The organism is Flavobacterium sp. PLA-1-15, from assembly GCF_049060005.1.
Classification (GTDB): domain Bacteria; phylum Bacteroidota; class Bacteroidia; order Flavobacteriales; family Flavobacteriaceae; genus Flavobacterium.
This window is the reverse complement of the sequence record NZ_JBMGQS010000011.1, coordinates 57672-100344: the sequence shown is the minus strand read 5'-3', so window position 1 is coordinate 100344 and position 42673 is coordinate 57672. Positions and strand designations below refer to the sequence as shown.

At 41.0% G+C, this 42673-nt stretch carries 34 protein-coding genes; 8 read left to right on the top strand and 26 right to left on the bottom strand.

The genetic code is table 11. The features are described 5' to 3' along the window. Positions 1 to 157 precede the first annotated feature (157 nt). The gene (locus ACI6PS_RS08835; protein WP_421012194.1) at positions 158 to 1399 is read left to right on the top strand and encodes a glycosyltransferase family 4 protein; all 1242 of its coding nucleotides are present in this window, start codon (positions 158 to 160) and stop codon (positions 1397 to 1399) included. A gap of 135 nt (positions 1400 to 1534) precedes the next feature. Further along, the gene (locus ACI6PS_RS08830) at positions 1535 to 4786 is read left to right on the top strand and encodes a T9SS type B sorting domain-containing protein (RefSeq protein WP_421012193.1); all 3252 of its coding nucleotides are present in this window, start codon (positions 1535 to 1537) and stop codon (positions 4784 to 4786) included. Here ACI6PS_RS08830 and ACI6PS_RS08825 read toward each other — a convergent pair whose 3' ends face one another. The 5 genes from ACI6PS_RS08825 to ACI6PS_RS08805 all read right to left on the bottom strand — a co-directional run bounded on the left by ACI6PS_RS08825 (position 4787) and on the right by ACI6PS_RS08805 (position 8932). Beyond that, positions 4787 to 5422: a hypothetical protein gene (locus ACI6PS_RS08825; protein WP_421012192.1), complete on the bottom strand. Its 636-nt coding sequence runs from the start codon at positions 5420 to 5422 to the stop codon at positions 4787 to 4789. It abuts the gene before it with no gap. A 3-nt stretch (positions 5423 to 5425) separates the two neighbouring features. After that, on the bottom strand, positions 5426 to 6406 hold the full coding sequence (locus ACI6PS_RS08820; protein ID WP_421012197.1) for a D-alanine--D-alanine ligase: 981 nt from the start codon (positions 6404 to 6406) through the stop codon (positions 5426 to 5428). A 50-nt stretch (positions 6407 to 6456) separates the two neighbouring features. After that, complete coding sequence (locus ACI6PS_RS08815; protein ID WP_421012191.1) at positions 6457 to 7161, bottom strand: NRDE family protein; 705 nt, start codon at positions 7159 to 7161, stop codon at positions 6457 to 6459. Then, on the bottom strand, positions 7149 to 7637 hold the full coding sequence (locus ACI6PS_RS08810; RefSeq protein WP_421012190.1) for a DinB family protein: 489 nt from the start codon (positions 7635 to 7637) through the stop codon (positions 7149 to 7151). The genes ACI6PS_RS08815 and ACI6PS_RS08810 overlap by 13 nt, the downstream gene beginning before the upstream one ends. Positions 7638 to 7792: 155 nt before the next feature. Beyond that, positions 7793 to 8932 (bottom strand): acyl-CoA dehydrogenase family protein, encoded by a 1140-nt coding sequence (locus ACI6PS_RS08805; RefSeq protein WP_421012189.1) that lies wholly within the window; start codon positions 8930 to 8932, stop codon positions 7793 to 7795. 280 nt (positions 8933 to 9212) lie between these two features. Between ACI6PS_RS08805 and ACI6PS_RS08800 the strand changes: the two genes are divergently transcribed. After that, entirely contained in the window at positions 9213 to 10274 is a 1062-nt protein-coding gene (locus ACI6PS_RS08800; protein ID WP_421012188.1) for an anhydro-N-acetylmuramic acid kinase, read from the top strand. 38 nt (positions 10275 to 10312) lie between these two features. Here the strand turns inward: ACI6PS_RS08800 and ACI6PS_RS08795 are convergent, their stop codons facing one another. The 19 genes from ACI6PS_RS08795 to ACI6PS_RS08705 form a co-directional block, all read right to left on the bottom strand. Next, the gene (locus tag ACI6PS_RS08795; RefSeq protein WP_421012187.1) at positions 10313 to 11074 is read right to left on the bottom strand and encodes a TlpA family protein disulfide reductase; all 762 of its coding nucleotides are present in this window, start codon (positions 11072 to 11074) and stop codon (positions 10313 to 10315) included. Positions 11075 to 11249: 175 nt separating this feature from the next. Beyond that, complete coding sequence (locus tag ACI6PS_RS08790; RefSeq protein ID WP_421012186.1) at positions 11250 to 11699, bottom strand: PepSY-like domain-containing protein; 450 nt, start codon at positions 11697 to 11699, stop codon at positions 11250 to 11252. 64 nt (positions 11700 to 11763) lie between these two features. After that, the gene (locus tag ACI6PS_RS08785; protein WP_421012185.1) at positions 11764 to 12564 is read right to left on the bottom strand and encodes an HAEPLYID family protein; all 801 of its coding nucleotides are present in this window, start codon (positions 12562 to 12564) and stop codon (positions 11764 to 11766) included. Positions 12565 to 12611: 47 nt separating this feature from the next. Next, complete coding sequence (locus ACI6PS_RS08780; protein ID WP_421012184.1) at positions 12612 to 13892, bottom strand: sensor histidine kinase; 1281 nt, start codon at positions 13890 to 13892, stop codon at positions 12612 to 12614. Continuing rightward, a complete protein-coding gene (locus ACI6PS_RS08775; protein ID WP_421012183.1) occupies positions 13889 to 14566 on the bottom strand; it encodes a response regulator transcription factor in 678 nt (225 codons plus the stop codon). Before ACI6PS_RS08775 ends, ACI6PS_RS08780 begins: the two co-directional genes overlap by 4 nt. 172 nt (positions 14567 to 14738) lie before the next feature. After that, on the bottom strand, positions 14739 to 15263 hold the full coding sequence (locus tag ACI6PS_RS08770; RefSeq protein WP_421012182.1) for a DUF421 domain-containing protein: 525 nt from the start codon (positions 15261 to 15263) through the stop codon (positions 14739 to 14741). A 24-nt stretch (positions 15264 to 15287) separates the two neighbouring features. Then, positions 15288 to 16802, bottom strand: coding sequence for a DEAD/DEAH box helicase (locus tag ACI6PS_RS08765; RefSeq protein WP_421012181.1), 1515 nt, complete (start codon positions 16800 to 16802; stop codon positions 15288 to 15290). A gap of 234 nt (positions 16803 to 17036) precedes the next feature. Continuing rightward, positions 17037 to 17846: a DUF3667 domain-containing protein gene (locus ACI6PS_RS08760; RefSeq protein WP_421012180.1), complete on the bottom strand. Its 810-nt coding sequence runs from the start codon at positions 17844 to 17846 to the stop codon at positions 17037 to 17039. A 72-nt stretch (positions 17847 to 17918) separates the two neighbouring features. Beyond that, a complete protein-coding gene (locus tag ACI6PS_RS08755) occupies positions 17919 to 18287 on the bottom strand; it encodes a nuclear transport factor 2 family protein (protein WP_421012179.1) in 369 nt (122 codons plus the stop codon). 22 nt (positions 18288 to 18309) lie between these two features. Beyond that, the gene (locus tag ACI6PS_RS08750) at positions 18310 to 18759 is read right to left on the bottom strand and encodes a DUF1801 domain-containing protein (RefSeq protein ID WP_421012178.1); all 450 of its coding nucleotides are present in this window, start codon (positions 18757 to 18759) and stop codon (positions 18310 to 18312) included. A 793-nt stretch (positions 18760 to 19552) separates the two neighbouring features. Next, entirely contained in the window at positions 19553 to 20728 is a 1176-nt protein-coding gene (locus tag ACI6PS_RS08745; protein ID WP_421012177.1) for a winged helix-turn-helix domain-containing protein, read from the bottom strand. A gap of 263 nt (positions 20729 to 20991) precedes the next feature. Further along, on the bottom strand, positions 20992 to 22521 hold the full coding sequence (locus ACI6PS_RS08740; RefSeq protein WP_421012176.1) for an N-6 DNA methylase: 1530 nt from the start codon (positions 22519 to 22521) through the stop codon (positions 20992 to 20994). Positions 22522 to 22525: 4 nt separating this feature from the next. Next, positions 22526 to 23314 (bottom strand): hypothetical protein, encoded by a 789-nt coding sequence (locus tag ACI6PS_RS08735; RefSeq protein ID WP_421012175.1) that lies wholly within the window; start codon positions 23312 to 23314, stop codon positions 22526 to 22528. Beyond that, positions 23311 to 24873 carry an AAA family ATPase gene (locus tag ACI6PS_RS08730; RefSeq protein WP_421012174.1) on the bottom strand — a complete coding sequence of 521 codons (1563 nt, stop codon included), beginning with the start codon at positions 24871 to 24873 and terminating at the stop codon, positions 23311 to 23313. The genes ACI6PS_RS08735 and ACI6PS_RS08730 overlap by 4 nt, the downstream gene beginning before the upstream one ends. A 4-nt stretch (positions 24874 to 24877) precedes the next feature. After that, positions 24878 to 26347 (bottom strand): restriction endonuclease subunit S, encoded by a 1470-nt coding sequence (locus tag ACI6PS_RS08725; RefSeq protein ID WP_421012173.1) that lies wholly within the window; start codon positions 26345 to 26347, stop codon positions 24878 to 24880. Further along, positions 26347 to 29109 (bottom strand): type I restriction-modification enzyme R subunit C-terminal domain-containing protein, encoded by a 2763-nt coding sequence (locus ACI6PS_RS08720; RefSeq protein WP_421012172.1) that lies wholly within the window; start codon positions 29107 to 29109, stop codon positions 26347 to 26349. The genes ACI6PS_RS08725 and ACI6PS_RS08720 overlap by 1 nt, the downstream gene beginning before the upstream one ends. 285 nt (positions 29110 to 29394) lie before the next feature. After that, positions 29395 to 30036 (bottom strand): DUF6266 family protein, encoded by a 642-nt coding sequence (locus ACI6PS_RS08715; protein WP_421012171.1) that lies wholly within the window; start codon positions 30034 to 30036, stop codon positions 29395 to 29397. Positions 30037 to 30058: 22 nt separating this feature from the next. Next, on the bottom strand, positions 30059 to 30289 hold the full coding sequence (locus ACI6PS_RS08710; protein ID WP_421012170.1) for a hypothetical protein: 231 nt from the start codon (positions 30287 to 30289) through the stop codon (positions 30059 to 30061). Positions 30290 to 30430: 141 nt separating this feature from the next. Further along, on the bottom strand, positions 30431 to 30691 hold the full coding sequence (locus tag ACI6PS_RS08705; RefSeq protein WP_421012169.1) for a helix-turn-helix domain-containing protein: 261 nt from the start codon (positions 30689 to 30691) through the stop codon (positions 30431 to 30433). Between the two features lie 69 nt (positions 30692 to 30760). On the opposite strand from ACI6PS_RS08705, the gene ACI6PS_RS08700 reads away from it, so the two are divergent. From ACI6PS_RS08700 to ACI6PS_RS08680, 5 genes are all read left to right on the top strand, one after another. After that, a complete protein-coding gene (locus tag ACI6PS_RS08700) occupies positions 30761 to 30901 on the top strand; it encodes a hypothetical protein (protein ID WP_421012168.1) in 141 nt (46 codons plus the stop codon). 1934 nt (positions 30902 to 32835) lie between these two features. Further along, complete coding sequence (locus tag ACI6PS_RS08695) at positions 32836 to 34491, top strand: peptidase domain-containing ABC transporter (protein ID WP_421012167.1); 1656 nt, start codon at positions 32836 to 32838, stop codon at positions 34489 to 34491. A gap of 3 nt (positions 34492 to 34494) precedes the next feature. Next, positions 34495 to 35847, top strand: a complete 1353-nt coding sequence (locus ACI6PS_RS08690; RefSeq protein WP_421012166.1) for an HlyD family secretion protein — start codon at positions 34495 to 34497, stop codon at positions 35845 to 35847. Position 35848: 1 nt separating this feature from the next. Further along, the gene (locus ACI6PS_RS08685; RefSeq protein WP_421012165.1) at positions 35849 to 37246 is read left to right on the top strand and encodes a TolC family protein; all 1398 of its coding nucleotides are present in this window, start codon (positions 35849 to 35851) and stop codon (positions 37244 to 37246) included. A 611-nt stretch (positions 37247 to 37857) separates the two neighbouring features. Further along, positions 37858 to 38121, top strand: coding sequence for a hypothetical protein (locus ACI6PS_RS08680; protein ID WP_421012164.1), 264 nt, complete (start codon positions 37858 to 37860; stop codon positions 38119 to 38121). Between the two features lie 59 nt (positions 38122 to 38180). On the opposite strand, the gene ACI6PS_RS08675 is transcribed toward ACI6PS_RS08680, so the two are convergent. Both ACI6PS_RS08675 and ACI6PS_RS08670 read right to left on the bottom strand, forming a co-directional pair. Next, entirely contained in the window at positions 38181 to 40331 is a 2151-nt protein-coding gene (locus tag ACI6PS_RS08675) for a PQQ-dependent sugar dehydrogenase (RefSeq protein ID WP_421012163.1), read from the bottom strand. 390 nt (positions 40332 to 40721) lie between these two features. After that, entirely contained in the window at positions 40722 to 42527 is a 1806-nt protein-coding gene (locus ACI6PS_RS08670; RefSeq protein ID WP_421012162.1) for a T9SS type A sorting domain-containing protein, read from the bottom strand. Positions 42528 to 42673: the final 146 nt, after the last annotated feature.

Below are 42673 nucleotides of genomic sequence, written 5' to 3'. Positions count from 1 at the left end.
AAGCCCGCCTGCGCAGATGGTACTGCAGTTTGTGGGAGAGTATGTCGTCGCCTTTCTTTTGAAAACCCTTCATCAATAGATGAGGGGTTTTTTGTTTTTAGGGATATTGATGAATATCGCTTTATTTCATTAATTTGAAACTCTAATAATTAATTTTATGAATGATAATTGTAAAGTTTTAATAATTGGTTTGGTTTGGCCCGAGCCAGATTCTTCAGCAGCTGGTTTAAGAATGATACAATTGATAGAGGCATTTCATGATTATGGATATGAAATTACTTTTGCATGTTCTGCATCGGAAAGTGAATATATGGCAGATTTGAGTATTTGGCAAGTCAAATGCAAGACAATTGAGCTTAACTGTAATAGTTTTGATGTTTTTATAAAAGATATTAATCCCGATATTGTTTTATTTGATCGCTTTATTATTGAAGAGCAATTTGGATGGAGAGTGGCTTTAAATTGTCCTGATGCTTTGAGAATTTTGGATACAGAAGATTTGCACAGTTTAAGATTATCAAGATTAAATGCTTTTAAGAAGAAAAAAGATTTTGAATTTGAACATTTGCTTACGGAGGATATCGCAAAAAGAGAGATAGCAAGTATTTTGAGATGTGACGTATCATTGTTTGTTTCAGAGTTTGAAATTGAGATACTTAAATCACTTTTTAAAATTGACGATACTTTACTTTATCACCTTCCGATTTTTGTTGACCTAAATGAGAATAATGCTAAAGCTTGGAAAACGTTTGGAGAAAAAAAGAACTTTTTATTTATTGGAAATTTTCTTCACGAGCCTAATTGGAATACAGTTCAATATCTTAAGGAAGAAATCTGGCCTTTGATAAGGCAAAAAATGCCTGATGCAGTTCTGAATATTTATGGAGCTTATCCATCTCAAAAGGTTTTTCAATTGCATAATGTCAAAGAGGGTTTTCATGTTATGGGAAGGGCAGAAAAAGCTTCGGAAGTTTTTAAATCTGCCAAGATAATTCTTGCACCCATAAGGATTGGAGCAGGGATTAAGGGTAAACTACTAGAAGGCATGCAATTTGGAACTCCTAGTATTACAACTTCAATGGGAGCGGAAGGAATGAATGGTAAAATGGACTGGAGTGGTTATATTGCTGATGACCCTATTGTATTCGCTGAAAAAGCTGTAGCACTTTATTATGATGAGAAGTTATGGAATCAAGCAAATGAAAATGGTATCAATATCATAAAAAATCGCTATCGGAAGGAACTTTTCGTTAGTTCATTTATGAGTTATATTCATAAGGTTGAAAAAGAAATAAATGATCATAGAAGAAAGAATTTTATTGGTGCTTTGCTCCAGTATCATACATTGAAGAGTACAGAATATATGTCGAGATGGATACAGGAAAAGAATAAAAAATGATTGTTGATATAGTTAATCAATTGATTTTTTATTAATTATAATTATTTTTAATTGTATATTTGATAAGATAATTGTGTTTAACGATGAGTTATTTTTAATATTTGAATTTTAAGAATAGCTAGTTCTTACTTCAAAATGATACTAAAAAAAATAATTTTATTTGTATTCTTTCTTACAACTTCAATAGGATATTCTCAATTGACGGATTTTAATTTTAGTGTTGTTTCTACAAGTGAGACCTGTGCGGGAAATGGCACTTTGCAAATGACAGTTTCGAATACTACTTCTGGTTCGGAGATTGTGTATCAGCTTTATTTAGCACCCGATTTTTCAAACGCAATTGCTGAAACTACATCGGATTCCTTTAATAGTTTGCAATCAGGTGATTATAGGGTAGTTGCTACACAATCATTAAACGGTGAATCTAATTTCCAACAGGAAGATATTATTATAGAGGATTTGGTAATTGATTTGGATTTTGGTGTTTCGTATGAAACCTTTACGGAATGTGATGTCACAGGAACTATATCAGTCAACATAGTAAGTGGTAACCCTTCATCTTATGAAATAATTTCTGGTCCTGTGACCATGCCTTTACAAGCGTCAAATGAATTTCCAGGATTGCCATCCGGGACGTATATAATTAGGGTGTTTGATGAATGTAATAATGCATTATCAAAGACATTTACTATGCAATTGGCAAACAATAGGCTGACGATTAGTCCTTCAACGTTACCTGTAGTTTACGATTCATGCAATAGTGTTCAAGTGAGTACTGTAATATCGCCTTCCCCAGGAACTCAAATTACTTATCCTTTATCTGTTGTATATGCTATTGATCCTCCGGATGGCTCACCTAATCAAATATTTACTGAAAACCTAGTATCTGGACCTACGGATGTTTTGCAATTATCACATCCATTTCAACTGTTTGGCAATGATGTTTTTGAACTTGAGATTTTTGTTACTGACAGTTGTGGAAATCAATTTTCGTTATTAACCTCTATAAACCCTAATCCATCGGTGAGTCTGATATCAAAAGACGCTCCTTGTGCAACTTATTATTTAGGACTTTCAGTTACTGGATTTACTACATCATATACTATCAATTTTGACGACGCACCAGATGACTTTGATCCTGCCACTTTCAATTCGCTTTATCCTGGGCCAGTTACAGAACCTAATATCAATTTTGGAAGCCAAGCTCAACCCGTTCCATTCGGAAACTATGTAGTATCAATAGTTGATTTTTGTGGAAGGACAGAAAGTTTCGCAATTGAAATTAAAGAAAAGGATTTAGATCCAATTGTAACGAAAAGCAGTGGTAAATGTGGAGTTCAACTAGGATTGATGAAGGTTGAGTTGCCAGATGATAGAAAAATTGTTTCCGCCATTATCACTGTAGCACCACCGACTTATACGGAAACGTTGCCTTCGGATATTACTTTTTTTGTTGGGGAAGATGGCGTCTTGGTTGCAGATTTGCCAGCGGGAGACTATGAAATGATTTTAATAGATGATTGTGGCTATGAATATCACCTTGAATCAATTGTTCCTGATTTTGAAGTCAAAGGACTAATTGCTGATTCACTGCCAAATTGTGATCCAGGGAGTGGATCGGTGAAAGTTTCAAGTGGAAATGGAAAATTGGTATCGCTAGTTATGACTGAAGCACCATTGACTTATATGGAAGAACTACCTTACGACGTTACATTCAATATAGATCCTGTTTCGGGTGTTTTTTTTATGAGCGATTTGCCGGCAGGAAACTATTCTTTTGAAAGTATAGACGAATGTGGTTTTGAAGCGGAAACTTCAATAAGTGTTATTGGTTACACTAGCACTCAAAACGGATATACAGTTATTCGAAATTGTGGTGCCTTTAATTTAGGAGTTTTTGATACTAATACTACAGTTACAAATCAGAAATACTGGTTTCAGAAGTTTTTCCCTGATAGTAACGCATGGGGACACCCTTACACAGGAGTTAGCTATGAAGAGGGAACTTTACCTGATACTACCAATTCGATTTCATTGACAAATCTTGGCATGGTTTACAACCTTTTTGTTACAGGAGAATTCAGGATCATTAAATCATTCCAATCCTTCAATAACGGATCCAATAATAACAATTGCTTAGAACAATATGCAACATTCACTGTCTCTGATAAATTAATTATCAACGGCGCATATAGTCTTGATTGTAATGGTGGCTCAGACCAATCAGATGTAATTCTAGATGTAATTGGAGTTGAACCGTTCACTTATAACATTACGTCTCCTTATGCATTCAATAATGGCAATAATAATATTTTTTCAGGATTGGCTCCAGGAATCTACAATTTTGAAGTATCCGATAATTGTGGAAACATTAAAAATATTTTTGTAGAAGTGGGAAATCTTGTTCCTTTAGCAAGAGCCAATACTCCCGAAAGTATGCTCGTTTGCCGAAATGATACTAATCAAGTAGGAATTTTTATCCTATCAAATCAAAATAATCAAATATTAGGAAATCAAAATCCAGATAATTATACAATTACCTACCATCTAAACCAAACAGATGCAGATTCTGGAAATGCTCCTCTAGACATCGCCTATACAAACATTACCAACCCACAAACCATTTTTGCAAGAGTAACACATAAGACGCTCGATATTTGCTATGCAACAACTTCATTTCCCATATTTATTGGAAACAAACCTATTCTAACCCCAACAGACCCAATCATAGTTTGTGCAGGAACGACAAGAACGCTTAATGCTGATCCCGGATATGACTCTTACGAATGGACAACAGGCGAAACCACACAATCAATTGTCATCGCTGAGCCAGGAACGTATGGTGTGGTAGTAAAAAACATATATCAGGATTTTACGTGCGATAGTTCAAAAGAATTCATCGTTACGGGATCGAGCATTGCAACTTTCGTTGATATAAATACTTCCGATTGGTCCGCACAAAATAATTCCGTAACCATCGTCGTTTCCGGAACGGGAAATTATGTGTATTCCTTGGATGGTATAAATTATCAGCCGGAAAATACTTTTACTAATTTGTTGCCAGGGCAATATACTGTATATGTAAAAGATTTGGATGAATGTGGAATAATTGATGGTCAGTTCTTCCTAATATACTATCCGAAATTCTTCACACCAAATGGTGACGGTTACAATGATACTTGGAACCTTCAATTTGCCTATTTAGAGCCTAATACAACCATCAATATCTTTGACCGATACGGAAAGTTCATTATCAAGCTAACAGCAAATGGACCGGGTTGGGACGGAACTTATAAGGGAAAACTTCTTCCTTCAACCGATTATTGGTTTGTAGTAACCCGAGAAGATGGAACTACACACAAGGGACATTTTGCTATGAAAAGATAATCAAAAATATTTCTTGTAGAATTTATAAGACTGATAAATGGCCATCCCAACAAAAAATAAGGGTATGATGTGTGACATCAGGTATTTCGATAAGGTACCCGTACCCTCGGATACCATATTCAATACCATGACAACAGTAAGAATCCCGCAGAAACTTCCAATCAACGTTCCCGCCAAGTAAATCAGGTTGAGCTTTTTTCCTAAAGTAATGTATTTTGCATTTACCACATAGACATTCCAACCCAGCCAAAACGGAATCTGCATAAAATTTAAACAGCTGAAAATAATCCCAATCAAATAGCCGGAATAAGCTATATATTCTGACACCTGGTCTTCCGACGACCCTTCCGATTTTGATTGCGAATGAAAAATATAAGCCAAAACCAACATAAAAATAATCGAAAAGAAATCGATGAACTTCATCAATTTTTTCTTTCTAGAAAGTTTATCGGCAAACAGCAACGTGCAGTAAATCACAATAGCTTCTATGGTAATCACGCCCAAAAGATAGAGGATAAGATTGTCCATATTGGTTCTAGAATACACTTCAAGTCCAATCACATTGAGATAGCCCAAAGGAAGCGAACCTAAAAAGCTCACCACAAACCCAACAAATATATTTTTTAAAGCTTTCATCGTTTAGAAATTTACGATTTTTTTGCTTTGTTCCAAATGCATGCGGTATTCTTTCATCCCAATTTTATGCTCCAAATATGGAAATCCTCGTTTATGATTTTCAACACTTATTTCGAACATATAGGTAATGTGCCGAAACAATTCCTTCCAAGCAAAAAAGATGGAATGCTTGGGATCGTAAATATGAGTAGGCTCGCTTCCGGCACCGTTCAATTCTACAATCGAGAAATTTTCACCGCGTTCCAATTCTTCAAGAGAATTATACATCAAGTCGATTCTTCCAAAATAGAAACCATCAATTTGCAGGCAGATTTTGTTTAAGGTTGCATTCAATTCGTAGGTAATCCAATCACTTCTGTCCAGAAATTTTGCACCTCGGGCATGATTGCCATAGGGAACGAGATTGATCTTTTCGCCTTGAGCGGGAATCGTTTGAAGTTTGTTGCCGTATTCTTTTTTCAAAACATTCAACTGCAATTCATAACGCGGATTTTCGGTAATCAATTCTTCAATTGTAGCCATACCGTTTCCGGTAACAATTAAAAACTTTTTAGAAACAATTCCTGTAATTCGTCCTTCGTTTTGGTGAGGATATCGCACATAGAAAATGCCAATCTCATTTGGATACGGAATCAAATCCTGAACGAGATAATCAAAATTCGCCTTTTCTGTATAATACTTTAACTCTTCTGAAGTATTGATTTTCTTCACTGCCGAACCTCTCAGTCCAATATCGGGCTTGGCAATCAAAGGAAATTGTATCCCACTTTCGTGGATGACATCCAGCACTTTTTCATACGAAGAACTTTCATTGATTAATTCTGTTTTCGGATAATACTGCTGTGGAATCAAATCATAAATCTCCTTTTTCGATTCCATCATAAAACCGCCATTCTTGATGGTTGGATTGCACGCATTGAAGAAGAAAATCGATCTCGCCTTCAAAGCATAAAAGGTCCAAAGAAAATAAACAGGAATATACACTACCAAAAATGGCCAGTATTCCCAATGTGTTAGTTTATGAAAAAAGAGTCTCAAAACGAAAAGGAAATAGAAGTTTCAGTTTCCTGAATCAAATCATAATGCATCATCTTCAAGCTATTATCCTCAATAACTGATTGCGTAATCGTCAAAGTCTTCAAAGCATCATTCCTGTTGATAATCAAGCCATTTTCAGCATTTGAATTTTCGGTATATCGATGAAAATGAAACATTTCTGTTTCGCTGACGGTGTTACTGTTTTCCATAAACCGATGAAACCATTCCGAGCGTTGTTTCCTTATTTCCTTAGGGTACAAAGTAGTTGACGACCAGATATGAGGCTGTGAAACATCCAAATCAATACGGCTTTTTTGAATCTCGTTCCAGCGCAACTGGTATAATTTCGAATCTTCGTACAAAACCAAAGTAAAAGGTTCCACACCTTTCAAATCAATCAAATTCCAATGCAGAATCGAAGAATCGTTGCTGATGATTTCCAAAACAATCAACCCACGGCTCCTGCTGTAAGGCGGTTGGTGTTTGTGTTTTTCATCGGCTCCATTCAGCAAAACCAAAACAGTTCCACTTTCATTAACGGCATACCAAGTTCCACCTGCTAATGGATCTTTTGGAAACGTAATTTTTTTATTGTTGATGCGATAGGTTTCGGGTGGCAATGCAGGCCTCAAAACCGCTTCATCACGGTTAGAGGTAATAATTATCTTGTCGTTGGTGGCAACGAAACTTACTGTGCACATCTATTTCTATATTCAATTGTGGAACGGGCAACACCAAAATCGGCATCAATCTCAATATTTTCGCATTGCAAAAGCGCAACCTTTATCAACGCCTGATGATGGATGCAATGTTCCAGATTATAAAGTAATTCACGCTGGTAGTTGCTCTCAATCCTGATTTCTTCTCCGTCGATAATTTGTTGCAACTGGATGCTTTTATTTTCTCTGTCCAAATTATCCTGGATGGCAACAATGCATTTTTTGGCAAATTCCGTACTGGTCTCAATCACACAATTGCGGTCTCTTTTGTCGTAGTTTACCAAGCCAGTTTCATAGAAATTTTCAAGACACTGAAACATCTCAATGATGTGACGCGTGTGTTGTCCAATCGTGGCATTGCTCAATTGCGGACACTGTTTTGTGTATTCTTTATCAGACAATTGGTCGAGCAGCGCCACCAATTCATTCAAACTATTGTTAATCGACGGGATCAGCATTTTTTATTTTTAGGTACGTAAATTTAGAGAATAAAGTTTCTCAAAAAACAACGTTTAAAAATAAAATATTACAAATAAAAACAGTCAATTGTTGCTGATATCAAATAAAAAAGGCCTGAATTGCTTCAGGCCTTGAAATGATTTATTTCTTAAAATTACGAAACCAATCCTCTCGAAATTACAATTCTTTGAATTTCAGAAGTACCTTCATAAATTTGAGTAATCTTAGAATCGCGCATCATTCGTTCCACGTGGTATTCGGCAACATAGCCATTTCCGCCGTGAATCTGAACCGCTTCATTTGCAACTTCCAAAGCAATTTCAGAAGCATATAATTTCGCCATTGCGCCAGAGTGTGCAATGTCTTTGCCTTCGTCTTTTTCGCAGGCCGCTTTCATGACCAATAATTTTGCAGCGGTAACCTTCACATACATATCCGCCAATTTAAAAGCAATCGCTTGGTGATCGAAGATGTCTTTGCCAAAAGCCTTTCTTTCCTTGGAATATTTCAAGCCTAGTTCATAAGCTCCCGTTGCAATTCCCAAAGCCTGAGATGCAATCCCGATTCTTCCGCCGTTCAACACATTCATCGCAAACGCAAAACCAAATCCGTCAGCACCAATCCTGTTTTCTTTCGGAACTTTCACATCCGTAAACATCAACGAATGCGTATCAGAACCTCTGATTCCCATTTTCTTTTCTTTCGGACCAATCTCAAAACCAGCCCATCCTTTTTCAACGATAAAGGCATTGATTCCCTTGTGTTTTTTCTCCACATCTGTCTGTGCAATTACCAAATACGTCGAAGCTGTAGCACCATTCGTAATCCAGTTTTTCGTACCGTTCAATAGATAGTGGTCGCCCATATCAATAGCAGTAGTTTTTTGCGAAGTAGCATCACTTCCCGCTTCCGGCTCGCTCAAACAGAAAGCACCAATCGACTCTCCTTTTGCCAAAGGCACCAAATATTTCATTTTTTGCTCCTCGCTGCAGTATTTTTCCATACCTGCACAAACCAAGGAATTGTTTACCGACATGATTACGGCCGCCGAAGCATCAACCTTAGCAATTTCAGTCATCGCCAAAACATACGAAACACTGTCCAATCCAGAACCTCCGTATTTTGGGTCCACCATCATCCCTAAAAATCCCAGCTCGCCCATCATTTTCACTTGCTCAGTAGGAAATTTCGAATGCTCATCTCTCTCAATTACACCCGGTAAAAGTTCTGCCTGCGCAAAATCCCTTGCGGCTTGTTGAATCATTAATTGCTCTTCGGTTAGATTGAAATCCATATAAATACTATAATTTTGATAATTAGTTTTTTTGTTATGAGCGAATGGCTTGGTCCTAATCGGCAATCCATGTTCCTGCTGTCCATTACAATCTTTTTATTCTTAAAGAAAGAATAAAAAGGATTTCCACTGCCATCAGGGCTAGCTAAAATCCGATTTGTACTTTTGTAAAAGTCTGAAAAAAAACGATTTCCACAAAAGTTTTTTCCAAAACAAAATCAGATGTGCCAAAAGTATAATAATTTGTTTTAATTTCAAACGATTTCGTAATATTACCAGCATGATGCAACAAACATACAATACCATAGGAGTGATGTCAGGAACTTCGCTAGACGGAGTAGATTTGGCCCACATCCAGTTTTCAATAGCCGACAATAAATGGAACTTCAACCTGCTGGAATGTGAAACCGTTTCTTATTCTCAGGAATGGGTAAACACGTTAAAGACGGCGGTAGATTTCTCCCAAGAGCAACTCGAAAAACTCAATAAGGATTATACAGTATTATTAGGTGGTATCATTTTCAACTTTATCCAAAAGCATAAAATCGAAAACCTCGATGCCGTTTGTTCCCACGGACACACCATTCTGCACCAGCCACAAAATGGCTTCACCTTACAAATAGGCAATCTTCCAGATATAGCCAACATTCTCAATCAAAAGGTAGTCTGTGATTTTCGCGTACAAGATGTACAGTTAGGTGGGCAAGGAGCTCCTTTGGTGCCAATTGGCGATAGGATTTTGTTTTCGGAATACGATTATTGCCTCAATCTGGGCGGATTTTCAAACGTTTCTTTCGAAGAAAACAGTTCAAGGATAGCGTTCGATATTTCTCCGGTAAATACCGTTTTGAATCTTTATGCCAACCAGCTTGGGTTCGATTATGACGACAAAGGCAAAATTTCAAAGTCAGGAAACCTGCATCCCGAATTGTTCAACCAACTCAATGCACTCGATTTTTATCATAAAGCATTTCCAAAATCATTGGGATTTGAATTTGTAAAAGAAACAATCTTGCCCCTAATCGAAAGTTTTGAGATCACTACCGAAGACAAGATGCACACGTTCTCAGAACATATTGCCTATCAAATCGGTCAGGCATTAAAAATAAAACAAGGAAAATTGCTCATTACCGGTGGAGGCGCCTACAATCATTTTCTGCTGCAACGGATCCAATTCCATCTCCCTGAAATGCAAATCGTAGTTCCCGATAATAAAATCCTAGAGTTCAAGGAAGCAATGATTTTTGCTTTATTGGGAGTTTTGAAATTGCGTAATGAAGTCAATGCTTTAAGCAGTGTAACGGGAGCAAAGTATGACCATTCGAGTGGGGTAGTGTATTAAATGAGTTCTCTATTTCTCAATATGGTTGCTAATGTTCATCACAACAACTTCCTAATCTCGGTTGCAATGCGCTCCAGATTCCCTTCGTCATTTCCTGTAGCCCTATAACGCAACACACCTTCCTTGTCAATCAAAAAGTTCTTCGGAATTGAGTTCATGCCATAGTCGTTCCATATCTTCTTCTCCGGATCTGCACCATAATTAAAGTCCATCCCGTCCTTTCTCAACTTCGCCACTTTCTTGGCAACCTTCGCTTCATCTTCACCTATAGAAATCGCCAGGAATACAAAATCCTCGTTCTTGAAAGGCTCAAGAATTTTCGATGGAATATCATAGAATTCCATCAGGCAAGGTCCGCACCAGGTGGCCCAAAAATTAACAAGCACCACTTTTCCTTTCAAATCCGATAACTTTACCTCTTTTCCATCAATGAGTTTCAAGGTAAAATCCTTGGCAATATTATTAAGATCCAAGACATATTCAGCGGTTTTTGTAGTAGGAGCTGTTATTGGCGGCGGCATCTTTTGGGCATTAGCCAACTTTTCATTCTCAGTATAAAGTGCCACCTTCACAATAAATTCCTTGTCGCCAATCTTATCCCCAAATTTTTTAAACAGAGCCTCTCGCTCGGCCTCCGTAACTCCTTTGCTCATCGATTTTACAGAACCCTGACCCGCATATTGCTGTACTTGCTCCATCGTTCCGAGTTCATTGTCAATCAAAATCACCATCTCTGGTTTCTTCTGTCCGTAAAAAGTTTGTGAAAGTATTAAAAGCGCAAAAAAGAATAGATTTTTCATGTTGTAATATGGAATTAGAAAAATGGGGTTTTCAGTCGCCAAGATAAGGGTTCTTTATTTAATAAAATAAAAGCTTAACATAAAATTCTTACAGTTGCCCAATCCTAAAACAAAAAAAGATCCGCATTGGCTCATTAAAACCAAGCGGACCGATTTCCAAAAACAAAGCACAGGATTAATCTGCAATTTTAGACAAAACAGTTCCTTCCTTATCAAACGCCACTTTCCAATCTTCACTAATACTTTTTAGTTCCAGCGTGTAGGTTACTTTCCCACTTTCTGTAATCTTCTTCACATCGTCCACACGGTAACTGCCGAAGTCAGCACTGATTTTCGCCAACACTTTTCGAGGCAGGTCGCTTTTCGAAATTTCTTCCTTGTGTCTTACTAACGCTCCAGTCTTGTTGTACCAAACATCGTGGTCTGCGCCAAGCAATCCTGTTTCAAATTCTACCTTATAGTTTTCTCCGTCCAATTCCCATTCTACATCATAAGCCTTTGGAAATGATTTCTGAAAATTATTTACAATAACCGACGGAACCTGACTTTTGTTCAAGTCCTGTGCCATCGCAGTATTGGCAAACAAAGCCAAAACAAACGCACCAATTAAAAATGTATTTTTCATCTTCTTTAAATTTTAAATTATACAGCAAAGTTCAACACCCAATCTGGAAAGACTTGGGAATAATTCAAGGTTCATAGATAATTCTCAAAAAAGAGCTGATGTCTTCATCCTTCTTTTTCGTTGGGATGCCCGTAACAAAACCTAAAGCCACCTGCTGACTCACTCTTATTTTCGCCTGTGGGCGAATCGTCATGTCAAATTTACCGTCCCTAAATTCTTTGTTCAATTCCACACCCACAAAATGTTTGGTCTGCGGAATCGTAAAAAGGAAGGAAGTATTGATTTCCCAGTCAAGATCCAGTCGATTGGTCGCAAAGTCGTGTTCCAATAGCGGATAGGCATAAACCAAGGTATTGAAATGATCGCCCCAGCGCTTCGCCGCCACAAAAAACGGATTGTAAACCGCACCGGTAACAAGACTGCTTTTCTTGTAGTCCTTGAAATCGGCCAGCTCAAATATTTGCGTGTAGCCAACGGCCAAAGTGGTTTTCAGTTTTGTCGAAACAAAAAAAGAATACTGTGTGGAGAACCGCAAGGATTCTATTTTGCTGTTGGGAGCAGAGGCATTGTCGGCAGTTCTTCTAAAAAACGAAAAATCAACTTCCACTTCAAAGCCCACACGGTTGATGGGAGCAAATTCATATTCAACCAAAAAGGATTGCTCGTTGAAGTTTTTAAATTTCGTAAAGTCAAAGGCGGCGTTAAACTCCTTCTCACCTTTACGCGCACCCAGATCCCGCACCAGGTCAAGATACAGGGGTTCCGCATGTGAAACTTTTTCCGGCTTCGTTGCCGTTTGAGAAAAGCAGTTGCCGGCGAGTACAACGACTGCAGCAACCGAAAGGTAGGTTTTGATCACGTTCATGTGGCAAAGCAACAACACGAAGTGGGAAACATTTGGGAACAAAAAGTTTAGTTCACCCGCAACTCAAAATAATGCAGATTATCTTCAAAACGATACGAAAGCCTAAAACCATACAAATCGCAGATTGCCTTCACAATGGCCAGTCCAAGCCCCGTACTGTTGCTGTGGGTTTCAGATTTGTGAAAACGTGTAAACAGTTGCAGCTCATCAATAGGTGTCGGAATACCAGTATTGCTAATCGTGATCGAATGTTCAGAAATAGTGATAGCCACAGTTCCATTTTCAATATTATGAAAAATCGAATTCCGCAGTAAGTTCGAAACTACAATATTCGCCAGCGAAACATCCATCTCCGTCGTCAATTCGGCACTTGCATCTACCGAAAGCGTAATGTTTTTAAATGCCGCAATCTCCTCCAGATCATTTACGCTTTGGTTCACAATTTCGTTTACCAGCACCGTCTTGTTGTCCAGGAATTGTTTGTTCTCAATCTTCGTCAGCAACAGCAACGATTTGTTCAAGCGAACCAACCGCTCAACGATAGCCATGATTTCGGCAATATTTCCTGCTTGTTCCGTGTCCAGATTGCCTTTTTCAATCAGCAGTTCCAGCTTGTTGGTCGCGATGGCCAAGGGCGTTTGCAATTCGTGCGAAGCATTCCCAATAAACTGTTTCTGCTGCTCGTAGGTTTCCACATTATGATGAAGCAAGATATGCACAGCCTTTTGCAAATCCGTAAATTCTTGGGTTTTCGTCTTCACCTCTGGAAAATGCTTGCTGCTCCCTACACGATAATGCTGCAATTGGTTAAGGAAGGAGTAAAAAGGCTGCCAAAGACGGCGCAGCACAAAACGGTTCAGCAGGATAATGGCGGCAATCAAAAGCAGGTAGAGCAGGACGGCCTCACGAAACAATTCCTCCACCAAGTCATCTTCCTCCACCATCGAGTTGATGATTTTCAATTCATAAAAACGCCCCTTGTTTTCAAAAGCCGTCCCCAGCAAACGCACAGGCTCCAGTTCTGGCGCCTCGTCGTCCGCGTCCTGCATATACATCAGCGTGTCAATATAGGTGTCCTTTATCCTAATAGATTTATCCTTTGGGATTTGACGGATGGCAAAAAAACCTTCTTCAAAATTATTCTTGTCCAATAGTGTCGAATCTTTCGCTACATTATAGATAATCTGCCGCTTGTAATTGTCCAACCCTTCGTCCACACTTTCCTTGATCTCGTTGAGCATGTTGAAATAGAAAAAAACCGACCATAAGGCGATGATAAAAAACAGCCAAACCGAAAGATGCAGGAGCGATTTATTCAGTAGGTTCATCGTTCAATAAGCTTATAGCCGATGCCGTAGATTGCCTCAATTTCTATTGTAGCATTCGCATCAGTTAGTTTTTTGCGTAAGTTTTTAATCTGATAGTAGATAAAATCAAAGTTGTCGGCCTGGTCTATATTGTCGCCCCAAACGTGTTCCGCCAAGGCATTTTTGGTAACCAGTCTGTTTTTGTTGAGCAGGAAATAATTCAGTACATCAAATTCCTTCCTGTTGAGCGGCACGTTTTCCTGATCCACAAAAAAAGTACGCTCCTTCAAGTCCAGCACAACGTTTGCAATTTCAATCGTGTTTTTCCCGTCGAGATTATTTCTGCGAATAACAGCCTTGATGCGCGCATTGAGTTCCGCGATATGAAAAGGCTTTGTAAGGTAATCATCCGCACCCAGTTCCAGTCCCGTCAATTTATCGTCAAGCGAATCCTTCGCCGAAATGATGATCACGTTTCCTGATTTGCCGAGGCCTTTAAGTTGTTCCAGAAGTTGCAGTCCGCTTCCGTTGGGCAGCATAATGTCTAGCAAGATGCAGTCGTAGTCATACAATTCCATCTTCTCGCTCGCCGAAAAGAAGTCGGTGGCCGTTTCAATTACAAAATGCTCTTTGGTAAGCGAAGCAGATATCGTTTCCAGTAAGGCTTTTTCGTCTTCAACAATTAGGATTTTCATAACCACAAAGTTACTTATTGAATCTGGGAAACATTTGGGAATAAATGCTTTTTTAACAGATTATACCTCCAACTCGTATTCCCTTTTGAGGAAAAATGCCTAAGAAAGCTAATTAAAAAAGAAGCTCTAATCCAATATTCATTATTGCTTACGAAGTTTTTACTTGTTAAGACTAGGATTTTTTAAGGTAGATATCATCCAACGAAGTCCATTTGCTCAACGCTTCCGCTTTTTTAACCACGGTCATTTCGCCGTTCAATTCCATCACCACGGCACGAACATCCTCAATTCGTTCAATACGGTATTGCCTGATTTCTGCATAGATTTCTTCCTCCGTAATCAATTCCCTTTTCATCGCATCTTCCATAAAAGAACCGTTGTAAAACAAAAGCGACGGAGTAGAGTTGATCGCTTTTTCCATAGTCTTGGATTTTTTAGCCATAAAGGCAAGCAGATATTGCAACAAAATGATGACCATAAGGGCAATACATCCTTCTGAAACAGTGACTTTCATCAGGATCATCGAAGACAGGGTGGAACCCAGCGTCACCGAAACCACAAAATCAAATGCATTCAATTTCGCCAACGTTCTTTTGCCCGAGATTCGGATAAACAGGAACAAGGCCAGATACGACACTAAGGCACAAATGGCAATATGATAGAGGCTTTCCCAATCTTTAAAAAATAAATGTTCCATGGTTGGTATGATTAAGTGTAAGTATTAGCCATTGGCAACTTCCAACGATTGCCTTCTTGCGTATAATTTCTTTATAAAGGTCGAAAGGCGTAACTGATAATCTTCCAACAGCCATTCCTTATAGCTTTTGGTGGCTTTCTCTAGACAGCTAACATATTGCTTGATGCGCCACTCAATTTCAGGTTGAAGGGCTTCCGCCAAATGAAGGGCTTCGGATAGGGTTGTGGCATTCTCCAAACATATCAACGCTTGCTGTCGGATGGATTGCTGGATCACCACTTTCGGTTTTTGATCGGCTTCCAGTGCCTCCTGATAATGACTTTCTACATCAAACGTCAGCTCCAACGTATTGGGAAATTGTGCCCTCAACGCAGCAGATAATCCATGAGACTGTACGGCTGAACCAGTGGATTGTCCCTGCAGTTGCTGTGCAAATACTTCGGGATGCTCAAACACATGCTTCCAATCTACAGGTTCTTCCCAATGGCCAAAACGCTCTATGTTGTTGCCCAGGTCAATGATCTGAAAGCTCTTTTTGGAAGGCAGTCTTCTGGAGCCACGCCCCACCATCTGATGGTATAAGGTGATCGAAGTGGTAGCCCTGTTGAGGACGACCGTTTGAACGCTTGGCTCATCAAAACCGGTTGTGAGTATGGATACTGAAGTAAGTACCGCTCCTTTGGTTTTCTTGAACCAAGCCAGTATTTCTTTTCGCTCTTCGCTTGAAGTGCGATTGTCGAGATGCCTGATGGGAATGCCGGCCGCCTCAAAGGTGGCACGTACTTTTGTCGAAGTATCGATGCCGTTGTTGAAGATAAGCGTCTTTTTTCCTGATGCATGTTCTTGGTAGCCTTTCAGCAAAAGTGCAAGCATCGCCTGCGAACCATACAATTCATTTGACGAACTGACGGTATAATCGCCGTGCACGCCTGTCTTGAGGGTGTTCAGCTCCACTTCATACTTGATGGACTTCGGCGAAGCCAAAAAACCACCTTCGATTAGAGTGGCAATGCTTTCTCCGGCAATAAGCGACTCGTAATGTTGTTTCATCGGTTTGGTGATGTCGGAGCTGAACGGCGTCGCGGTTACACCAATAACAGAAGCATGCTTGAAGCTGTCCATCAATTTTCTAAAGGAATTATGATGCGCTTCGTCGATGATCACCAGCCCTACATCCTGTGTCTTGATTTTTTTAGATTTGATCCTGTTCCGCAGTGTTTCCACCATCGCCACATAGCAATTGTGCTTTGCCTTGAAGTTTTTACTCGTACTGCTGATGATCTTGTTCTGAACACCATGGCGCTTTAAGGTAGTGGAAGTCTGTTGGCACAATTCCTTGCGGTGGGTGAGGATAGTGACGGTCTTGCCGTATTGCTCAATGTAGCGCCTTGCTATTTCGGAGAAAACTACTGTCTTTCCGCCACCGGTAGGCAATTGGTAGAGAAACTTTGCACGCGAAGGTGTTTCCAACTTCTCAAAGATAGATTGGATATCCTTTTCTTGGTAATGGTATAATTGTTTTACGGGATTTTTGGTCATGGGGTCGTTTTATTTCACCAGCTAATCGGCAAGCTACTGTACAATCAAATTTCCACCAAAGCCCCCAAACAGAGTTATACTATTACTGAATTCTTTTATAGCTTCCAAATCCTTGAAATCCCAAAACAGCGCACGTCTTAACTTGGCCCTAATTTGTCATCAGAGGCTAATAAAAAACGATGCATTCTAAGGTTAGACTCAAGCGATGCCTATAAGTTCCAGATTCAAATACTCCTATGGAGCCATAGGATTGATACTGTAAGTGCCCTGAAACGTCCAGTTGGAAACAATCCCAATCAAGAGCAGCAATAAGAGCGCCATTTCAAAAGCAAGCATTACAAAGAACAAGACAATCCTATAGGCAATACCCCATTTGGAATAAGCAGCACTGAAGGCATTATAAAAACCATAACAAATGTAGAAGAAGATTAGGAAAATGATGGATTGGCTCACAGTATTCGCAAAGCCATCACTGAACTCTATAATCAAGCTAAAATAAAAGATCAGATGCCCCAATATGGAAAACAGTAACGATCCTAACAACAGCATTCCGGCAATGATGCAATGCTCACTCAGATTCAATTTCTTTCTTCTAAACAACAAATAGCTGTTGAGTGCTCCAAATGGAATAGCAAGAAAAAGCAGCAACTTGCTCTTTTGAGAATATATGTTGTCCAATGCTTTATTGGCTTCCGATTCATTATCGGCATAATGAGGGATTTCATACCCTAGTGCCAGCTGTAGTTCAGCATAAAAATGACGAAGGAACAACAAGAAGGCAAAGGTCAGCAGGATGAGGTAGAACACATTGTAATACCTTTTTCTTTTTCCATAAATATAATCCAACGACGCTTTCCCAGGGCGGAGTAAAGCTTCCTTAATCGTGAAAAGGATCCCTTTTTCAAGATGAAAAGTCCCATGCAACACATCATGAAAGATAAAATTCTTAAAAGTAATCCGGTGGGTGTCGGCTTTTTGCCCACAGCCGGAACAATACTGGTCCACTAATTCCTTCTCGCAGTTGAGGCAGTTGTTGCTTGTCATTGCTTTACGCGGTGTTAAGTTCAAACTTTCGAAACGAATGTAGGAAAAAAAAGTATTCCTTTTACAATCGTTTCAACCAAAATGGAGTGATGCATTTTTAGACATTAGGTAGGAGGTGAGCTGTTTGATTTTCGAATTTTCAAATACAAATACATCACAAAATACCGCATCGAGTTTATTGCCGTTTACCATTTCACCCTGAACAGCTCCTTCGGCAATTACGATATTTCCCTCCTCCACCAATCGGTGTATTTGGATGGTCGGACTCACCACAAAGTTTTCGTTTTCAATTTCCTTGTCAAAGGCTTCCTTGCCGACATGCTTGTAAACCCCGGGCATTTCCCAAATCACATCTTCTGCAAGGCACGACAGTATTTCCTCATGATTGCTTTCCCTAAAGCCCTGCATATAGCGTTCGATTGTTTTTTTATGTTCAGACATGATTTAAAATATAAAGATTAGTCTATGATTTATGGGCTTGCGTCCTGCAGGCACACTCGTGATGTTCGTTCAGATGGGCTATGGAGGCACGGCAGATTTTTTCCAAAACCGAAACATCAATGTCTGCCAATTTATTGACATAGATGCAAGCTTTGCTCATTTTATATTTTCCTAATCCATCCAATAAAGACTTGTTTTCTTCGGACGGCGAATAAACATACAGCGAGAATGCCGCTTTGCGGGGCGAAAAGGCAATCAGGGGCATATCGCCTTCATGTCCGCTGGCATATTGATAATGGTAACTGCCAAAACCAATAATGCTGGGTCCCCACATTTTCGGTTCAAATCCCGACCAGTCCCGCATAAGCGCAATCAGTTGATAACTGTCTTCCTTTTTTGGGTCACTCTCCACAAAAGAATCAAGGAAAGCAGCCACGCTCACTTCCGTTTCAACAGTCTTGTTTTTGCTCATAGCAGCATCATTTAAAAAGGTTCCACACAACTAAAATACAAAATTTCTATAAGCCGCATCAAACCAAGCAAAGCCCCCATCTTTTTTTCTCAAAATCCACTTAATCCATGACCCGAGAACGCAGTTCAAACGGAAAAAGTAAATCAGTATAATCCGTGTAATCCGTGTAATCTGTGGCAAAAACCAAGCGCAGTCTTTAATCTATAAGGCTTATTATTCGTGTAAATTTGTGTAATCCGTGGCAAAAAAACCAAGCGCAGCGCCAAATAATTCGCTTCAAATCTGTGCATCCGTGGCAAAAAACCAAGCGCAGTGTTTATGTCAACCCAAGCACAGCACCTTTGCGTCTTCCCAAAAAAGGCAACACACCCCTTAGCGAACCTTGCGTAAAACCCTTGCGACCTTTGCGGTTAAACCCCAAGCACACACCCTTTCAAATAATTCGATTCTTCGATTCTTTGCGGCAAAAAAAGCACACCACCTTCACATGCTTAGCGACCCAAAAACATAGTTCAAACAGAAAAAGTAAATCTGTATAATCCGTGTAATCTGTGGCAAAAAACCAAGCGAAGCCTTTAATCTATAAGGCTTATTATTCGTGTAAATTTGTGTAATCCGTGGCAAAAAAAAACAAGCGCAGCGCCAAATAATTCGCTTTAAATCTGTGCATCCGTGGCCAAAACCAAGCGCAGCGTTTTATATGAACCCAAGCACAGCACCTTTTCATCTTTCCAAACAAAAAACCAACACACCCCTTAGCGACCCTCGCGTAAAACCCTTGCGCCCTTTGCGGTTAAACCCCAAGCAAAGCACCTTTCAACCCAGCAGGACTAACCTCCGTCACCTCAATCCCCTCACAGCCATTAAAAACAGCAAACGCCTTCAAAACCTCCATAAAACTCCCCAGCCACGCCTCCACAGGAATACCCTCGTTCTCCACATGCAAATGAATCACCTCAAACCGTTTCTCTTTCCGATGCGCCTTGCAATCCATCCTCCCAATAAAGGCAGTTCCAAACAATATCGGCAGACAGAAATACCCAAACTGCCTTTTCGCCTGTGGCACATAGCATTCCAGTCGGAAATCATACCCAAACAATTGCTGCAGCCGATCCCGATGGATGATCGAATTGTCAAAAGGGGAAAGGAACCGTACAGTCGGGGCCACCACCCCAACCGATTGCTCCATCACAGCAGTGGGCACAAATACCGCAGGCATGCCCTCAACCGCCACTTTTTGAAGACTACCCTCCTCAAGCATGCTGTTCAAGACCGTATCCACATTGTTGCGCAACGCCGAACCCTTTTTCAGATGCGTGATCTGTTTCACCGTCGTAAAGCCATACGCCCGCAGATACGTCTGTACAAGATATTCGGCAAACTCAAGCGGACTCGGAACCGACACCTCAACCGAGGCAGGCAGTACCCGCTCGCGGAGGTCGTATTTTTTCTGCATTCCCTTGCGTTCAGTTACCATCAGGTCGCCCTGCATAAAGAGCCGTTCCAGTGCCAGTTTGGTAGGCTTCCAGTTCCACCAGCTTCCCGGTTGCTTGCTCTTGCTTTCAAAATCTTTGGACTGTTTAGGGCCTTCCGCACGGATGCTGTCCAATACATACGCCATCACTTTTGGATCTGCTCGGTAATACCGCGACCCATTCTGCTTGATCTCCAGCATCTGGGGCAACACAAAGCGGAACTCCTGCATAGGCAGATACGATGCCGCATGGAACCAATACTCAAAAACCTGCCGTTCCTGCAGCAGTTCATCTAGATACTGTGGTTGATAATCCGGTATTCTGCTCCAAAGCGTATGGTGGTGCGCACGCTCCACAACCGACAAGGTGTCAATTTGCAGATAACCAAGACGCTCCATTGCATCCAGCACCGCTTGTTTGCCTGTGCCGAATGTGGAAGGGTGTAGTAAGCCTTGGTGTTGTAGGGTGATATGTTGGAGGTGTTGTAGATTCAAGATATTGTAATATAAATCAGAGTTTATAAATATTATTTTTATATTTGTCTTACTTCAAGAGCGAAACATGAGCTCTTAAATAAATTACTGCAATAGAGCATCTGCCTTCTAAGCAGACGGTCATTGATTCGCTCAGTAATTTACACAAAACATCTTAAAATAGGAAAGAAGGTTACTGGTTTGAATCCAGTCGAGGTCACAAGCTTAGTAATTATTTCTGATTATGTTATCAAACGCTATAAAAGAAAATAAATACTTTATAATTATTGGTTTTCTTCACTCTTCTCCAGCTCACTCACGATCTCTCTAAAACTCGCTAATCCCGCTTCAATATTATCAATAATCTCTAATGCCAAAACATCGGGGTCAGGTAGATTGTCTAAATCCGTTAAGCTTTGGTCTTTTACCCAAAAGATATCCAAACTGGTTTTATCTCTAGCAATGATTTCATCATAACTGTATTTTCTCCATCGACCATCTGGGTTTTCTTCACTCCAGGTTTCTTTACGTTTATGGATGTTAGAAGAATTATAGCATTTTACAAAATCTAACAAATCAGATTCTGCTAAAGGCTTTTTCTTCAGGGTGTGATGAACATTGGTTCTGTAATCATAAAACCAGACTTCTTTAGTCCACGCCTCTTTATTGGCGGGTTTGTTATTGAAGAACAGCACATTCGCCTTTACACCATTGGCATAGAAAATACCGGTTGGCAAACGTAAAATAGTATGCAATTCTGTTGTTTTTAATAACTGCTTTCTGATTTCTTCTCCGGCACCGCCTTCAAACAAAACATTGTCCGGCAAAACAACTGCTGCTTCGCCATCAATCTTCATTAAGGACTTGATGTGCTGCAAAAAGTTCAACTGTTTGTTGCTGGTGGTTTCCCAAAAGTCCTGACGATTGTAGCTGATGTCTTCTTTCTCAATATCTCCATCTTCGTTGGTAACGGTCATTCCGCTTTTTTTACCAAATGGTGGATTGGCTAAAATATAATCATACGTCTGGCTTTCGGCGGCAATCAATGCATCGTTTGATTTTACCAACGGTTCTGCATCTATTTCTCCAATACCGTGGAGATATAAATTCATCAGACACATTCTACGCGTGCTGGCTACAATTTCATTGCCGTGAAAAGTACTGTTCTTTAAGAACATCTTTTCATCTTTATCTAATTTATTGTTTTCTGTAAGCCAATCGTAGGCTGCCAAAAAGAAACCGCCAGAACCGCACGCCGGATCTATCACGGTTTTCATTGGTTTGGGCTGTACGCAGGCAACCATTGTTCTGATTAATGCTCTTGGCGTAAAGTATTGACCTGCTCCCGATTTGGTATCTTCCGCATTCTTTTCCAACAAACCTTCGTAGATGGTTCCTTTCACATCAGCGCCCATCATACTCCAGTCTTCTTTGCCAATCATCGTGATTATGCGTTGCAGATTGGATGGGTCTTGTATTTTGTTCTGACTCTTCACATAGATTTGCCCCAACATCCCTTTTTCCGTACCTAATGATCGTAATGCCTGAATATAAAAAGACTCCAGTTCTGCACCGTTCTTTGAAATTAAATTCTCCCACGAACAAACTTCGGAACCTTCCACTTCTTTGCCTTCTACATCTTTCAGTCGTGGTAATTTTAGGTTTCTGTTGTAAGGTGGTTTATTTAATTCATCCACCATTTTAAGAAATAGCAGATAGGTGATTTGTTCCAAATAATCCCCATACCCAACTCCATCGTGGCGCATTACATTCGCCAGATTCCATATTTTTGATACTATTGCTGCTTCTGTCATTGTTCTAAATTTGTTTTAACCAACTCAATCCTGAGCTATAAATACAAGATTGCGCTACCGCTGAGAAAGGTTTTGTTTTATCTTTTAGCTCTGCTATCTGTTCTAATTTCTCTTCAAAAAGAGTATTGTTTTTTACTGTTTGTTTTGTTGACAATTCCTCTAAAATGCTTTGAGCATCGGTAATCAAGCTGTTGCATTTTTTCCAAACTTTTGCTCTTTCCTCAATAAGCATATTAAAATTTAAATTCAGCGTCTCGATTGTATAAATTACTCGCTCTTTATTCCAATCTGCTAACTCAGCACTATAAGTAATTTCACCATTGTCAATAAAATTAAGTAGGCCAACGTCAGCTCGTTTGCAAGGATCTAACAAGTAAATAACTTCATCTTCCAAATCATCATCTTCCTTTGTACACTTATTCTTAATAACGTCGAATTTATCCTTTTTACGAACATTTCCAGCTCCACCACTATAGCGATAGTTTAAATAATCAAAAGCTAACCACCAGTATCCCTCCCTCTCAGTTTTATCTTTTTCAACAACTTTACCTTTCGGTCTGAAATGGTCAACATGAGAATGAGCAGAAGCATCGACAGATTCAGAATACCAACATTTATTATGTGATAATTTTCTTAAATCTTCTTTTAATTCTCCCCATAGCAATTTGTGACTATCAATTATATCAAGTTTCTTTTTATAATCTAGTTCTGCTTTTACTAAATCTTTAACAGCTTGAGCTTTAACTAACCATTCGTTTGATGGTTTATATTTCGTAATATCTATAAATATCATTTTTCTTCGCTTTTTAAACGATTAATAATACTTAATGCAATTTCTTCTTGTTTCTTAAGTTGATCTGAGCTGTATGTAGCATTATGTTCTTCCTGTTCATACTGTTGATAAGCTACAGCAAATTTTTGATACAGTGGATCATTAAAAGGATTAGTAAATCCTAAAGTTTGCAATTCGTTGTGTAACTGATTTAATTCGAATAATTCTTTCTCTGATGCCTCATTATTCGCATTCTTAATTGCTAAACAGTTTCTCCTTTCTATTTTTTGTAAAGTTGGTTCATCTAATGTTGATGGCAATCCAAATAATTCGCTTTTTAAGATGTTATCAACCCCTAAACCTCGGGGATCAATATCTGGTTGATTTACAACTGTTCCATTGTCAGTTTTGGTAAAAATTCGAACTTCTTCCTTTACCAAAGACCCAATTACTAACGGATCGTGTGTATTAATAAAAATTTGAGTGGATTCTGGTTTTTGAACTACCTCTTCTAAATATTTCATATAATGCCATTTCCATAACGGGTTTAAATGGGTATCTGGTTCATCTAACAATATTAAAGAATCCTCATCTTTTGTAAACTTCAATAAACCCAAAACCGTTAACAATTGTTGCTCACCCTCACTTAAATCTCTGAAAGTAATAGATTGATCTATATTACGTTTTTTTACCCGTATACGTACTTCTTCAAGTAATTTTGATATGTAGGTACTTTCTAAGGCTTTAAATAATTCTACATTACTACTGTAATGATTGGCTAAACTATCGATTTCTGTATTTCCTTTTAGATATAAGTACAATCTCTCCTGTGAATCGTACTCTCTGAAGTCTTTCCTTATTCTTTCGGAATTGTAAATAGGAGCAAAACTTAACTCCCATAAAATATTTAAGAAATTACGTACTAATCCTTTTGCACCCCAAAACACATCTTCTTTATCTTTAGCCCATTCAGGTTTTTTTAGAATAAAAAGAACAGAATTAATGTCTTCGATACCTAATACGTCATTCAAAAAATCATTCGTTGATGCAGTTCTATGGGTATAAAAACCTAAAAGCACAAAATAAGAGTGTACTAATTGTACGTAAAATAATTTACGCAGATCGTCAATTTCCTCTTTATTAAAATCTTCTTTAATAATTTTATCATAAAATGTATTTTGATGATCCCAAAAGTGTTCTTTAAGCTTGTTGCTTATACCTGAATAGTAAGTGAATACGTATTTGGGCTGAAATAACTTTTTATTTTCAATAGAAAAAAAATCTTTTAGACTGAGTGGTTTTTCATCAACTGAAACTGTGTATTTTTTGTTTGAATACGCGACCTCAATAATTTGATTTTTGATTTGGTAATTGATTTCATATTCAAAAATAGGGTACGAACGTTTTGTATCAGTATTTAAATCAAGATGCTTAAATATTAATACTAAAGCTTCGATAAAATTAGACTTTCCTGTGGCATTTTGCCCAAGTAGAACAGTAATCATCTTGCCTTCATCGATATCTATCTCAAAATCTGTAAGATTTTTATACGATTTAATTTGAACTCTATCTATTCTCATGGATTTAGATTAATTTAATGGTTACCTTTTTACCATTCTTCACCTCTTCAATTTTACCTTGCTCTGATAACTCTTTTAACTTCAAATAAAACGCATCAATATCATTTGTATAGACAGAATCCTTCCACAATTGATCTACAGGCATTTCGCTGTTATTCTCCATTAAGAGCACTAAAATTTCTTTTTTATCCATCTTGATTTTAGGTTTTATTTTTATTGTTCTATCTACTAATTTATTGGCTTCATGCTCGGATTTTATTTTTTTTAACAATACACTTGCAGGTTCATAATCTGCAGCTTGTTTACATTCTGCCAACTCTTGTGCAGTTAACAAACTACCTTCAAATGCTTTTTTAAGAATGCTTTGGCGCAAGGCTTCTGCTTTTACTAAACTTTCTTTGATGTTTTGTTCTATAGAATCACAAACAGATAAACGGGATTCAATCTGTTTGACGATTTGATGTTGTTCTAATTGATTTTTAGTTAAATTAATTGGAATTAGTTCGATATCTCTTTTTGCTAAGCTTGGAATAGTGGTACTTTTATCCAACTGCTTAAAATTATAAGATAAACACCAAAAATAGAATAGTTTATCATCTACATCAGATTTTGATTTTAAACCAAAGGCGGTATCTATATTCCAAAATTTTTCTTTGACATAGATAGGCGAGTTAATAGTCCCCTTTCTTCCAACAATTGTGGTTCCTTCCTCACAAATAAATTTACTAGCTCTTCCGATGATTCCCCCACTACCATAAATTGGATATTTACCATGGGCAACTTCTACTTCTTTTTGATTTTTACCCGAAATCACATCGGCAATATCTTTAAATGAAAAAGTTGCCCAACTATTATTTACATTATTTTTCTCTCTCCATTCCTTTGTTAACTCCCCTTCAAAGGCCTTTTTCAAAACCGCTTGTCTGTAAATTTTTAATTGCTGTTGTGCTTTATTTAAATCGGCAATACCTGCATCTAAACTGCTAAATAAACTTTCTAATTTTTTAACAATGGCTCGTTGTTCAGGAAATGGTGGTAACGAGAAATCTAAATTCTTTAAAATTGTTTGACTAATATTTGGTTGTGCTCCTCCAATCCCCTGTTTAATAAGATATGATTTCTTATTTACTAAATAATAATAAGCATATTTACTGAAAACAAATGGCGTTTCAAATATTCCACAAATTGCTTGATTAGTTGCCGCAGGAATTCCTAAAATTGCAATTTTCCCTATTGTAGCACCGTATAAAGCTAAAAGAATTGTTCCAGTCGGAAATACTTTAGCACTTGAATTTTTTATCGCTTCTTCAGAAATAAATTCTTCTGCTTCGGTTATAACATTACTTTTTAGTTCCCCAGATTTTATCCAAGGTATATCTCCGATATAATAATTTTCGTTTCTTCTACTTGGTGTTCCACCTGATGTTGTGAAAAATACATCATCAAATTTACACTCTATCCAATCTTCTCTCATTATGCAGCCAACGCTTCATTTAATTCATTAATAATACTATCCATTTCGTTACCAAATAATTGGTACATCTTCCCTCTTCCGCCTTTGCTGTCAAACGGGTTATAATCTAAATCATCCAGCTCTATATGGTACGAACTTACAATGTGGTCTTTTATCATCCGCAGCCATTCCATCTGTTCGGTACTAAAGCGGTTGTGCTGTCCGGCATTTTGTGCAAAAATCCAACGCTTAAAATTCTCGTCAATAGTTTTATCAAAAGGTTTCAGTTCTTCATCTATGCCACACACTTTTCTAATCAAAGAAACCAATGCCGTCAGTTCATCTTTCGGGCAATCGCTTTTCACTTCTTCTATACCCGCATAAGCACTCCAAACATTTGCCGGAGCCAACAGCGGTTTTTCCAGTTTCAGTTTATCCATTACTTCTTTTATCATTTTAAAAGTAATGTCGCGACGGTTGTAAGGCTGGTCGTAGAAAATACTCAGCGCCTGTATCTCGTCTTTATTGGCTTTAAGATATTCGCTAAAATCGTTAATCAAGGCTTTGGCTTTGTCCACAGATTCGGTGTCCCATTCTGCTTTGGTCACTTCATCCAGATTGATATGGTCGATAATCTGGTCGTGCTGTTTCCGCACATTATCAATATGCTCGTTCAGTTTGCCATTAAAAGTTAAAGATGCTGTTTTCATTAAAGCTTCCTGCGCTTCGGCTCTGGCTTGCTCTTCTTTTGCAGGCGTACGCTCTTGTACTGGAATTTGGGCAGTGAAGGCTTTTGCTTTATCGGCAATAACATCAGCATCAAAAGCCTCAATCAGTTCACGGGTCATCTGTTTTAAACTTTTCCCTTTTGCCAGTTCCTGTATTTTTTCTTTTTCGGCATCGGTCAGTTGTTTTTCTAAACGGATGAGTCGATTAGCCAAAGAGAGATACACATCTTCTTCCTGCACACCCATTGTAACGGCTTGCAACAAATCTTTTAACGGAATGGTTGGTGCACGTTCCAGCGGACGGCTGTCGGTCTTTTTAGATTTTGTTGCACCAACGGCATCTACAATCACAAAATGTGTTTTAGCATCCGCTGTTTTGGTGACCAGTTTTAATTTATCGGCAGAAATGGTACGTGTTCCACGTCCTTTCATTTGTTCAAAATAATTGATACTTCTCACATCCCGCATAAACAGCAATACCTCCAAAGGTTTTACATCGGTTCCGGTCGCAATCATATCTACCGTAACGGCAATACGCGGATTATAGCGGTTTCTAAAATTATTTAGTACTGTTTTGGGCTTTTCGTCATTTTTATAAGTTACTTTTTTACAAAAATCATTGCCCTCATCAAACACTTCTCTGATGATGTTGATAATATCATCGGCGTGGCTGTCGGTCTTGGCAAAGACCAAAGTTTTAGGCACTTCATATTCGCCCTTTTCATCAAAACGATTAGGAAAAATGTCTTTTTGCAAAGCATCTTTATAAGCCTTAATAATAGTTCTGATTTGGCTGATGTTGACTACTTTTTTATCTAAATCATTGCGCTGATAGGCGGTGTCTTCGTCCACCTGTTGCCAGCGTTTGGCTCTGGAAAGTTTATCTCTTCTATCTACAAACCAACCTTTTTCAATCAAAGCACCTTTGGTAGAAATATCGGTTTCTATTAAATAAACATCGTAAGGAACATTTACGCCATCAATAACCGATTCTTCGTAAGTATATTCGCTCACTACATTCTGATTAAAGAAACCAAAGGTTCTTTTGTCGGGCGTTGCGGTTAATCCTACCAAAAAGGCATCGTAATAATCCAACACTTGTTTCCAAAGATTGTAAATAGAACGGTGGCATTCATCAATAATAATAAAATCAAATTGCTCAATGGGAACTTTCGGATTGTAAGCCACAGGAATGGCGTCTCTTTTTGCCAATTGTTTTTCTATCCAACCTGAATTTTCATTGGGGTTCACTACATCTTCATCCTCATCCATTTCTTCGCCCTGTAAAATAGAATACATCCGCTGAATGGTAGAAATACACACCTGACTTTCATCAGCGATATAGCTGGAAGTCAATCGTTGCACATTATACAATTCCGTAAACTTGCGGTTATCATCCTGTGGTTGATAGGCTCTGAATTCCTGCTCGGCCTGTTCGCCCAAGTTTTTGGTATCGACTAAAAACAGAATGCGTTTAGCTTTTGCGAATTTTAATAATCGGTAAATAAAAGTCGCTGCAGTAAAAGTTTTACCCGCACCCGTCGCCATTTGAATCAGCGCTTTCGGTCGGTTGCCTTTAAAAGATTTCTCTAAATTATTGATGGCAATAATCTGCGCCGGACGTAAACCTGCTGCATCTAAAACAGGATAATCTGTAAACCTTCCTCTTAAACTTTTGTCTCTTTTCGACCATTCTAACAACGTCTCCGGCTTATGAAAACTAAAAACATTTCTCCCTCGTGGTTTTGGGTCGGTATAATCGGTAAAGCGGGTCAAAACGCCCGTGCTTTCGTAGATATATTTTAATCCTTCTGTATTTTTGAAAAACTTAAGTGAGGAGTTTGCATATTCCGCAGATTGTTCCTCCACCATTGTAAGGCGGTGTCCCTCGTCTTCTTTTTTGGCTTCAATTAAGCCTAAAGGTTTTTGATTGACAAATAAAACATAATCAGCTGGACCAACACTAGTTTGGTATTCGCGAATAGCGACACCCAATCCGACACTGAAATCAGTTTCCTTTTTAGATTGAACGTGCCAACCGGCTTGTCGAAGCATAGCATCGATTTGGTCGCGGGATTTTTGTTCTGGATTTTGATTTGGTGTATCCAAATTTCATTAGTTTGTTCAAATATAGTAAAAGAAAACACTTTCTTACAAAGTATGGTTGTAGATGTTTAGTTTTTCGTTTTTTTTCCAATTTTCATATCAAAAAACACCATTGATTTTAATACTGCTATATCCTGTTCTACATATTAAATAATATGAATCTCATGCCAAATCACCAACAAGGTAAAACTCCCAAAAAAAAGCCCCGAGTTTCCCCGAGGCTTCCACAGCATGCTAGATCAGCTTGATGCGTCCCAGATAATTACTGGTCGCATACTTTTTCTCGTCTTCCGAGACAAATGAAATCCAGCATTCTACTTCGTCCCCCAGCATAAAGTCCGGTAGCTGGAGATCTGCTTCACGCTCAGAGCGCTTGGCTACTTTGAAAAACATTTCCGAGGAGTGCTTTTCCGTGTTATACACCACCGCAATCAGAACATCGGTAGGCTTTGCGGTAGCCTGTCCGGAATTGTCGTTCCACGTTAGATGGATACTACCGCCCGCATCTGCGGTTGCTCTAGGCGATGCAACGCCCAGCAAATCTCCTTTACTGATTTGCACTTTTTCATACACCATTTCATAGCGTCCCGCCACATAGTCCACTGCTTCTTTCATGTGATAGGACAGTGCCATGTTCTTCTTGGAACGGTCGCCCATCTTGTGTCCGAAGTAGCGCCCCAACATTGGCCCCAACGGTGTTACAAATCGTGTTACAAACGCAAACTTTTCGCGTTGCAACAACTGTTTTTCACTCGGCTCCTTGGTCGATTTCTTTGGCAAACTGCGGATGATGTCCTTGCCCCGCCAATTGGCACCGACAACAGGACCTACCTTGCCCGAAAAAGCACCGAGAATTCCCTTATTGTATTCTCCCATAGCTTTTAGTATTAGGAATTAGTTAATAGTTCCAGCCCACAACAGGCGGATTCCAGACGAAAGTAGGACGGGTTTTTGTGTCCTCCAAAAAAACGGCAAGGATGACCGAACTTGGGTTTAGTTGTATATTATTGCGTGCATTTCTACTATTTTGACGGCTTTTGAACGGTCTTGACAAAGTACCTCCAAAAGGGGCTGTTTTAGGTAGTCTTCTTCGGGTGTTGTTCGGGTGTTCTTCGGTAACGCTTCGCAAAACACCCCCTTTTTCCGAACAACTACCGAAGAACACCCGAAGAAAGGCAGAACAAAGGGTATCAAAAGAAAGGTGTTTTTGAGGTAAAAAAAAGGGCTTGGCATAAAAAAAACCGTCAACTTGTGGTTGACGGTTAGGGCATTATTTTTTTTGGGGTTTCTTGAGTTCTTGGAGACTCCTTTCCAAAAGAGTGTCGTTAAAGAAAGATTTGGGGTAAAAAATCTTTCCTGCAGGTTTGATAAAAGGCAGTTCTCCTTTTTTCCGCCAGCGCGATAGCGTACTGTCAGATGTTTTAAACATGATTTTCAATTCTGCAGTGTCGTAAAACTCTTCATCTTTCGCAAGGATGATTCCATTTAGGGTCTGTCCAGGGACATTACCATTTTGTTTTTGGTTTTTCATTTGGCAATTAATTTTAAATTTAATAGATAACGTGTTTAATATTAAAATATTTCACACAATTAAAATTAAATGTCTATATATTTAACTAATACCAGTCATAGAAAGCCATTAACAGAAGAAAATACAATCTGCTCGTGTGTCATTCCGACCAGCAGTAGTGATGTAGTTGTCATTCCGACGCAGGAGGAATCACATAAAGTAATTCCATAAGCCAGACCTCAGATGATAAGATTTCTCCTTCGTCGAAATGACAAAACGGTGTCTTCATCAGCAGAAGTGCTGTAGTTGTCATTCCGAGCGCTCCCAAAGCTTCGGGAAAGAGACCACCACGAATAGCCGCAACAGCAGAACACTTCAGTTGTCATTCCGACGCAGGAGGAATCACATAAAGAAACTCCATAAACCAGACCTCAGATTATGAGATTTCTCCTTCGTCGAAATGACAAAACGGTGTCTTCATCAGCAGAAGTACTGTAGTTGTCCTCCCGAACGCCCCGAAGCTTCGGGAGAGGGACCACCACGAATATCCGCAACAGCAGAACACTCCAGTTGTCATTCCGACGCAGGAGGAATCACATAAAGAAACTCCATAAACCAGACCTCAGATTATGAGATTTCTCCTGCGTCGAAATGACAAAACGGTGTCTTCATCAGCAGAAGTGCTGTAGTTGTCATTCCGACGCAGGAGGAATCACATAAAGAAGCTCCATAAACCAGACCTCAGATTATGAGATTTCTCCTTCGTCGAAATGACAAAACGGTGTCTTCATCAGCAGAAGTGCTGTAGTTGTCATCCCGAACGCCCCGAAGCTTCGGGAGAGGGACCACCACGAATGACCGCAAAAGTTGGACGTTCAAATTGTCATCCCGAGCGCAGTCGAGGGACCACCACGAATATCCGCAAAAGCAGAACACTTCAGTTGTCATTCCGACGCAGGAGGAATCACATAAAGAAGTTCCGTAAGCCAGACCTCAGATTATGAGATTTCTCCTCCGTCGAAATGACAAAACGGAGTCTTCATCAGCAGAAGTGCTGTAGTTGTCATCCCGAGCGCTCCCAAAGCTTCGAGAAAGGGACCACCACGAATATCCGCAAAAGCAGAACACTCCAGTTGTCATTCCGACGCAGGAGGAATCACATAAAGAAACTCCGTAAGCCAGACCTCAGATGATAAAATTTCTCCTCCGTCGAAATGACAAAACGGTGTCTTCATCAGCAGAAGTGCTGTAGTTGTCATCCCGAGCGCTCCCGAAGCTTCGGGGAGGGATCACCACAAATATCCGCAACAGCAGAACACTTCAGTTGTCATTCCGACGCAGGAGGAATCACATAAAGAAGCTCCATAAGCAAGGCCTCAGATTATGAGATTCCTCCTCCGTCGAAATGACAAAACGGTGTCTTCATCAGCAGAAGTGCTGTAGTTGTCATTCCGAGCGCTCCCGAAGCTTCGGGAGAGGGACCACCACGAATGACCGCAAAAGTTGGACGTTCAAATTGTCATCCCGAGCGCAGTCGAGGGACCACCACGAATATCCGCAAAAGCAGAACACTTCAGTTGTCATTCCGACGCAGGAGGAATCACATAAAGAAGTTCCGTAAGCCAGACCTCAGATGATAAGATTTCTCCTCCGTCGAAATGACAAAACGGAGTCTTCATCAGCAGAAGTGCTGTAGTTGTCATCCCGAGCGCTCCCAAAGCTTCGGGAAAGGGACCACCACGAATATCCGCAAAAGCAGAACACTCCAGTTGTCATTCCGACGCAGGAGAAATCACATAAAGAAGCCCCGCAAGCCAGACCTCAGATGATAAAATTACTCCTCCGTCGAAATGACAAAACGGGGTTTTCATTTCGTGTACTGTAGTTCCATCTCCCATCTCCCATCTCCCATCCCAACCCTCCTAAAACTATCTTAAAATCTCATAATCTAATGTTATTTTAATGTTGTACTAATTTTTTCGTTTTATCTTGCCGCCGCATAAAAAGAAAATCGCTTCTTGCTTGCTTGGATAGAAAGGAATTCTCTCGGTAATTTGCTCATCCAATCACCGCAGAATACAAATATTTTTTTTGAGGTAAGATAATTTCTTACTGCTGTATTATGGCTTTTGCCGTATCTTTAACGTTCAATTAGTATTACATTCATGACACCTCTCAAACGTTTTATGGGTTTGTTGAAACTGGACAAACGCGACGTATACCAGATCATTTTCTATGCCGCATTTGCCGGTTTGGTCAACCTGTCGCTCCCTTTGGGAATACAGGCCATTATTAACTTTATTCAAAGCGGACAGCTCAGCGTTTCGTGGATCGTGCTGGTGCTGCTGGTTACAGTAGGTGTCGGCTTTGGCGGTGTGCTGACCATCCTTCAGTTCCGTATTGTGGAGAACCTGCAACAGCGTATTTTTGTGCGTTCCTCATTTGAATTTGCCTACCGCATGCCGTTGATTAAATTCAAGGAGATGTATTCGGAATATGCGCCAGAAAAGGCCAACCGTTTCTTCGACACGCTGATGGTGCAGAAAGGGACTGCAAAATTGCTCTTGGACTTTTGTGCCGCCTTCCTTCAGGTAGGTTTCGGGATCATTCTGTTGGCCCTGTACCATTCCTTTTTTATGGTCATCGGTTTTTTCTTCATCGCCATCCTCTACATTATTTTTAAATATTCCTACAAGGACGGACTCGAAACCAGTCTCAACGAATCAAAGTTCAAATACAAGGTGGCCGCCTGGATACAGGAAATTGCCCGAAACCGCGAAAGCTTCCGGAAGAAGAGAGGGTTTGAGTATGCCTTGGAACGAAACGATGCATACGTGTCGGAATATGTCAATTACCGCGAAAACCACTTTCAGGTAATGAAGAAACAGTACATCCAACTGGTGATTTTTAAGGTGGTCGTGACCGTGGCACTGCTTTCCATAGGAGGCTTTTTGGTGATTCATCATCAAATGAACATCGGACAGTTTGTGGCGGCAGAGATTGTGATTGTATTGCTGATCAATTCGGTAGAAAAGATCATCTTTGGATTGGAATCGTTGTACGATGTGATTACGTCGGTAGAAAAGATAGGGCAGGTGACGGATATGGAGATTTCATGCATTCCGAAGACTTCTGAAATTACCGAAAAGGGCATCACCATCGAAACCGAAAGTATGGATTTCTACTATCCGGGCTTTGACAAACGATCCCTCAAAAACATCAACCTGAAGATTTCACAAGGCGAGAAAATCCTGCTTACGGGTTCCAACGGAGCGGGAAAAAGTACGCTCTTGCGCATGCTTTCGGGCTTTCTCGAACCGGCCAGCGGCACCATGTATGTTACCGATAATTACATGAACCGTTTGGACGAAGATGCCTATAGGGCACAATCGGGTACGCTTTTGCAGGGTGATGAGCTTTTTGCGGGAACCATCCGTGAAAACATCCTCTTCGGAAACGATACCATAAACAACGACGAGCTGAAATGGGCATTGGACAACGTTTGCCTGACACCCTACATCAAGACCTTTCCAAACGGATTGGACCATCAGGTGCATCCGGGCGGCAGCGAACTTTCGGCTTCTGATATACAGAAAATACTGCTCGCCAGAAGCATTGTCAACAGGCCGAACATTTTGTTTCTGGAAGACCCTGTCGATAAGATGGACGCTGTTACCTCCACTAAGATTGTCGATTTCCTGCTGTCGGAGGAAAACAGCTGGACCGTAGTGGTGAGTTCTAAAAACGAGATTTGGAAGGAAAAATGCAGCCGCATGATCACCATTGAGGGAGGTAAGATTAGTAACGACATAAAACTGTAAGCCATGCTCAACATATCAAAAGACAACAACGTACTCATAACCCCGGGAAAATACAAGTCCATTACCAATGTGGCACGACGCGCACATTATAAGATATTGAACAGGGTCATCATTGGATTTCTGCTGTTCACCATAGGATGCCTTTTTCTGCCCTGGACACAGAATATCTCAGGAGTGGGTTCTGTTACCACCTTGAAACCCGACCAAAGGCCTCAGACGGTACACAATACCATTGCTGGAAGGATTGAAAAATGGTTTGTAAAGGAAGGCGACTTCGTGAAAAAAGGGGATACCATTCTGTTTATTTCAGAAATCAAGGAAGACTACCTCGATCCAAATTTATTGGGAAATACAAAGCAACAGGTAGATGCCAAGAAAATGGCGGTGGAATCCTATGGTGACAAGGTGAGTTCGCTCGACCAGCAGGCACAATCGCTTGAGAGGGAACGTACCTTGAAACTCCAACAGGCCGAAAACAAGATCAAGCAGGCACAATTGAAGATAAAAAGCGACAGCATGGACCTGCAGGCGGTAAAGACACAGTTGAAGATCGCACAGACGCAGTTTGAACGTTCGGTAGCCTTGAACAAGGAAGGCCTGAAACCGCTGACCGATGTAGAACAGAAAAGATTAAAACTGCAGGAATCGGAAGCCTACATCATTACCCAGCAGAACAAATTGCTGAGCAGTAAGAACGAACTGATCAACGCCAGGGTGGAGATTGGAAGGATCACGGCAGAATATTCGGAGAAGATTTCCAAATCAAGAAGCGACAAGTTTACAGCCCTGAGTACACAATACGACACCGAAGCGCAGGTCAACAAATTGAGCAACCAATATACCAATTACAGCATCCGAAGCGGACTGTATTACATCACGGCACCACAAAGCGGCTACGTAAACAGGGCGTTGCTGGCAGGTCTGGGAGAAACAATCAAGGAAGGTACGCCCATTGTGAGCATCATGCCGGAAAGCTATGAGATTGCGGTGGAAACGTATGTGGAGCCTATCGATTTGCCGTTGGTACACCGTGGCGCAAAAGTAAGGGTATGGTTTGACGGATGGCCAAGGATTGTGTTTTCGGGCTGGCCGGGCTTGTCCTACGGTACTTTTGGAGGCAGGGTCGTGGCGATTGAAAACTTCATAAGCACCAACGGGAAATACAGGATTCTGGTAGCACCGCAGGGCGATGATCAGAAATGGCCCAAACAGCTAAGTATTGGTGCGGGTGCGCAAAGTATTGCATTGCTGGAGACCGTTCCGATTTGGTATGAGATATGGCGAAATCTGAACGGCTTTCCGCCAAATTATTATGATGCGGCAGAAAAGGAAGAAAATACGAAGGAAAAGAAATAATATGGACGGGAAGATAGGAATGCTTTTGCTGTTGCTCTTGTCGGTAGGATTTACATCGTTCGGGCAAGATTTTAAGCAGGAGGAGCTGAGTTACAAGGAGTTTTTGGGCTATGTGAAAAAATACCATCCCTTGGTAAAGCAGGCCAATCTGGAAGTGAGCAATGCACAGGCGATGCTGATGGTGGCGCGCGGTGGTTTTGACCCAAAAGTGGAGGTGGATTACAGCAAGAAAGAATTCAAGGGAACAGAATACTATTCGCTCTTGAACAGCAGTTTTAAAATACCCACATGGTACGGCATCGAAGTAAAGGCGGGTTTTGACGATACGCAGGGACGGTATTTTGATCCGCAGAACCGGACACCGGAAGCCGGACTGGCCTCACTTGGAATAACTGTGCCGCTCGGGCAGGGTTTGTTCATCAACCAAAGGATGGCAGACGTCCGATCGGGGAAACTGCAGCTGCAATTGAGCGATGCCGAAAGAAAGCTCCGCGCCATTGAGGTGTTGTACAAAGCCAGCGAGGCCTATTTTGAATGGAGAAGGGCCTACAACGAAGCCGAACTCTACAAGCGTTACCTCGGCTTTGCAAGTACGCGCCTAAACGGTACCAAGAAATTAATTGAATTGGGCGACGCTCCGGCAATTGACAGCGTGGAGGCTAAAATCACAGTAAGGAACCGCCAACTGAACCTGGAAAACGGAGATCTGAAATTGGCAAAGGCCAAATTGGAACTTGCCAATTATTTATGGATTGAAGACGTTCCGGTAGAATTGGGTGACGGCGTAAAGCCAGAAGAAAAGTTACTCGAAACACTCGAAGAGACCTTAAAAACCGACGAACTGGCCCTGAAGGCGCCACCACTGCAAGCACATCCAAAGATTCAGGCTTTGGAAAACAAGAGGCTGATGCTGGAAATCAACAGGAAGCTGAAAGCCAACTTACTGCTTCCAAAGTTGAATGTGGGCTACAATTACATTTCAGAACCCAATTATTGGAGTTCTTTTAATGCCGATGATTATAAATTCTACATTGATTTCAGCATTCCCATCTTTTTGAGGAAAGAACGCGGCAATGTAAGGATTGCCAAGCTGAAAATTCAGGAGCTGGAGTTTGAAACCGAACAGCAACGACTCGAATTGGGCAACAAAATCAAGGCACAGCAGGCCGAAATACTTTCTTTGAGAAGGCAGAAAAGCGTAATTGACGAGTTGGTACAGGATTATATCTTTATGCTGGAATCAGAAGAAAGACTGTTCTCTTATGGCGAAAGTTCGATGTTCTTGATCAACTCAAGAGAAAACAATCTGGTCAGCGCCAAGCTGTCGCAGATCAGCATTGAAAACCAGTTTTACTTATCAAACGCACAACTCTTCCGAATCCTCGCCAACCCGGATTGATTTGTTTTCAATTAAAAATTAAAAATCTGCAATTAAAAATCTGCAATTAAAAATTAAAATCTGCAATCCTATTGTCATCCCGAGCGCTCCCGAAGCTTCGGGAGAGGAACCACAACGAATAGCCGCAAAAGCAGACAGTTCAGTTGTCATCCCGAGCGCAGTCGAGGGACCATCACGAATATCTGCAAAAGCAAGACAATTCAGTTGTCATTCCGACGCAGGAGGAATCACATAAAGTAACTCCGTAAGCCAGACCTCAGATGATAAGATTTCTCCTTAGTCGAAATGACAAAACGCGGTGTACATTTCGTGTGCTGTAGTTGTCATTCCGAAGCATGAGGAATCACATAAAGAAACTCCGCAAGCAAGGCCTAATATTATGAGATTTCTCCTCCGTCGAAATGACAAAACGAGGTGTTGATCAGCGGTAGTGATGTAGTTGTCATTCCGACGCAGGAGGAATCACATAAAGAAACTCCGTAAACAAGACCTCAGATGATAAGATTTCTCCTTAGTCGAAATGACAAAACGCGGTGTACATTTCGTGTGCTGTAGTTGTCATTCCGACGCAGGAGGAATCACCTAAAGAAACTCCGTAAACCAGACCTCAGATGATAAGATTTCTCCTTCGTCGAAATGACAAAGCGGGTTATTCATTTAGTGTACATCATCAACTTCACATTCCCTATCATCAAAATGGCATAGTTCAGTTGTCATCCCGAGCGCAGTCGAGGGACCATCACGAATATCTGCAAAAGCAAGACAATTCAGTTGTCATTCCGACGCAGGAGGAATCACATAAAGTAACTCCGCAAGCCAGACCTCAGATTATGAAATTCCTCCTTCGTCAAAATAACAAATTGGACTATCAATAGCATCTCCGCAAATTTAGTGTCTTCCATCTTCCATCTCCCATCTCCCATCTCCCATCTCCTCACTTCTTCCCAATCCTATAAAGCCTCCCCTCATCCGTTACCGCATACAGCGCTCCATCAATCCCCTGCGTCACATCACGGAAACGTTGTCTTTCGGATTTAAGCAGGCGTTCTTCGCCCACGACTTTATTGTTTTCAATCACCAATCGTGCAATGTGCGTACTGCTCAATCCGCCAATAAACAAGTTGTTGTTCCATTCCGGAATTTCACTTCCCGTATAGAACGTCATACCGCTTGGGGAAAGTACCGGATCCCAATAGTACACCGGTTGTTCCAATCCTTCCTTTTGCCCGATATGCTGTCCGATTTCGTCACCGCTGTATTCCATGCCGTAGGTAATCGTAGGCCAGCCATAGTTCTTGCCGGGCTGTATGAGGTTCAATTCATCGCCACCCATCGGTCCGAACTCATTTTCCCAAAGGTCACCAGTGACAGGGTGAAAAGCCAATCCCTGTACATTGCGGTGTCCATAACTGTAGATTTCAGGACGTGCATTGGGTGTATTCGCAAAAGGATTCCCCGGAGCAGGCTTTCCATCAGTAGTGACGCGAAGTATCTTTCCGTTTGCAGAATTCAGTTGTTGTGCCTGTGGGCGTGTTTCCTTGTCAGAACGTTCACCTGTGCTAAAAATTAAATAGCCTTGCTTGTCAAAAAGTATTCTTGATCCGTAATGTAAATTACCATTATGTCCGGGTGTCGCTCTATAAATCACGGCTGCCTTTTCAATATTGCTGTCGTCTGAAGCCAGTCTTCCCTTTGCTACCGAAGTCAGGTTGCCGTCTTTGGTCTTTTCAGAAAACGTCCAATACACCATACGGTTCGTCTTAAAATCAGGGTCAAGGGTCAAGCCCAGCAAACCACCCTGTCCTGAATCGTTCACTTCCGGCAGTCCAGTAATTTTCTTGGAAACAGTTCCGTCCTTGGAAACGATCCGCATTGTGCCTCCTTTTTCGGTAACCAATAATCGGCCATCGGGCAGTGCAATGACACCCCAAGGGCGGTCGAGCTTGTCCGTTATGACTTTGCTTTCATAGGAAGTCTTGGTCGTTACCCCCGCAATACGCGTCTGTCCCGAAAAGGCAGGTTTCAGGCCGCTGTTCGCTTTCTCGGTTTCCACCGGAGCAGTGGAGGTGGGAGCAGTTGGATCAATTTCGACAGTCTTGTTCTCAGCATTCTTGTTGCCACAGGCAGTCAGCAATATCGAAGCTACTAAAGAGGGAAGTATATGTTTCATGGAGTTATTTTTCTTAAAGATAGGAAGGAATTTGCGATTGGCAAAATCAACCGGAGTTTTGTCAGATGTTTTAAGTCCGATTAAAGGCATTTTCTCTTTTTCCACCAAACATTTTCCAGGCTCATTTTTCAATCTTCCATCTCTCAGTCCTTCAGTATCTCCACCTGCCCTTACATCAAGCAGGTGCAAAACATTGTGCGACTGCTCGTAAAGCGGATAGCAGACCCCATTTATTTCCTGTCCAAATTCAACATGAAGCATCCAGAATAGTATTCCCTTTCCCGAAGGTACACCACCCGGAACTACCGATAAATCCAAGACATTTAGGTTCAATGGCACCGTAACGGCAGTACCATAAAGGGTTTTCGAAGTCCCGGCTTCAAAATCAATCAAGCTGAGGCAGCTCCTGAAAGTGGCATGGGTCGCATTCTTTGGATGCGCCAACATACGTCCTGCAACAAGCGCAGGAATTCGAAACACAAACCCTGCTTCCTGCAAATGCCCACAGCGGAGTACGTTTCCCAATGTCGATTTTATATTGAAATCAAACCCCTTGAGCAGTTGCTGTCCCATTGGATGGAGCAGGCCTTTGCCAACTGTCCGTTCGCCACGAGCCGAGCCGAGGTCATAGTCCCGCACCTTGCACAACAGGCTGAGCATCCTTGGCGAAAGCCCAGTATCACGGGCATTTTTAAGAAAAATACCAACACCCCTACGCAAAAGCACCCCCGCCGCATTTGCATTCCCAAATTCCCTGCTGTTCTCGCGCGTTCGCTGAAACGCAGGATCCTTCATCACCCTTTCCTTGTCAAGCGAACTCTTTCTTCTTGCAAAGTTTTCGCCGTTCTTGCCTTTGTAGAAAGTCACATCGCCCAGTGTTCCTTCTATATGAAAAATACTTTTTACACGTGCCATAATGGTAGTCTTTTGGTCAAACAATACCCTAAAGTTAGCAACTGCAGCAGACATTCCAATATGATAATGTCCAAAATGGGTGCAAATAGTCCAATTATGCCGATTATGCCGATAATGCCGTTTTTCGTCAAGATCGTCACAAACGGCCGAATCATCCCCGTCACAAGCCCTACTCATATACTGCTAAAGCGTTGTTAATGCGTTCTAAAAGCGATGCCAAGGCGATACTGATACCCTCGCGATACTATTATCCTTTAGGTTATAGCCCATAATGAGCCATTCCCGACAGCAAAACCTCTTCCGTTATATTTTTAGGCTTCCGCCAATAAACCTATAAAACAAAAGCGCGGCCGTTGGGCCACGCTTATAATGAATTGGGCAATCATGCAATTATTGGATGATGATCTTTTTGGTGAAGCTCCCTGATGCACTGTCAATGTTGAGCAGATAGACTCCCTTTGCCATATCCGAAAAATCAAATGCATGGTCCGCACCCTGCAATCCGTTCTGTTGCAGCACTACCTGTCCCAGCATGTTGGTCAAGCTCATCCTGCCATTCGCAACCGATTCTGTAAATTGAACCTGCAGCTGTCCCCTCGTTGGGTTAGGAAACACGTTCACACCAACGCTTTCTAGGGGTTGTTCCAAAGAAAGATTCTCAGGGCGCAGGCGCCACATCATATAGCCACCACCGCCTGTCAACAGGGTATGGGTAGTAGCGAAATAAAAGGACTCGCCCTCATCGCTCATCGTCTGTACCATCCCCTCATCCGCATCGGTAGAAACACCAAAGCCATATTTCATAAATTGCTGTGGTCCGAAGGCCATATTGTTCGGCAATGTAGCAACCGTTCCGGCTGTGGTACCGTCGGTGCTGTACACATTTTCATCATAGGTGCTTCCGGCTACAAAATAAAGCTTGTCATTGTAGGGAAGGCTTCGTAAATAATAAGTGGTATCAAAGGAATTCACGTTGTCGCTGGTGCGGAATATTTCCTGTGTGCCTTCCGTTGTTCCGTCAGTACTCCATAGCCGGTAATCGTTGCCATCATCCCCCGCAAAATAAAGCTTGCCGTTGAATTCGCGCATGCTGCCACGCGGAGTGTCGTCTGAAAGGCCATTATCGCCATAACCCACTACAGCTTTCACAAAAGTGATGGCTTGGGTGTTGAGGTCCATCTTCCACAACCCCGATTGTGTGCCTCCATCGTATGCAACGGTAAAGGCAAAGAAGAAAAGCGCGTTGCCAAATTTGGTGATGCCGGTGGGTTTGTAGTATTTAGGCGTACTGCCACTCAAGGTCGTAGGAGCATCTAGGGCTATGGTTCCGGATGGCGTCCCGTCACTGCGGTATAGGAAGTCGAAGCCACCGCTTTCACTGCTCCCGTCAAAGGCACTGTAGTAAAAATGGTTGCCTCCGACTATAATCGGGCTCACGTTATAATAAGTGCCCACGCGGAAGGCGTCAAAGTTGGATGGGTCATTGGCATAGCCCGTGTTGAGGTCCATAAAGAGTGTCGTTCCGGCCGTTGTACCGTCAGTGCTCCAGAGTTCGATACCGTGCGTGCCGTCGTTGGCTTTAAAATACAGGCGGTTTTCAAAAACAAAGAAGTTGGGGTCGAGATTATGTTGAAAGCCGTTTGCTTGATTAGGATTGATGTCCTTTAGTAGATTAGTTCCCGCTATGGTGCCATCTGTACTCCAGATTTCGATTCCGTTGGCTACGGTCTGCGCCGTAAAATAGAGTTTTCCGTTGAACTCCTTGAACCAACGCGCCTTCAGGATTTCATTGCCCGGGATGGACACTTTGTAGGTGCCTTCGGTAGTTCCATCTGTAGCCCAGAGGTTCTGATTCCCGCTGAAATAGCTAGAGGCAGGAAAGAACAGTTGGTCGTTGAGTTTACCGAAATATCCCTCTGCATCAAGCGAGTTGGTATAGGTAAAAGCATTTAGGGCGGCAACATTGTAGTCGTTGTTGATTTCCTTGATAAGGAAAGTGCCTTCAGAAGTTCCGTCGGTAGACCATAGTTCTTTTCCGTGTACGGGTGAGTGGGCAACAAAGAGCATCTTGCCGTTAAGGATGTTCATTCCGGCGGGCATGGTGAGCGCTTCAGGAAGCGGCATGGCTTCTGAAACCTGAGCAACAGCGCTTAGCGAAAAGCCAAGCAGGGCAACTAAGAGGGTAATTTTTTTCATATCACTGATTTTTAGCGTGAGGACTGGGTGTCTTACTACAAAAATAGGGATGCTATCAGGTTGTGGAAATACGAAGAATTACGTAGATTGTTTGTAGGGAAACCCTTCAAAGTAGGAATAATAACATCAAAAGTAATTTCATGATT

What these genes read in the sequence shown, in the direction of transcription:
- ACI6PS_RS08835 (WP_421012194.1), top strand. Translation starts at nt 158, where the DNA reads ATGAATGATAATTGTAAAGTTTTAATAATTGGTTTGGTTTGGCCCGAG.
- ACI6PS_RS08830 (WP_421012193.1), top strand. Translation starts at nt 1,535, where the DNA reads ATGATACTAAAAAAAATAATTTTATTTGTATTCTTTCTTACAACTTCA.
- ACI6PS_RS08825 (WP_421012192.1), bottom strand. Translation starts at nt 5,422, where the DNA reads ATGAAAGCTTTAAAAAATATATTTGTTGGGTTTGTGGTGAGCTTTTTA.
- ACI6PS_RS08815 (WP_421012191.1), bottom strand. Translation starts at nt 7,161, where the DNA reads ATGTGCACAGTAAGTTTCGTTGCCACCAACGACAAGATAATTATTACC.
- ACI6PS_RS08810 (WP_421012190.1), bottom strand. Translation starts at nt 7,637, where the DNA reads ATGCTGATCCCGTCGATTAACAATAGTTTGAATGAATTGGTGGCGCTG.
- ACI6PS_RS08805 (WP_421012189.1), bottom strand. Translation starts at nt 8,932, where the DNA reads ATGGATTTCAATCTAACCGAAGAGCAATTAATGATTCAACAAGCCGCA.
- ACI6PS_RS08800 (WP_421012188.1), top strand. Translation starts at nt 9,213, where the DNA reads ATGATGCAACAAACATACAATACCATAGGAGTGATGTCAGGAACTTCG.
- ACI6PS_RS08795 (WP_421012187.1), bottom strand. Translation starts at nt 11,074, where the DNA reads ATGAAAAATCTATTCTTTTTTGCGCTTTTAATACTTTCACAAACTTTT.
- ACI6PS_RS08790 (WP_421012186.1), bottom strand. Translation starts at nt 11,699, where the DNA reads ATGAAAAATACATTTTTAATTGGTGCGTTTGTTTTGGCTTTGTTTGCC.
- ACI6PS_RS08785 (WP_421012185.1), bottom strand. Translation starts at nt 12,564, where the DNA reads ATGAACGTGATCAAAACCTACCTTTCGGTTGCTGCAGTCGTTGTACTC.
- ACI6PS_RS08780 (WP_421012184.1), bottom strand. Translation starts at nt 13,892, where the DNA reads ATGAACCTACTGAATAAATCGCTCCTGCATCTTTCGGTTTGGCTGTTT.
- ACI6PS_RS08775 (WP_421012183.1), bottom strand. Translation starts at nt 14,566, where the DNA reads ATGAAAATCCTAATTGTTGAAGACGAAAAAGCCTTACTGGAAACGATA.
- ACI6PS_RS08770 (WP_421012182.1), bottom strand. Translation starts at nt 15,263, where the DNA reads ATGGAACATTTATTTTTTAAAGATTGGGAAAGCCTCTATCATATTGCC.
- ACI6PS_RS08765 (WP_421012181.1), bottom strand. Translation starts at nt 16,802, where the DNA reads ATGACCAAAAATCCCGTAAAACAATTATACCATTACCAAGAAAAGGAT.
- ACI6PS_RS08760 (WP_421012180.1), bottom strand. Translation starts at nt 17,846, where the DNA reads ATGACAAGCAACAACTGCCTCAACTGCGAGAAGGAATTAGTGGACCAG.
- ACI6PS_RS08755 (WP_421012179.1), bottom strand. Translation starts at nt 18,287, where the DNA reads ATGTCTGAACATAAAAAAACAATCGAACGCTATATGCAGGGCTTTAGG.
- ACI6PS_RS08750 (WP_421012178.1), bottom strand. Translation starts at nt 18,759, where the DNA reads ATGAGCAAAAACAAGACTGTTGAAACGGAAGTGAGCGTGGCTGCTTTC.
- ACI6PS_RS08740 (WP_421012176.1), bottom strand. Translation starts at nt 22,521, where the DNA reads ATGACAGAAGCAGCAATAGTATCAAAAATATGGAATCTGGCGAATGTA.
- ACI6PS_RS08735 (WP_421012175.1), bottom strand. Translation starts at nt 23,314, where the DNA reads ATGATATTTATAGATATTACGAAATATAAACCATCAAACGAATGGTTA.
- ACI6PS_RS08730 (WP_421012174.1), bottom strand. Translation starts at nt 24,873, where the DNA reads ATGAGAATAGATAGAGTTCAAATTAAATCGTATAAAAATCTTACAGAT.
- ACI6PS_RS08725 (WP_421012173.1), bottom strand. Translation starts at nt 26,347, where the DNA reads ATGAGAGAAGATTGGATAGAGTGTAAATTTGATGATGTATTTTTCACA.
- ACI6PS_RS08720 (WP_421012172.1), bottom strand. Translation starts at nt 29,109, where the DNA reads ATGCTTCGACAAGCCGGTTGGCACGTTCAATCTAAAAAGGAAACTGAT.
- ACI6PS_RS08715 (WP_421012171.1), bottom strand. Translation starts at nt 30,036, where the DNA reads ATGGGAGAATACAATAAGGGAATTCTCGGTGCTTTTTCGGGCAAGGTA.
- ACI6PS_RS08705 (WP_421012169.1), bottom strand. Translation starts at nt 30,691, where the DNA reads ATGAAAAACCAAAAACAAAATGGTAATGTCCCTGGACAGACCCTAAAT.
- ACI6PS_RS08700 (WP_421012168.1), top strand. Translation starts at nt 30,761, where the DNA reads ATGTCTATATATTTAACTAATACCAGTCATAGAAAGCCATTAACAGAA.
- ACI6PS_RS08695 (WP_421012167.1), top strand. Translation starts at nt 32,836, where the DNA reads ATGACACCTCTCAAACGTTTTATGGGTTTGTTGAAACTGGACAAACGC.
- ACI6PS_RS08690 (WP_421012166.1), top strand. Translation starts at nt 34,495, where the DNA reads ATGCTCAACATATCAAAAGACAACAACGTACTCATAACCCCGGGAAAA.
- ACI6PS_RS08685 (WP_421012165.1), top strand. Translation starts at nt 35,849, where the DNA reads ATGGACGGGAAGATAGGAATGCTTTTGCTGTTGCTCTTGTCGGTAGGA.
- ACI6PS_RS08680 (WP_421012164.1), top strand. Translation starts at nt 37,858, where the DNA reads ATGATAAGATTTCTCCTTCGTCGAAATGACAAAGCGGGTTATTCATTT.
- ACI6PS_RS08675 (WP_421012163.1), bottom strand. Translation starts at nt 40,331, where the DNA reads ATGGCACGTGTAAAAAGTATTTTTCATATAGAAGGAACACTGGGCGAT.
- ACI6PS_RS08670 (WP_421012162.1), bottom strand. Translation starts at nt 42,527, where the DNA reads ATGAAAAAAATTACCCTCTTAGTTGCCCTGCTTGGCTTTTCGCTAAGC.